The following is a 57,671-nucleotide window of genomic DNA, read 5'->3' on the forward strand; positions in this document are numbered from 1 at the left end:
GGGGCAAAACACGAGGAAATACGAAACGGGATACGGATTATTCGTCAAGGGGGACGATTTTTCTTCAATTTCCACGTTCCACTGGCCTATTTTCGTCGTTTTCGCAGGGAGAATTATGATGTGGTGGTCGATGACGTCAACAAAATCCCCTTCTATACGCCTCTTTTCTGCCGTGAACCCGTCCAGGGCGTAACGCATCACCTCTTTGGAAAGAGTATTTTCCTTGAGACCGTGTTCCCTCTGGCTGCCTATGTCTACCTGATGGAACGACTCATTAAACCGGTATATCGGAAGGTGCATTTCATCATCGGTTCTCCAAGTACATCGAAAGAATACCTGGAATGGGGCTTTCCCAAGGATCAGGTATCCGTTGTTAACTACTGTGTCAACAAGCAGATATACTATCTTGATGAAAGTAATACCTATCATCGTAATCGGATTGGGTATTTCGGAAGATTGAAGAAGTACAAGTCGGTCGATCACCTGATCAGGGCGATGGACAGGCTGCGTGACGACTATCCGGATCTTCATCTCGACATCATCGGTGATGGTGATGACAAATCCAGGCTCGAGGCGCTCACAACGGAACTGAAGCTCGGGGAACGTATCACGTTTCACGGTTTCATTGATGAGGAAGCCAAGGCTCCCCTTCTGCAGCAGATGAACTTTGTAGTGAATACGTCTTCAAAGGAAGGCTGGGGACTCACCGTCGTCGAAGCCAACGCCTGTGGCGCTCCTGTCGTCGCCGCGAATGTACCGGGACTCAGGGATTCCGTCGTCGACGGAGAGACCGGGCTGCTTTACGATTTCGGCAATATTGACGACCTGATCGCCAAAATGAAGGTGTTTCTCGACTCCACAGAAACGCGTGACGCGTTCCGTGAGCGCGCACTGGCCTGGGCTGCGAAATTCGACTGGGAGCACGCTGCCACCGAAACCGAGCAGCTCATCCGCCGTACCATCGCCCGCTGGCGGTAACTGGTGCTGTATCAGTAACCGAGATTCTTGAGGAAGCCCTCGGTGATACCAGACTCCCCGGTGCTGGAGCGAACGTAGTTCAGGACGTATTTCCCTATCATATCGAGTTCGATGTTGACGCGTGTGCCGCGGGTGTAGGTGTGGAACAGGGTTTCCGCAAAGGTATGCGGGATGACGGAGACGCGGAAACTGCCACCGAACTTTTCAGCGACGGTCAGACTGACACCATCGACCGCGATGCTGCCGACGGGAATGATGTTCGCGGAGGCCGATTCAGGGAATGAGACTTCTACCATCCAGCTGTCATCGCGCTTTTCCGTGCCCAGAATTTCTGATGTGAAATCCACATGGCCCTGCACGAAGTGCCCGCCCAGCTTCCCATTCGCCCTGAGTGCGCGTTCGAGGTTCACGGCTGCGCCACGCTGTAATGCACCGAGGGTGGACTTCAGCATGGTTTCCTCAACTGCTTCGACAGTGAAGCTGCGGCCGGAAAATGCGACCACCGTCAGACAGACACCGTTGATGGCGATACTGTCCCCGATGCTGCAGTCCTCAAGCGCTGTGCTTGCCTCAATTTCCAGTTTCCTGCCCTTGCCGAACGGAAGCACTGTCAGGAGGCGTCCCTGCTCTTCAATGATACCGGTAAACATCTCAATCCTCCCGTGCTGGTCTGAGAATAGTATAGACATCGTCGCCCATGCGAAGGACGTCCTCAACGCGGAAACGCCAGGCATCGGAGAGATGCAGGGGACGCAACGCGGAAAAAGCCCCTCTTCCCTGCCCAATGATCTTTGGAGCGGTGAACACGTCCAGTCGGTCCACAAATCGTGCCCGGAGAAACGCTGAAAAGATCTCGGCTCCTCCCTCGACAAGTATGGAGCGAATCCCGTACTTGCTGTACAGCGTCGTCAGAGCCGCCTTGAGGGATGCGAATTCCATGACGTCCGTCGTGGCTTCGAGCACCTGCACTCCACGCTTGCGGAAGCGCGCGACGGACTCCCCATGCTCACGTGCGCTTTTCTTCGAGGTCACCACGATGGTTTCATCTTTTCGTTCATCACTGAATACAACCGCGGATTGCGGAAGATTCCAGGAACGCGTAAGCACGATGCGTTTCGGGTGCCGACCCTTGATATGACGGACGTTGAGTGATGGATTGTCCTTCCGTACGGTTTCCGCGCCGACGAGGACGGCATCGTACAGCGATCGCAGGCGATGCACTTCCGTGCGGGATTCCTCGGAGGTAATCCAGTGCGAGGTGCCTTTCATCGCAGCGATGTAGCCATCCATTGTCTGCGCGACCTTGCAGAGCACGAAGGGACGCTTTTGCACGGCGTTTACGAGATACACTTCATTGAGTGCCTCACAGCGTTCGCGCTCGACATCTTCGACTACGGCGATGCCCGCCTGGCGAAGCCGTTCGGCCCCGGAGCCAGTGACGTCGGGATTCGGATCGGGCATGCCGATGACGACTTTGCGCACTCCTGCTTCAATCAGCGCTTCGCTGCAAGGTGGCGTTTTGCCGAAATGGTTGCAGGGCTCGAGTGAGACATACACAGTGCTTCCACGCGCCTTGCTTCCGGCGTCCCGCAGGGCCTCGACTTCCGCATGCGCACCGCCGTACTGCTGATGCCATCCCTTGCCGACAATGCGTCCGCCATTGACGATGATGCAGCCAACCATGGGATTGGGTTCGACGCTGCCGCGTCCCCGCTCCGCCAGCTGCAGGCACTTCATCATGTACTGGCTGTCTTTTTTCATGGCTACTCGAGTCGCATGATTTTCCGAATTTTCGGGAATTCCCGTCCCGTAACAATACCCAACCGCTCGTACACCATCAAGGCCGTGGAAATTTTTCTGCTGCCGCGATTGCCGCTCAGTGGAACACGCGTTTCTCCTTCCACAACCATGGTGGCACTGCTGCCGCCGTCAAGGTTCATCGCCTGCCAGGCACCGCGTGCAATCTGCAGCCGGGCCAGTGTGGCGAGTGGAACGCCCCTGCGCCTGTGCCTGCGATTGTAAGGTTCGACAGTGATGAGAATCAGCGTATCACCGCTGCGGGACACACCGATGCTGCTTCTGCCGTAATGTCCCTCGACGAAGCGTGTTTTCCGGAGTCCTTCTTCTTCCCATTCCACACTCACTTCCCCGTCGCGGACGATGCGGGGCGTGCCGCCCGTCATCTGTACGACAGGTCCAGGAACGACGGGATCGAGCCGGCTGGCTATCGAAAAGGTGTCGCCCACGAACAGTGAGGAGAACAGCGGGAAAGGGCCTTTCCCGAATGAGAGTACGCCACCGTTGTCGGGTATGGCAACGAAACCGGTGTCCATTCCCGTCACCCGACATGGGATGATCGTGTTCGCCGCAGGCGGATACAGGTAAGTGAACTGCAGTTTCAGCGTGCCGGATTCGGGACTGATCGACCACACGCTGTCCATTTTCGCCATGATCAGCGTATCGATGGCGGATTCGGAATCATCGGTGATGGTGTCACGTGAGGATTCCCGTATGCCGAGTGTGTCGATGAACGGGACGCTGGGACCAAAAAATGACGTGTACAGTACGACTTCGGCGGAGTCGACCCTGCGGTTGAGGCGGCTGACAGGGATATCCCCGAGCCGCGTCTGCATTGTGACGTCCATGCGGAAGGTGTCAATGACCACGGTGTTGTTTTCCGTGAAAGCGACAGACGACCAGTTCTTGTATTGCCGTGCTATCAGCAGTTCTCCGTCGCTGACGGTGGGACCCATGGGATGAATCGTGCCGGCCTTCCAGAAGTTTGCGTTGCAGCCTGCCAGCACACGCACAGGGGCCACAATACTGTCGTAACGATGCAGTATGCTGTGTACCTGTTCGAGTCCTGAAATGTGATCGAGTCCCTTCCCCAGTCTCACACCAACGAGAGGGTTTTTGAGGTCAATCTGCAGGGTATGCACGGAGAGCCGGGTCTTCGGTACGTACGCATGCGAATACAATACGCCCGGGGCCAGCTCGCGGCTGCTGTCAGGCGGCAGCGCCGTTTCGCGGTCCGGCTGAGCCTGCGCCACTGAAGGCGTCAGCAACACGGCGCAAAGGAGCATGACAGAGACAATGCTCACATGTCGCAGAAAGTGTTTTTGTGATGAGCTGCGCACGCCATGGAATATGCGGGCCGCGAGTGTCGATGGGGCTACAGCGCGTAAAGATACGGTATGAGGATTCATCCTTCCGCGCGGTCAGGCAATATTTTCAACAGCTGTACTGAGCGTGACACCGGCAAGATCGGCTGCAGTACGCGCAATCCCGAGCGCATCGAGATTGAGACTGCGATGCAGTTCCTCCTGCGAGCCCTGCTCGATGAACTCGTCCGGCAAACCGTGGACGCGGAGATGCATGTTCGGAAGCTTCTTCTGTGCAAAATACTCCGCAACTGCCGAACCGAAACCACCGAGCACGGCATTGTCCTCAACAGTAAGAACGTACTGGAAGCGCGTCGCGATATCGTCAAGCAGATCGGTATCAAGTGGTTTGACGAAACGCATGTTTACGATCTCGGCGTTGATGCCGCCGTTCTGCAGCAGCTCGGCAGATTTCATGGCATACGACACCATATTGCCGACAGCGAGAATGGCAACGTCCTCGCCTTTCCGCAGACAGACGGCTTTGCCGATCTGAACCTGCTGGAATTCCTTGCGCAATTCGAGTCCTGACGCCTTGCCGCGCGGATAGCGCAGTGCAATGGGACCCTTGTGCTCCACAGCGGTGTAAAGCATGTCGCGAAGTTCCTGTTCGTCAGCAGGCGCCATGATCACCAGTCCCGGTATGACGCGCAGATAGCTGAGATCGTACGCCCCATGATGCGTGGGCCCATCAGCACCGACGAGTCCGCCCCGATCAATGGCGAACACGACGTGCAGATCCTGGATGGCGACATCGTGAATAACCTGGTCGAACGCGCGCTGCAGGAACGTTGAGTAGATAGCGGTCACGGGAACGTAGCCTTCGGTGGCCATTCCGGCCGCGAAGGTCACCGCATGCTGTTCGGCGATGCCGACATCGAAATATTTATCGGGTTCCTCACGCTGCAGTTTGTCGAGTCCGGTACCTGAAGACATCGCGGCCGTAATCCCGACGACCCTGTCGTTCTCCCGAACGAGGTCCACCAGTGCATCGGCAAACACCGCGGTGTAGCTCGGTGCGACCGAAGCGCTTTTCGGCGACTTGCCGGTCATCTTGTCAAAGGGACTCACACCGTGAAGGTTCATGCCGTCCTTCTCAGCCGGCGCATAGCCTTTGCCCTTCTGGGTGATGACATGCACAAGGACGGGACCACTCCAGTCCTGCACTTCCTCGAAAATCTTTGTAAGCGTCACCACGTTGTGTCCGCTGATGGGACCGAAGTAACGGAAACCGAGCGCTTCAAAAAGCATTCCGGGGGTAAGAACGGACTTGATTCCTCCCTCGAGTCGCGCTGCGACCTTACGGAGACGGTCGCCGATATGGTCGAGCTTCCCGGCGAGATCCCAGATGTTCGCGCGGAAACGGTTGTATGTCGGTGAGGCGATGATCTCGTTGAAATAATTGGAAATCGCCCAGACATTCGGTGCGATGGACATGTTGTTGTCGTTGAGGACCACAACCATATTCTTTTTCAGCAGTCCGCAGTTATTCATGGCTTCATACGCCATTCCTCCCGTCATGGCGCCGTCACCGATGACGCTCACCACACGGTAGTCTTCTCCCTTGAAATCACGCGCAACGGCGATGCCCAGCGCTGCTGAAATGGATGTGGTGGCATGTCCCGCACCAAAGACGTCGTATGGACTCTCCTTCCGCTTGAGGAAACCACTGATACCGCCATACTGGCGAATCGTATGGAAACGATCCTTGCGTCCTGTGATAATTTTGTGCGGATACGCCTGATGGCCGACATCCCAGATAATCTTGTCTTCCGGTGTCTGGAACGCGTAATGCAGCGCGACCGCCAGTTCCACGGTTCCGAGCCCTGCACCCAGGTGTCCACCCGTACGGGCGACATTATCGATCAAAAATGTGCGGATATCCGCACAGAGCTGCCGAAGGTCGTTTGCTTCGAGCTTCCGGATATCGGAGGGATCGTTTACCCTGTCAAGAATGGGTGTATGTGATGAGGTGGACATGCGAACCAGGGTTGTTTCTGGGGTACTATTCTTCGTCGACGTCGAGCAGTTCGAATACGCCGTCAGACCGCTTACGTAATTCCTTGATTTTCTGTCGAGCTTCAGACAGATACGTAACACATTTTTCGACGATAACAATCCCTTCCTCGTAGAGTTTCATGCTTTCTTCGAGAGCGGTGTCATCGTCGTCCAGCTTCTGCACGATCTCGTTCAGCCGCGCAAGCTGCTTTTCGAAGGTTTCATTTGTCTTTTTCGCCATGGTCTTCCGTTTGAAGAATATTGGCCTGCGCATTTCCATCGCGCAGAGTGAGTGAGATAAAATCGCCGGGCTGCAGCTGATGGACGGAGGTGACGGGTTCGTCGCCGCGACGTATCAACACGGCGCCCCTGCGGAAGAAGTGGGCGGGATTATGCGCCGCGAGACGCTGTTTGAGCACCTCTACGGTGTGCGTTCGTTTCTCAATGCTGCGCTCCTGAGCAGCGAGTCGCTGAGCCGCGAGCTCGATGCCATGCCGTCTGCTGTCAAGCGCCTGCTTCACGCTGCGGCGCATACGTTCGTGTCTGTCGTCAACCGTCTGAACGGCGCTGCTCAGCTGTCCTTCAAGCCGCGAAAAGGCACGGTCTCCGAGAAGCAAACGAAGCTGTTGGCGACGCGCATACAGACTGGAATCTACGAATTTCCATGCAGTAAACGTAATGTTTTCAAGGTCCCGGAGCAGTTCACTTCGTGAAGGCACCACGATCTCGCCGGCGACGGAGGGTGTGGCCGCGCGTCTGTCCGCAGCGAAATCCGCGATGGTATAATCGACTTCATGTCCTACCGCACTGATAACGGGGATATGCGATCGAGCGATAGCACGGGCAACGATTTCCTCGTTGAATGCCCAGAGATCCTCGATCGATCCGCCTCCCCTGCCCGTAATGATGACGTCGATACCGGTATCTTTCGCGCTCAGATTATACTCATTACAGAGGTCGAGGGCGTCCGCGATCTGCTGTGCCGCGACAGCGCCCTGTACCTGGACAGGCAGCATGACCAGCTGCACGCTGGGATTCCTCCTGCGAATGACACTGATCATGTCTCGCACCGCAGCGCCTGTTTTCGATGTCACGAGCGCCACCGTGGAGGGATACGGAGGCAATGCCCGTTTCCGCGCGTCGTCGAACAACCCTTCGTCATGGAGTTTCCGCTTCAGTTTGTCAAACGCGATCTGCAATGCACCTGCGCCGCGTGGCTGCATGGCGCTGACGACAATCTGGTAATTCCCACGAGGTTCGTAGACGGTAAGACGCCCGGTGCACACAACTTCCATCCCGTTTTCCGGGCGAAAAAACACGCCTTGCGCGCTTCCGCGAAACATCACGGCTGAGAGCTGTGCGTCCACGTCCTTCAGCGTGAAGTACCAGTGGCCGGAGGAATGCCGATGAAAATTGGAGATTTCCCCGGCGACGGACACCGTGCCGAACTGGCGTTCAAGCACATCCTTGATCTGCCGCGTCAGCTGCGATATGGTGAGGATATGTTCGTCCCTGTTAGACTGCATTTATCCATTATAGGAAAAATGGAAGGATCGAATGATGGAAAAATCGCTGGGTACAGAGCGCAGGCAACATCATCAGTCGAATAATGATAGTGTGGTGTCGATGCGATCGAGTGAGGCATCCGTCTCCGGATAGTCCGTGGTGTAATGCAATCCCCTACTTTCACGTCTCCGTAGAGCGCTGTTGATTATCAGACTTCCCAAAAGGGTGATATTGCGCAGCTGAATGAGCTTTTCAGAGACGTGTGTGCGTTTGTAGAAGTCCTCGACTTCCTTTGTCAGGAGATCCATCCGACGCCGGGCCCGCTGAAGGCGGAGATTGGAGCGTACAATGCCCACATAATCCCACATCAGGGTGCGGACTTCCCGGCGGTTGTGAGAGATCAGTACCCATTCTTCCGTGTTATAGGTGTCGCTGTCGTCCCACGGAGCGATATCGTCAACCGGAGGAGCCGGACAGTCTTCACGCACAGTTGCGAGCGCAGCACGATTGGCAAACACCAGCGCTTCAAGAAGAGAATTGCTGGCGAGACGATTTGCTCCATGCAGGCCCGTCATCGCCGCCTCCCCGGCAACAAAGAGTCCATTGATGGTCGAGTGTCCGTCTTTATCGGTAACAACACCACCACAGGTATAATGCGCTGCTGGAACAACGGGAACGAGATCCGTTGTAATATCGATGTTTACCTGCTTACATCTCTCGTAGATACTAGGGAATGCATCGCGTATGCTGTCAGCATCGAGATGTCGCAGATCCAGGAATACACTCTCCTCGCCGCGTCGCTTGAGCTCGCTGTCAATGGCGCGAGCCACCACATCACGAGGGGCGAGTTCGAGACGGTCGTCGTATTTCTCCATGAATCGTTCACCCGAGCGATTTCGCAATACGGCACCGTAGCCTCGCACGGCTTCCGAGATGAGAAATGACCGTGCCTGAGGATGATGCAGTGTCGTTGGATGGAATTGGATGAATTCCATGTTGGCGACTTTTGCGCCGGCGCGGTAGGCCATGGCGATGCCGTCACCCGTTGCGATCTCAGGATTCGTCGTATGCTGATACACCTGCCCGCAGCCCCCGGCAGTGATTACCGTTGTTTTCGCCAGGTAAGGATGTACCAGGCCGGTATCCTTGTCAAGCACATACGCCCCCCAGCAATGGATATCGTCCCCCGGCATATCCGGCCGGTCACGCAGGTTGTGTTCGGTGATCAGATCGATGGCGATATGATCTTCGTACACGGTGACGTTCGGATGATTGCGCACCGTTTCCACGAGGACGCGTTCGACTTCCCTGCCGGTATAGTCCCGGGCGTGGACGATGCGGTTGCGCGAGTGTCCGCCTTCCCTGCCCAGATCGAGATCACCTGTGGTGCCGGAGGTAAATCCAACGCCGAGATCCAGCAGTTCCCGCACGAGAGCGGGACCTTCGCGTACCACCATTTCGACCGTGTCGGGGTGACAGAGCCCCTTCCCCGCCTGCAGCGTGTCTTCCATATGCAGCTGCATGGAATCGTCATCAGCGAAGACGGATGCAATCCCGCCCTGCGCATAATTGGTGTTCGACTCCACCGTTTCTTTCTTGGTCACGAGTGCGACGCGGCAACTGTCCGCTACCTTGAGAGTGTAGAACAGTCCGGCGATACCGCTGCCGATAACAAGGACGTCGCTCTGATACGCTGCGTTCATGCCGCCGGCCGGGTACCCAGGCTATTGAGGATGGTGAGAATGGCGTTGGTACTGCGGCGAAGATCTTCTTCGCTGCCGTTGTTGCGTATGACGAAATCGGCCAGGTCGGCCTTTTCCTCCGGTGGGAGCTGTACGCGCATGCGCCGCTCGACTGCGGCGGCATCGACGTTGTCACGCTTCATGACGCGCTCCCTGGCGATCTGCACATCTGCGATCACGGCGACGATGAAGGCGAACTGTTCATCGAGTCCCGCTTCGAAAATCAATGCGGATTCAACGAAGACCATGCGCTTCCCTTCAGCATGCAGTTCAGCCGCGCGTGCATTGACCGCATCCACTGTAGGAGGATGTACGATGGCATTCAGATCGGCGAGTTTTTTCGCGTCTTCGAAAACCAGCTCCGCGAGGAAACGCCTGTCGATCGAGGCGTCCGAAAGATAGGCCTGCATGCCGAAGCGGTCGATAATAGCATCACGGACCGCATCGTCCTGCTCCATAATGTCGCGGGCAATGCGGTCCGTGTTCAATACAGGGTACTGTTCCTCGATGATGGAGGCGACGGTACTCTTTCCCGCTCCGATGCTGCCGGTGAGACCGATCAGCAGATCGGGAGCGTTGTGCTGTTTTTGCTGTTCACTCATGCCTTTCGATCCGCGTCAGCGGGCAAATGCGATGGCACGTTTTTCCCGGATGACAGTCACCTTGATCTGTCCGGGGTATTCCATTTCGCTCTGAATCTTTTCGGCGATGTCGTTGGCAAGCTGATCGGCAAGCGTATCGTCGATACGGTCGTGTTCGACCATGACGCGCACTTCGCGACCCGCCTGGATGGCGTAGGTCTTCGCCACGCCCTCGAAACCGGTAGCGATGTTCTCCAGTTTCTCGAGCCGTTTGACATAGCCTTCAAGCGATTCACGCCGGGCACCCGGACGCGCGCCACTGATGGCGTCAGCCGCCTGCACGAGCGGAGCGTACGGGGACTCCATCTCGATATCGTCGTGATGGGACCCGACGGCATTGACGATAATCGGGTGTTCGCGGAATTTCTTCGTGATTTCCATACCGAGCAGCGCGTGGGGACCTTCGACATTACGATCCACCGTCTTGCCGATATCATGCAGGAGTCCGGCACGCGTGGCGATCTTCGGATCCAATCCGAGTTCCGTCGCCATGATGCCGCAGAGCCACGCCACTTCGACGGAGTGCTGCAACAGATTCTGGCCGTAGCTGGAACGGAACTTCATCTTACCGACCATGCGCTTGATTTCATTATGCGCATTGTGAATGCCAACATCGAGAAGCGTGTTTTCGCCGACACGGAAGATTTCCTCTTCCAGGTCTTTGCGCACCTTTTCGACCACTTCCTCGATGCGTGCGGGATGGATGCGACCGTCGGCCATCAATGTTTCGAGGGCGATACGTGCGACCTCACGGCGGAAAGGATCGAAGCCCGAGAGAATGACGGCTTCCGGCGTATCGTCGACGATGACGTCGATACCCGTCGCCGCTTCGAAGGCGCGGATATTGCGTCCCTCGCGACCGATGATGCGGCCCTTCATATCCTCGCTCGCCAGGTTGAGTACCGACACCGTGGTTTCGACAGAGTGATCGGACGCCGTACGCTGAATGGCCTGCAGAATCACACGCTGTGCTTCCTTCTTGGCCGTGGATTTCATCTCGTCACGGATTTCCTTGAGCTGCTGAGCGGCCTGCAGCTTCGCGTCGCTCGTAAGCGTCTCGATCAGCATGTTGCGTGCATCGTCACGGGAAAGACCGGAAACGCGTTCGAGTTTTTCGGTCTGCTCGGCGATGATCTCATGGACACGCTGGCGGCGCTCGTCGAGTTCAGTCTGCTTTTCAAGGAATTCCGCTTCAGACTGCTTGAGCTCGACTTCCTTTTTGCTGACCAGCTCGAGCTTGCTCTTCAGATTGTCTTCACGGTTGCTGAGCTGCTTCTCACGATTGTGCAGTTTATTGCGCTGCCGGTTCAGGTCCTTTTCCGATTCCTGCTTCTTCCGGAACCACTCGTCCTTCACCTCCAGCAGCTTTTCTTTCTTCAGATTCTGGGCCTCCTTTTCGGCCCCTTCGACGATCTCTTGCGCACGCTGTTCAGCGACGGAGATCTTGTTCTGGCTGACGCGTGCCGCGATAAACCAACCGAGAAAAAGGAATGCCGCACAGAGCGCGACCACGGTTGGCAGCAACCAGTAAAGTTCTACTTGCATATGTATTCAAACCTCCAGAATAAAGAAACCGCACTACCCCGTTTCGCTGGGGAGGGTGAAAAAGAACCCTGCCAAGCACAGTGGGTAAATGCCTTCACATCTTTTGCTTCCACTGTCCACCGCCGTTGCGGCGGAATCACGAGGATTGAGGCCTGCAATTGATGGAAAGAGTCAGATTCCCAGATAAAAAGTGTTGGTTCTTTTTAACGCGACCAGCGATCGGATTGTAGTGCGGTATTCTTCCGTTTCGTCTCTCAGTCCCCGTCCATCGCCCTGTCAAGAAGCGAGCTGATGGAACGGATTTCCTGTTCAACTTTTTGGTGAAGTTGCTGCCTGTCCTTATTGGCATGGAAAAGCTCTTCAGAGACGTTGAGTGCGGAGAGCACAGCGAGCGTCACGGGGGGTTGGTCAGGAATCTGCGTATGCAGATCCTGCATCATCTTGTCGAGATGCCCGGCTGCGCGAGTGGTCAGTTCTTCATCGTCAACTCTGAGCGGATACTCTGATCCGTATATGCGTACTCGTATGCTTTTCGATTCCATGTCTCAGAACACGTATGGGGATACAATCAATAACGATCGGATGAAAGCGTATTTATTTATCTGGTATCAGTTCCGAGATGCGCGTTGATGCGCGCAATCAGATCATCGATCTGACGCTCCAAAGCCTCTCTTTCATCTGGCGAAAGATATAAAAGTCCCTCGCCAACATCAACAGATGAGAGCGTCGTAGATTTTTCCTGTAACTCCTTAACTTTGTTGTCTCTATCGGTGAGCGTCGCCTGCTGGTCACGCATGGCGGTCTCAAGTTCTTCAACACGAGCCTGCAATTCCCTGTTGTGAGAACGCAGCTCTGTGATCATGTCCGCCGCCTTCTGGGCGCGATCCCACAGACCCTGCAGGGCCTGCTGTACCGGATTCTGAGCATCTCCGCCCTGCGGCGGCATGTCGTCTTGCACCATCGGAACATCCGTTTGAATGAACGAAACCGTTAAATGCGCAATTCAGCGCCGAGTTCCTTTTTCGCAGCGTCGACAACAGCATTGACAGCCGTGCTGATTTCCTCATCCGTGAGCGTGTGATCTTCCGCCTGGAAGCTCATCGTAAATGCCACGCTTTTCTTATCCGTCCCGAGGCTCTCATGTGTGAACACATCGACGATGCGCATGCTGCGCAAATGGGCCGGATTCACGGAACGCACGACGTCTTCAATCTGACGGGCCTGCACTGAAGTACTCAGAACCATGGCCAGGTCGCGCGTGACGCTTGGATAGCGCGGAACGGGACGATACATCTGCCGGTCAGGAAGTGCAGCTTCCAGTTCCGCTATTTCAAACTCTGCATAGTAAACAGGCTGGTCAATGCCGAATCTTGCGAGGATCGCATCAGAAACTTCAACAGCTTGACCTGCATATCTTCCTTTGACTTCAAGCGTTAGAACTTGATCACTTAAAGTACTGGTTCTATCATAGTAAAAGATACTCTCTTTGTCAAGATAGAGCGCGGAGAGCAATTCTTCGAGTATCCCTTTGAGATCATGGAAATCCGAGGGACGTTCATCCTCGTTCCAGGCGCGCGCAACAGCATTGCCCGTGATGGCGACGCCGAGCATTTTCTTTTCGCTGAAGCTGTTCTCCCCTTCCTTTGCAAACACGCTGCCGATTTCAAACACGCGCAGTGCGGGATGACCATTGCGAATGTTGACGTCTACAGCTTCGAGCAGTGAGGTGAGCATCCCCGTGCGAAGAGCGGGACGCTCCTTGCTGACGGGATTCTGAACGAGAGCAACACGGTCTTTCATCTCTCCGATAGCAGCGTGATCACGCGGAACGAGACTCGATGAAAGGACTTCATCACAGCCGAAGCCGAGCAGAAGCTGGCGCAGCCTGTTCTGAAAGGCCGATGCGTCAAAACCATCACCCACATGCATTTCGATGCGTCCCGGAACGGGGATGTTGTCATACCCGTGAATACGGGCGACTTCCTCGACGAGATCGATTTCACGTTCCAGATCGCTGCGGAATGTGGGCACCAGGCAGCGCCAGCTCTCGCCTTCATCATTCACTTCAATATCCAGCGCTTCGAGAATGCGCTTCTGTTCGTCGGCGGGAATATTGATGCCGAGTATGCGATTCGTGAATGCGGGACGCAGGGATACTTCCCGTTTGTCAATGGCTTTGGCCACGTTGTCGTAGACGCCGCGAACCGTGCCGCCGCAGGTGGACTGTATCAGCTCCACTGCACGCTGCAATGCCCAGACGGTAATGCCAGGATCCGAACCGCGTTCGAAGCGGTAGCTGGAATCGGTGGACATCTGGAGCAGCTTGGCAGTGCGTCGCACGGAGGAAGCGTTGAAATGCGCGCTCTCCAGGAGAATGGTGGTCGTATCATCGGATACCGCGGAATTCTGTCCGCCCATCACTCCGGCCAGCGCAACAGGTTTCTCACCGTCACAGATCAGCAGCGACTGATCCGGCAGTTCATGTTTTTCATCGTCGAGCGTCGTGAATTGCTCACCCGGGGCTGAGGGACGCACCACGATGCGGTTGCCGGAAAGCTGACGAAAATCGAAGGCATGCATGGGCTGTCCGATTTCCATCATGACATAATTCGTGACGTCCACGATGTTGTTTATCGGACGAATACCCACCGCCGTCAATGCCGTAGCAAGCCAGTCGGGTGAATCCTGTACGGTGATACCCTCGAGTATCGCCGCGGAATAGCGTGGACAGAGTTCTTCTGCTTCAATCGTAATTTCAAAGTCCATCGCATCCGGCACTTCGAGTGCGGGAGGCTGCGGACGATGCAGCGGGGTATTCTTCACCGCCGCGATGTCGCGAGCGGAACCGATGTGGCTCAGTGCATCACCGCGATTCGGCGTGGTGCCGATGCCCAGGATCACATCGTCGTAGGAGAGATGTTCGGAAAGCGGCATGCCCGGTTCAGCGGATGCGGGCAGAACGGCGATTCCATCATGATTCTCATCGAGACCGAGTTCAGAGCTTGAACAGATCATGCCGGCAGATTCCACACCACGCAGCTTCCGCCGATCGATGGTGAAACCAAGCTTGTCCATCACGGCTCCGACGCGTGCGAAAATCACCTTTTGTCCAGCAGCGACATTAGGTGCACCGCATACCACGGTGTGCTCCCCTTCTCCGTCGCCGACGGTACACACCGAGAGCTTGTCAGCATTCGGATGCTTCTCGCAGGTGAGTACTTCACCAACGACAATATTCTTGAAGGCATCGCGGCGATCTTCAATGGATTCAACCTCAAGACCGACATCAGTTAACAGAGCGTCGAGTTCTTCCACGCTCTCGGGAAGCTCGACATATTTTTGCAGCCAGTTCTTAGATAAAAGCATGATCAGTTGAATTGATGGTTGACGCGCATGTCGTTTTCAAAAAGAAGGCGGATGTCATCGAGTCCATGCCGCAGCATGGCGGTACGTTCGATACCGATACCAAAGGCGTAGCCGCTGTATTCTTCCGGGTCGACGCCGACGGAGGCGAAGACGTTGGGATCCACCATACCGCAGCCGAGAATTTCCAGCCAGCCCGTATGCTTGCACACGCGGCAGCCTTTCGCGCCGCAGAGATAGCAGCTGATATCCATTTCAGCGCTGGGCTCGGTGAATGGGAAGAAGCTGGGACGAAAACGATATTTCAGCGCACTGCCGTAATACATTTTCGCGAAGGTGACGAGGGTGCCTTTCAGATCGGCGAAGGTGACATCGCGATCGACAAAGAGTCCGTCGACCTGATGAAACTGCACGTGACTGCGCGCGGAAATCACTTCGTTGCGATACACCTTTCCCGGGAAGATTGCACGAATCGGCGGCTGATATTTCTCCATGAGCCGCACCTGCACCGGCGTGGTGTGCGTGCGCAGCAGGTGATCATCGGTCAGGAAGAACGTATCCTGCATATCGCGTGCGGGATGATCCGCAGGAAAATTCAGTGCCTCAAAATTGTAATGGTCTGTCTCAATCTCGGGTCCATCCGCGACACTGAAGCCCATGCGGCGAAAGATCGCACTGATTTCATCCACCGTCTGTGAAACGATATGCATGTGCCCCCTGCCCGGCCGTCTGCCCGGCAGCGACAGGTCGACGCCTGTTCCACCTTTCGATGTCTGCTCCAGAGCTGCGGCAGCGGCATCAAGAAGCTGCTGTGCAGTCTGACGAAGCGTGTTCAGCGCCTTCCCGGTTGCCGGTTTTTCTTCTTTCGGCACATCTTTGAGCGCTTCGAACATCTGTGCGATTTTGCCTTTACGGGACAGGTACGCGATGCGGTAACGTTCGACGGCGTCGGTGTCTTTCAATTCATTGGCCGCCTGCCGGACCTCCTCCAGCATGGCTTCGATGCGTTCTTTCACTATCCTTCTCCTGTCGGATCAGCGGAAATAAAAAAACGGGCACAACATGTGAGAACGACGCTCCATGCAATGCCCGCCATACGGTCGAGAATTGTTTACTGAGTCGCCAGCTTCACGATCTCGGCAAATGCGTTGCTGTCGTGAATGGCGATGTCCGCCAGCATTTTGCGGTTGATGTCAATATTGCTCTTGTTCAGGCCGTCAATCAGACGCGAGTAGCTGACACCGTGCATGCGCGCGGCGGCATTGATGCGCGTAATCCAGAGACTGCGCATGGTACGTTTTTTCACGCGACGGTCGCGGTATGCGTATTGCAGCGACTTGTCAACGCGGTGTTTAGCAACAGAGATCAGCTTGCTGCTTGCACCGTACATGCCCTTCGCGCGCTGCAGTGTTTTCTTCCTGCGACGATGCGAAGCGACCTTATTGGTTGAACGGGGCATGAATTCACCTGTGTTCTATGGTATTAGATAATCGATTTGATACGCTTCTCATCAGCCTTGTCTACCATCGTCGCCTGGCGCAGATTGCGTTTGCGCTTGGTCGACTTCTTGGTGAGGATATGGCTGCGGTATGCTTTGACGCGCTTGATCTTGCCCGTGCCGGTCACTTTGAAACGCTTCTTCGCGCCGGACTTCACTTTCATCTTGGGCATGTCTGCAACTCCTTGTTGGATTCGATCGAACTATAAAGCTAAGTAATATACAACTTTTTCAGGACTTGATCCAGTGGCCTAATCTTCCTGTTCTTCCTGAAGATCTTCCTGAAGATCTTCCTGGGCCAGTTTCTCCAGGTCGGATATTTTCTTTTTGTCCGGGGCAAAAATGGCAATCATGGAACGACCTTCCATGTTGGGGTCCTTTTCGACGATGGCGATATCTTCGAGTGCGGCTTTGAGCTTCTGAATGAGCTCGAGCCCCAGCTCCTGATGTGCCATCTGCCGGCCACGGAAGACAACCGACGCTTTCACCTTGTTCCCGTCGAGCAGGAACTGACGCGCATGACGAAGCTTGAAATCGAAGTCATGCGTGTCTGTAGTCGGGTGATAACGCACTTCCTTGACGGAAACGGTTTGCTGCTTTTTCTTGAGCGCTTTTTCTTTTTTCTGCTGCTCGTAGCGATACTTGCCGTAATCCATGATCTTGCACACAGGCGGGGCTGCCTGCGGTGCGATTTCGACAAGGTCCAATTCCTTTTCCTCCGCGATGCTGAGCGCTTTGCGCGGAGAGACGATCCCGAGCTGGGAGCCGTCGTCGTCGATCAGACGAACTTCTTTCGCCGTGATTTCGTCGTTAATGCGTGTCTTCCGTCTTGTCCTCTGGGGACGATTAAAAGTACCCGTGTTGCCTCCGGAATGTTAAAGTGACTTCATTTTTATTTCTGAGAGAATTTCGCTGCTGAATTCCTCAAGCGACTTTGAACCGAGGTCGCCTTCGGTATGCCGCCGCACGGATACGCTCCGGCTGCTCATCTCCTTTTCACCGACGATAAGCATATACGGCACCTTCTTGGTTTCCCAGTCGCGAATCTTGTAGCCCACCTTTTCGTTCCGAGCATCACGTTCGGCACGAATGCCTGCGGCAGAGAGTGTGGAAACAACCTCGTCCGCATAGTCAAGGAAGTTGTCGCTGATCGGAAGTACGGCAACCTGCACGGGAGCCAGCCAGGTCGGGAAGAACCCGCCGAAATGCTCAATGAGCACGCCGATGAAACGCTCCATCGAACCCATGATGGCCCGGTGAATCATGACGGGACGCTGCCGCTCATTGTTCTCATCGATGTATTCCAGTTCGAAGCGCTCGGGCATCTGGAAATCCAGCTGTATGGTGGCAAGCTGCCAGGAACGCCGCAGCGCATCGCGTACGCTGATGTCGATTTTCGGACCGTAGAACGCACCGTCGCCGGGATTGAGTTTGTAGTCGATACCGTTCGCATTGAGCGCGTCGGCCAGACTCTTTTCCGCCGTATCCCACAGCTCCTGCGCACCCATGGCGTCTTCAGGACGCGTGGATAGTGCATACATCGGCTCGAAGCCGAAAAGCTTGTAGAAACGATCGACCAGCTTCATCAGTGCGGTAATTTCGTCGAAAATCTGATCGGGACGCACGTAGAGATGCGCGTCGTCCATATGGAACTGACGCACACGGAACATGCCGTTGAGCGCACCGGAAAGTTCATTGCGATGATTGGTGCCGATCTCGGAATAGCGCAGCGGCAGATCGCGATAACTGCGCACCTTGTGGCGGTACACGTAGGTGCTCTCGGGACAGTTCATCGGCTTGAGACTGTAGATCTGATCTTCCCCGTCTTCAACGAGGAACATGTTCTCTTTGTAATGCTGCCAGTGACCGGACTGCTCCCAGAGATCCTTCTTGACGAGGATCGGGGTGAGAATCTCATCGTACCCGGCCCCGTCGAGCATTTCGCGAATCAGCTTCTGCAATTCACGGAACAGCAGCATGCCGCGCGGCAGCCAGAACGGCGCGCCCGGAGAAACGTCATGGAAACTGAACAGTTCGAGTTCCCTGCCCAGCTTGCGATGGTCACGCTTGCGAGCTTCCTCGAGAAGCTCGATGTACTCTTCCAGTTCCTTTTTCTTCGGGAAGCTGATGCCGTAAATGCGCTGCAACTGCTTGTTCTTTGCATCGCCTTTCCAGTAACTGCCCGAAACATTCAGCAACTTGACGTACTTGATGTACCCGGCGGACGGCAGATGAGGACCGCGGCAAAGATCGGTAAAGTCACCCTCGCTGTAGCAGCTTATGACTTCCTCGTCTTCGTCAAAGCCTTCGATAAGCTCAATTTTGTACTCGTCCTTCCCGCCCCACATGCTGAGGGCTTCCTGCTTGCTGATTTCCTTGCGCTGGAAGGCATCGTCCTCTTTCGCGAGAGCGAGCATGGTTTTCTCGATTTTCTCGAGATCCTCGGGGGTGAACGTGTGGTCGACGTCGATATCGTAATAGAAACCTTCATCGATCGCCGGACCAACGCCGAATTTTGCGCCGGGATACAGCTTCTGCACAGCATGCGCCATGAGATGACTCGAGCTGTGCCAGTACACTTCCTTCCCTTCTTCGTCTTTCCAGGTAAGGATGCGCACTTCCGCGTCGGACGTGATCGGCTGATTCAGGTCACGTACCTTGCCGTCGACCATGACGGCCAGGGCCTGCCGGGCAAGACCTGCAGAGATATTCTCCGCGACCTCGCGTCCGGTAACACCGGCGGCGAATTCTCGGGAATCGCCGTTCGGGAAGGTTATGTGAATCATGTCAGCCATTGATCCTGCCTCTGCGTGTGTATAACGAAAAAATCGGATGCGCTCCGATTTTTTCCTCTTGCGAGAATGGTGGGTTCTACAGGAGTCGAACCTGTGACCTCTACCATGTCAAGGTAGCGCTCTAACCAACTGAGCTAAGAACCCGACGAAAGGTCTCCAAATATATGCAGGGACTACGGATAAAGCAATAGTACTTAAAGAAAAATGTGAGAAAAAACGGTTAGAATCCGCGCACGAGACGCACCATGTCTTCCACCGCTGTGGGGAGACCGACAAAGAGGGCGCGTGAAACCAGCGAATGGCCTATACTCACCTCTTCGATTTCCCGAATCGGTGTGATGTAGCGCACATTATGATAATCGATGCCATGGCCGGCGTTCACGCCGAGACCGAGTGTCCTGGCAAACGCGGCGGACGCCTTGATGCGCTCGAGATGCTCTGCCATTTCCTCCATGCTGCGTGCGTTGGCGAATTCTCCGGTGTGAATCTCGATGATATCGGCTCCCGTCTCGGCAGCCGCTTCGATCTGCTCGTCAATGGGATCGACGAAGAGACTGACTTCGATGTCGTTTTCATGCATCATGCGCACGGCCTGGGCGACTTTCTCCGCTTCACGCTGCACGTCGAGACCGGATTCCGTCGTCAGTTCCTTGCGTTTTTCGGGAACGAAAGTGACCAGGTCGGGCAGCGTTTCAACAGCGATTTGCAGGATTTCATCGGTAATGGCCATTTCGAGATCGAGTTTCGTCTTGACCATCTCCCTGAGCAGACGCAGGTCGCGATCGTTGATATGTCTTCTGTCCTCACGCAGATGACACACAATTCCTTCGGCCCCATGCAGTTCGCATATCTGCGCTGCGGTGACCGGATCCGGTTCGAGTCCGCCCCGGGCTTCCCGCAGCGTTGCGAAATGATCGATATTGACACAGAGACGCATGTTTTTACCTCTTCATCGAACTGGAAACACTCGGTTGCAGGGTACGCGATGTCCCTGAAACGATACTCATGTACAAATATAGGAATTCAGGCGAAGAGTGCCGAAATCGCGGCCAGGAAATCTGCAGGTGAGATGCCTTCCACCCCGCTGCGGAAGCGCAGTGTTGCGAAGGTGTCAATGGTGAGCATGACGCTCCAGTGCAGCAGCACGGCATACCAGAACGATTTCGTCCTCACACCGAGCGCGCCAAGTGCGATGCCGGCCGCAATGGACCCGAAGGTTTCCGGAATGGGCTTCCCAAAATGGAGGATGACGAAAGGCAGCATCTGCACGAGCACGGCAACAGCGGCGCCGGTGTGTTTCAGCAGACCGAAAAGGACGTACCCGCGCCAGATGAATTCCCAGCCGATGAAATACAGGATGAACGCGGCTTCGTAGATGAGGAAAAGGGTCCAATCGCCTCGCACGAGCTGTGCGTGGGGGTAGACGGATTGAAAGGAAGCGGCACTGCTCGCCACCCAGAGTATGGGAAACATGACGAGGTAAAAGATCCCGGAAACCTTTAGTCCGAAACGCCAGTCCCCCACCCCGAGTCCGAACGACCCGAGCGTTCTTCGGTGCAGGAAAAGGATGACCGGCAGAAGCAGGAGAAAATAAATGAGGAACTCACTGCCGAACCAGTACAGATACTGATAGAGTTCATACAGCGGGTCACGCCCCAGCTGCTGATACCACTGATCGAAAAAGAAGCGTTTGCTGCCGAATTTGCTGGAGATGATTCCGGCCACGGCGGTGACAAGGAAAACCAGGGTGACGTCCCGCGGGGTAAGCCGCACTTCCGCGATAAACGTACGAAGAGCGTTCCGCAGGGAACGCTCTTCAATTTTCGTTTTTTCTTCAGGACTCCACACGGGTGACGGCCCGGCTACAGTGTTGCGGAAATCGAGAAGCGATGCATGGACCCGATTTCACCGAAGGAATTATACGCGTAATCAACGACGTAATTCGAGATGAGGATACCGAAGCCGCCAGAAAAACCGGCGAGCTTGGCCGAATTCCCGATCTTCAATTCGCTGCGCTGCTCGTTGTTGTATCCCACGCGCGCGAGAAGCACGGAACTCAGTTCGAATTCTCCACCAATGGAAAATTTCTTGAAACGTGCGAAGAAATCGTCTTCTTCCTCATTGAGCTTGTGGAAATTCAGCATGACGGTGAGTGGGAGATGCTCGAGCTTTTTTCCGATACCGAGACGCACGTCGAATGGCAGCGTTTCGTTTTCTTCGCCGAAGCTGCTGATCTGTGTGCCCGCATTGAAAATACCCGCAGCCAGTACCATCTGCTGATCCGGGATGTAGTACGAAACGCCGGCATCCACCGCGACTCCGCTCGCACTGTAATCTTCAATGTAGCTGTAGATCATTTTCAACGCGCCGCCATAATGGAGATTCCCCGTGCGGTTTCCGTAACCGAGACTCAGCGCAAGATCCGAAGCACCGAAACTGCCGAGCGTGTTGCCGAACTTGTCGGTTTCGTCAAAGGAGCCGTAGTTCACATACGTGATACCGGCGCTGACCCAGCCAATGTCCTTCATCTCCTGCGCATAGACCGCATACCCGGCATTGATATCGAGCAGATGCTTGACAAAGCCCACGGAGGCCTGCGGACCCTCGATGGAACTGAGCGCACCCGGATTGCTGAACAGCATGCTGGCGTCGTTGCGAGCGGTGAGATAGGTATTGCCCAGTGCGGCCGCACGGGCGTTCATGGGCATACGAAGAAAATCGAACACTGCATTTTCCTGTGCACTTGCCTGTCCCGCCATAGTGATAACAAGCAGCAGGGGCAGCAGGGATCGCAACGCGTGTGATTTCATCTGGGGATTTCCTTGGCTAACGGATAATGAGGCAAATCTACATGGAATCAGCGACAGCATGCAAGGGTAAAATCATGACTGCGTCTCACCGCCGAGAGCGGAAAGTCTTTGCCGTGCGTCGAAATATTCACCGAGCATGCGCTGCAGTACTTCGGAAGCGGACGGGATGTCGCTGACCAGCGCGCAGCTCTGTCCCGATTCGAACTCTCCTTCTTCGACGTTGCCCTCGAACATGCCGAGCATCTCACGTTTGCGGCCAAGCAGCTCTCGCTGTTCCTCCGCCGATGCGCCGGACTGCTCCGCTTCGACGGCTCGCAGCGCGAAGGGCGTACGAATGAGGCGCACGGGAGCGACTTTCTTCATGGTGAGGACTGTCGCGCCGTCACCCGCCTCGACGATTTTCTGCTTGAACACATCGTGGGCGGAAGACTCGGTCGTTGCAGCGAAACGCGTGCCGACCTGCACACCGTCTGCGCCCATGGCTATGGCAGCCGCCATCTGGCGTCCATCTGCAATACCCCCCGCTGCTATGACAGGTATGGAGACCGCATCGGCGACCTGGGGAATCAGACAGAGCGTCGTCGTCTCCTCGTAGCCATTGTGTCCCCCCGCCTCGAAGCCTTCGGCGACAACGGCATCGCAGCCGACGCTCTCGACCTTGCGTGCATGTTTGACCGATGGCACAACATGGGCAACGACACAGCCCGCCTTCTTCATGGGTTCGAGGTATTTCCCGGGATGGCCAGCGGAGGTGAAGACGATGCGGATTCCTTCTTCGATGACAGCGGAAACGAGTTCGTCAGCATCTCCGCGCAGTAACGGAATGTTCACTCCCAGCGGAGCATCGGTCGCTGCCAGCGCCTTGCGAATATGCTCGCGCAGCAAGTCAGGTTTCATCGACCCTGCGCCGACCAGTCCCAATCCCCCTGCTTCGGAAACGGCCGAAGCCAGCCGCCAGCCCGACACCCAGACCATGCCGGCCTGGATGACGGGATAGCGGATCTGAAAGAGTTCCGTGACGCGTGTCTGCATGGATCAGTACTCGAATTGCACGAGTGTGAAGCCGCCGTTCGAAGCACCGACACCGCCCTTCGAGGCGAAGTTCTGCACGCCGAGCGTGCTGTTGTTGAATTTCACCTGCGTCTGATGATTCGAGGGCTGGCCGATCAGGTAGGCATCAAAACTGTTGATGCCGAACATGTTTATTCCAGAAGCGGAGATGGGACCTGTACCGTCGCTCTGATTCATGTCATAGTCCAGAATGGCGAGCACTGTCGTGTTGCCGGCCATGGCGCTGACGCCAGCAGCCGGTGCGTTGCCGGGTGTGAGAACGGAAACCTCGCCGATGGGTTCAAATGCCGGGTTGAAGCGCGTGAGCGTCAGATTGTCCTCCGCCGACTGCATGGCCTCGTTGAGTGTATGCACGAAGAAGTTCGCGTGATCACCGGTGCGCATTGCCGTGCTCAGTGTGGTAAGAGGCTGGCTGCCGGATGGTGAGCGCGGGATCATGCGGAAACGCAGCGTGTTGACGTTCTCACGAAATGCCTGCACATAGACATGCATGTCGTAGTAGCTGCTGTTCAGATTCTGAATGCGGAATTCGTAATGCGTTTCCGGCGAAAGTGTGATGTCAAAGGAGAAATTTCCCCCGGCATCGGTTTCAACAGGTGAACCGCCGATCTGCCTCTGGATTTCGCCGTTGCTGAGCGTACGAATCGGGATGGCAGTTACATACACGCCCTGCACGGGCCTGTTGTCGATGAATTCAATCACCTTTCCGCTGACGGTATAGGTCTCACCGGGACGCGGTGCGTGCAGTGAAGTCTGACCAGGATTCTCGCCAGTGAAGAATTTGTACACTTTCGCGAACACGGCGGGATCCGTGGCGAGTTCGACATTGTCCAGTCCGGCCATCTGCTCGTTCGACGCACCATTGAGCTCGCCGTACGTGCTGTTGCCACCCTGCAGCTCGTCGCTTCCGTCGCTGCGCACGGTCATGTAATCGCAGGGACCTGGAGTAACATCACCGTTCACCGCAAGCGAGAGATCATACAATCCGCCGGTGTAGACGACATGCGCCAGTTTGTCGGTGCCCTGCATGTTGGCGATGTAATGCATGACGGCGTTCACACCGATCCCGTGGGCAACAATGTCAACGCGGGACTCTCCACTTGAGGAAATCAGTGCATCGACTGCGGCACTGATCTGGGTGGCCATTTCGGCGACATCAGGGTCACTTCCGTTGATGTAGGAAACGAGATCGATGGCGTCGAGCTGTGCATCGGTATATCCATTGCGAGCAAAAAGCTGGGCCATCTGTGTGTACAGATCGCCGGCTTCAAACTGACCGTGGACGAACACGACGGGACGCACTTTCTCATCCATGTTGGATGTGCTGCCCGTGTCGTTCGTGCCGGGATCAACCGGTCCATCATCGTCCGAGCAACCGGTTGCAGCGATTGACGCGGCAATGAACAACAGCGTAAATACATACATCGTACTTTTGAAAAAACGTTGCATTCCGTCCTCCATAATGAAGAAAAAACTACGCATCACTATCTTCTATCACGACCATGGCCGTTACATAACTGCCGCCGTGCGAGAGCGAAAGGTGTAACCGCATCGTACCAAAGCGTTCCTGCAGGCTGTTGTGCAGCAGCAGCTCCGGTTTCCCCAGCTCATCATTGCGCACTTCGACGTCACTCCAGCGAAAGGCCCCTGTCCATCCTGTCCCGATGGCTTTCGCGAACGCCTCCTTTGCAGCAAAACGCGCGGCGAAGTGCTGTGGGGGAAGCGTCTTCCCTTCGCAGTACGCGATTTCTTCTGCCGTGAACACCTTTTCCTCAAACCTCCTGCCCCACTTCCCGGTCAGTTCCTCGAAACGCCGGATCTCCTCGATATCGACACCGATGCCGTAAATCCGACTCATGCGCTGTTCCTGTTCATGCCACGGATAATTTCGATGAGATCGCGTATGGAGCGTAGATCGAAATCTGCCGTTGTGTCACCGGTATTGAACGTGTCTCCGTAACGTGCGAATGCGGTATGCATGCCGATTCCGCGGGCACCGATGATGTCGCGCTCTTCCCAGTCGCCGATCATGATCGATTCCGAAGGACTGACACCCAGCAATCCGAGTACGCGCTGGAACGGTATCGGACTCGGTTTGCGCTCGCCTGTATCTTCAAACGTCACCACGGCATCGAAAATGTGATGCAGGTTGAGGGAGCACAGCCGCAGCCAGGCTTCGAGCTTGGGAGCATCGGAGACAACGCCGAGTTTGAGTCCCATCCGCGCCAGCGTGAACAGCGTCATGTGCACATGCGGATACGGAACCAGGTTTGCTTCCCGCGCACGCCGATAGCCGATGATGCCGGCTGCGAGAATCTTGTGATCGTCCTCCCCCGTGAGTTCGGTGAGGACCTGATTGAACACACGCTGATACTCGATTCCCTGTTCGCCGTACACCCGGTCGACGACCTCGTTCACTTCTTCGAAACTGTACTTGAGTCCGGCATCAATCATGGCCCTGATGCCTGCTTCGACAGCATTGCGTTTCATGAGCATGAAGTCGACAAGCGTGTTGTCCAGATCGAAGATGACGGCGTCAATCATGGCTGTTCCTCTGATACGGTGACCAGTTGTCCATCATACGAAAATTCCATGTCTTCCGGAAGGAGCACGGAGTCGCGGGCATGCTGAATATTGTGCGCGATATGCGTAAACAGCGTGCGCCGGGCGCCTATGCGACGCGCCATGCCGACGGCTTCTTCAAGGGAGAAATGGGTCGGATGCGCGTGATGACGAAGGGCGTCGAGAACGAGTACGTCGAGTCCTTCAAGCATGGCCATCGACGAATCCGGGATCTCGTTCGTGTCCGTCAGATACGCCATGTTGCCGATGCGGTAGCCGAGTATGGGAAGGACGCCGTGCATCACCGGGACAGGGAGAATCTCGATGTCGCCAACGGTAAACGCTGACCCGCCTTCCACAGCACAGAGTTTTGCACTGGGGAGTCCCCCACCCGTCTGTTTTGCCTCTCCGAATGCATAGCGGAAGGTGATACGGATCTCGTCGAGGGTTTCCTGCAGACCGTAGACCGGCATTTCAGCACTCTGAAGAAAATTGTATTGCCGCAGGTCGTCGAAACCACCGATGTGGTCAAAATGATGATGCGTGTACAGCACCGCGTCGATGCGTATCACGCCGTGGCGAAGCATCTGCTGGCGAAAGTCGGAAGACGTGTCGATCAGCAGCTGTTGCTCTCCTGCCTGAACCAGGATGGACGCGCGAAGACGCGTATCCCGCGGATCCGATGATCTGCAGGTTTCACAGTGGCAGCCGATGGCCGGCACTCCCTGCGATGTTCCCGACCCGAGTACGATAAAGGAGACATCCATTCCGTCGGCACTCATGCGTTCTGCTGTTTGTCGCGTTCGCGATCTATGAGTTCGCGTACCGCGGGTTTGACGAAAATCGCATCGACACCGAGTTCACCGAGCGCCGCGGCGACCGTGTTGATTTTCCGCTCGATGGTGAATTTCTTGTTGACAACGAGGAGACGCTTCTCCTTGAGAATGCAATGTCCCCCGTCGAAGTCCCCTTTCTCGTAGCGAATCTGATACCCGAGCTGTTCGCAGGTCTCACGCAGCTCTTCCAACATCATTTCTTTGTCCATTTTCGCCATGATCAGGCCTCCTGTTTCGCCGGAATCTTTACGGTTTTCCGCATCGGCTGCCATATCATCACAATCAGCGCGGTGAGATAGCAGAACACCGCCATGACCGGGAGTCCGCTCAGTGCCCCGATGCGATGCGACAGCGTGGCCTGGAGTTCGGATCGGACATCGATGAAGGCTTCCAGTCCATGTGCCGCGATCATGTCGCGCGTTCCCTCCCAGAGCAGGATAAAGCGTATGTCCAGGTAGGCAGTGAACAGTTCCACCGGTACGAACATGAAGATGAGAATTGCGGCCATGAGCAGCCAGCCGTGTTCCTTGCAGCGCAGGGGAATCGTGCGAAACACGACCACGGCTGCGATGATGGCGACACCATAGGCGATGATCACAACCAGCGAGGATGCGGCGATAAGCTGAAACAGCATACTCTCCTGCGCCGGGAGAATGGAAGGATCGAAATCCAGTGTCCCGGAAATGAAGAGTTCATTGGCGATAAGCGCCCGGTAGACGATGCCTCCGAGCCAGAGGACACCGGCGATGGTGAAGACAGTCATGCCGATGCGGTATGGCAGACTGCGCCAGGCTGACGATGCGGAAAGATCGGACATGCGGGACCTATAAAATGTACTGACTGAGATCGCGGTCTTTAACGATGCTGGCGAGCTTCTCTTCGACCATCGCGGCATCGACGCGGACCTTCTTCTCCCGGATCTGATCGGGGACTTCGTACAAAATCTGCTCGAGCAGCGTCGTGAGAATGGTGTGGAGGCGACGGGCGCCGATATTCTCCACGCGCTCGTTTACTTCGGCGGCAATGCGTGCGATTTCCGCGATGCCGTCGTCGGCAAACTGCAGTTCCAGTCCCTCTGTTTCGAGCAGCGCCGCATACTGTTTGAGCAACGCATTTTTTGGAATGGTGAGAATCTTGACGAAATCATCTTCCGTCAGACTGTCGAGCTCGACACGGATCGGGAAACGTCCCTGCATTTCCGGAATCAGGTCGCTGGGCTTGGAGACATGAAAGGCGCCGGACGCGATAAAGAGAATATGATCGGTGCGGACGACCCCGTATTTCGTGTTGACGCTGCTGCCCTCGACGATGGGAAGCAGGTCGCGCTGCACGCCTTCACGGGAAACGTCCGCAGTGCCGTTGCTGCTTTTTCCACCTGCGATTTTATCAATTTCATCGAGGAAAATGATGCCCGCGTCCTGCACGCGTTCACGTGCAATCCGCGATACGGCGTCCGGATCGACGAGCTTCTGCGCTTCTTCCTGCTGCAGCAGTTCACGCGCTTCAGCAATGCTCACCTTCCGCTTCTTGCGCTTCTTCGGCATCATGTTGCTGAGCAGATTCTGTATGTCCACGCCCATATCTTCGAGTCCCATCGGACCGAAGACCTGCATGTTCGAGGACGATTGCACGGTAGTATCAATCTCGACCATGCGTTCGTCGAGATTACCGGATCGCAGCTGTTCGCGCAGTTTCTCCCGCGTCTGCGACTGCACTTCTTCCTCGGTCTGCTGTGCGGTGGGACGCGGAAATATGATGTCGAGAATGCGTTCCTCGGCCATCTGTGCGGCACGTTCCTGCACTTCAGCGGTCTTTTCGGCGCGGACCTGGTTGACCGCAATCTCCATCAGATCGCGAATCATGGATTCGACATCGCGTCCCACATACCCGACCTCGGTGAATTTCGAGGCTTCCACTTTCATGAAAGGTGCGCCGGACAGACGTGAAAGACGTCGTGCGATCTCCGTTTTTCCAACACCGGTGGGACCGATGAGAATAATATTGTTTGGCATGATTTCATCGCGCAGGGTTTCATGCACGTTTTGCCGGCGCCAGCGGTTGCGCAGAGCAATGGCTACCGAGCGTTTCGCGTTATCCTGTCCGATGATGTATTTGTCCAACTCCTCGACAATACGTTTTGGAGTCAGGCTGTCCTGCAGGTAATGAAATGAGTCTTCCGTCATGCTAATCCAGTTCTTCAATCACAATATTGCTGTTCGTATAAATACAGATTTCCGCGGCGGTGCGGAGGGCTTCTTCCACGATCTCCCGAGCGGAAAGATCCGTGTGCTTCATGAGCATGCGCGCGGCGGCGAGTGCATAGCTCCCGCCTGAACCAATGGCGACGATACCGTCATCGGGTTCAATGACATCGCCCGTACCTGAAATAATCAGCGCCTGATCCTCGTTCACCACGGCAAGCAATGCCTCAAGCCTCCGGAGGTACTTGTCCGTCCGCCACTCTTTCGCGAGTTCCACTGCAGCACGCTGGAAATTCCCCCGAAACTCTTCGAGCCGGGCTTCAAATTTCTCCGAGAGCGTGAACGCATCCGCCGCCGAACCGGCGAAGCCCGCGAGCACGCTGCCCTTGTACATCTTGCGGATTTTTTTTGAATGATGTTTCATCACGGTATTTCCGACCGTCACCTGACCGTCGGCTCCCAGCACCGCTTTTCCGTTTCGTATCAATCCGAGCACCGTGGTGGCGCGGATGGTTTTCTGATCGTTCACTATGCACGTTCCATTCGTGTTATACAAGTCTTTTACGCAGGCGGGAAACCGGAATGCCCATGGCTTCACGGTACTTCGCGATCGTACGGCGCGCGATATTGAAACCTTTGTCCTGCAGAATTTTCGTCAACGCCTGATCGCTGAGTGGTTTACGCGGATTTTCCTCGTCGATGATGCCCTTGAGTATCGCTTTGACTTCCTTGTTTGCGACTTCCTCGCCCGAATCGGTCGCGATCCCCTCGCTGAAATAGTAGCGCAGCTCATACACGCCCCACTCCGTCTGCGCATACTTGCCATTTACCACGCGGGAAATGGTGGAAATGTCCATCCCGATTTCATCGGCGATGTCTTTGTAAATCAGGGGTCGCAGGTGGCCTGTGCCGTGTTCGAACCAGTCCTTCTGCTTCTCTATTATAGTACTCATCACAGCCATCATGGTCTGTCGGCGCTGATGGATGGACTGAATGAACCATTTCGCGGCTTCCATCTTCTGACGCAAGAACTGCTTCGTATCGCTTGACAGCGCCTTTCGCTGATGCATCAGCATGTTTTTATACGCTTTGTTCACCCGCAGGGGCGGAACACCACGCTCGTTGAGTGTTATGACGAACTCTCCTTCATCCTTTGTAACAAAGAAATCGGGAATGATATAGTTCACGGAGTCGAGGCTTTCCCCTTCGCCGGGTTTTGGATTGAGCGCCTTGATGATATCGAAGGCCTTTTTCAGCATGTCTTCGCTGATATGCAATTCCTGGCGAATGCGATCGAAGTGTTTCTTCTCGAAATGCTCCCAGGTTTCACGCAGAATGCGCATTGCCACGATGCGGGCGGTGGACGTATTCGGCTGCAGATCCAGCTGAACGAGAAGACATTCACGCAGATTTCGTGATCCGATGCCCGGAGGATCGAGACGCTGGATGCGGTGCAATACCTCCTCGGCCCGTCCCATCGTGAAAGCCAACCCATTCTGGAGATTGACATCCTCGACAATATCCCCGAAGTCTGCGTGGAGATATCCGTCGTCATCGATGTTCCAGATAATGGCTTCCGCCAGCTTGAACTCCGCTTGATCGAGGTTGAGAAGGACGATCTGATCGATCAGATCCTCGCGCAGCGTCACACGGGCCGGCGTGGGAATCTCCCTGTCATCCTCCCCGTCATAATACTGGTTGACGCTCGCCGATCCCTCATTATTCTCGAAAAACTCTTCCCAGGAGTACTCTTCGTCGCTGTTCTCGCGGATTTCCTTTTCGAGATATTCGTCATCCGCCGCGCTCTCCTCCTTCTGACCGTCCTCACCGGGCACATCATCGTCCGTGCGCTGCTCGAGTTCCTGGCTTTCCTCCTGGTCCTCGAGCTGCTCGAGTCCCTCCTCCAGTAACGGATTCATCTCGAGTTCATCCTTAATCTTCTGCTCGAGCTGAAGCACCGGAAGTTGAAGTATTTTAAGGTATTGCACCTGCGCAGGTGAGAGTTTTTGTTGCAGGCGTTGAGTCTGAGTCAGATGCAGCATCAGTCTGTCTCACCTCCGGCAGATCCCTCCGCGCCGCTTCTGCTTGCTTCCGCGCCGCTTCTGCTTGCTTCCGCGCCGCTTCTGCTTGCTTCCGCGCCATTCGCGTTTCCATGGACCTCTTCCGCATGGCGGCGTAGTCCCTCGTAAAACGGCGCACCGAATCCGCGTTCGAGTGGCTCCTTGAGAAACTCGATCAGCGAAACACCCTGCTCCTCCCCATGTTCAAAGGCGGGGGCACATTCTGAAAACGTTTCAAAACGCAGCTGATCCCGCTTTTTGCCCCGTACGCGAATCGGGAACAGGTGGCATGACAGCGGTTTTGGCCAGTGAAAGGCCTTCTCAAAGTAGGCCTGCTGTATCGCGCATTTCGCCACGGTGCCGTCGTAGCGCACAAAAACGCAGGCCCTGTCATCCACACAGCGCAGCGTGATGTCCTCGCCGTCGTGGTCGAAGAGTCCATGCGCCTCAACTTCCTGGCGGTGCGCACGCGGAACGTCCTTTTTGACCGTTTCCCAGGCCTCGCGCAGCACATCCTGCTCGTCAGGGAGCACGGGAGCCCCGCTTCCACCGGGAAAGGTGCAGCAGGCGCCCTTGCAGGCGGCAAGGTCGCAGGCGAAGCGGGTCGATATGATCTTTCGGTCTATGCGCATGATGCTGGCAGAACGCTCAAAACACTGGCACGGTTTTTATTCCGCATTTCAAAACTTATTGAAAAGAACTGCGCAGTGCAACTTGATTTTTACCGGATTTCTCCCTTGCGCCGTGCCGGATCGGGGTGTAATATGGGGCTTCAGGGAATAAACTCTTCAAATGTTCATGAAATCAGACTCATTCGACCATTTTCGCGTATCATTGCTGCCCGGTGTGGGACCGCGACGGGGACGCAGCCTGCTCCGGTATTTTTCAACATTCACTTACCTGCTGTCGGCCACTGAGGAAGATCTCTGCCAGGTTGAGGGCTTCAGCAGGCAGATGTCACGGAATATCCGTGCAGCCCTGCAGGCGGAGAAAAGGCATGGAGACATCGCCCGCCTGACCGAGAACAATGCAGTGAAAGCGGAGCGCAAACAGATTCGCTACCTCTCCTGCGAAGATCCCGGCTATCCGCAGCGACTGCTTTCCATATACGACCCACCCCTGTATCTGTTCATGAAGGGGAGGATTCAGGAGGAGGATGACCCGGCGGTGGCTGTGGTTGGCACACGAAATCCATCAGATTACGGGCGGCGCTGCACCGAGGAGTACTGCCGCGCATTCGCCGCGGTGGGGATTACAATCGTCAGCGGACTGGCGATGGGAATAGACACCGTGGCGCATCGGTGCGCCCTGCGATTCGGGACGCGCACGATCGCGGTGCTAGGCAGCGGACTTCTCCGCATTTATCCTGGCACGAATCACGAACTGGCAGAGGCAGCAGCCGAACACGGGGCCTTGCTGTCCGAACTGCCGCTTGAAGCCAAGCCGGACGCGCAGAATTTCCCGAGACGGAACCGCATCATCAGCGGACTCGCGCAATCGCTTGTCGTCATGGAAAGTGCCGTCAGCGGCGGCGCAATGATCAGTGCAAGTATTGCGCTCGATCAGAACCGCGATGTGTTTGCGGTTCCCGGTCCTGTACACAATGCGATGAGTGCCGGACCGCACAAGTTGATCAGGAAAAGCATGGCACAGTTGGCCGCGAGTCCGGAGGATATTCTTGCCGAGCTTCACCCCCTGGCAGCGTCCGCACCTGCGCCGCCCCCTCTGCAGCTTTCGCTGCTTGAGCAGCAGATTGTTGACGCGATCGGACAGGAAACAGTGCATGTCGATGAGTTGTCGGCCCGCACCGGCATGCCTCTTCCCTCCCTGCTCTCTGAACTCCTGCAAATGGAATTCCGTGGCGCCGTGCGTCAGCTGCCCGGGAAATACTTCATCTGCGAAACGTCACAGCGAAATTAACCGTATATTTGACGCTTAACCAACGAAATGCCTGGATATCGCTCATGTCTCCCAAAACACTGTTTTCCGTTCTCGGTGCCTCCGTCATTCTCCTGCTGCTTCTGATCTGGCTCTGGCCGAACGCCGCTCGCGATGTTCCTTCATACACCGCGAAGCAGGGTGATTTTGAAATCTACGTCATCGAAAGCGGCGCGATTCGTGCGAAAAACTCCGTTACCATCACTGCTCCGCGCATCCTTTCCGGCGGAACGCTGCAGGTGGTGGAGCTGGCTCCGGAAGGAAGCACGGCCAAGGAAGGAGACCTGCTCGCACGATTCGATCCAAGTTCAGCCCTCAAGCGTATGCAGGACAAACAGACGGAGCTGAAAACTGCACTGGCGGACCTTGCAAAACTCAAAGCGCAGCAATCGGCTGATGAATCTCAGGCGCAGACGGAATTCGAAACCGCCAAGCTGAATTTCCAGCTTGCAAAACTGGCGAAAGAAAAAATGCAATTCGAACCCGAGGCCAGGAAGCGTGAAGCGGAAATCGAGTTCGAGCGCGCACGCCTGACCTTCGAACAGGCCAAGCTGAACCTTGAGAACAAGAGCATTGTCAGGAAATCAGAACTCGGGAATCTGCAGCTGCGCATTGAGCAGATTCGCAGCGATATCGCAGTCTCACAGAAGGAAATGGAACAGCTCACGTTGCGTGCACCGATCAGTGGACTCGTGGTGTACGAAAACAACTGGTCAACGGGACGAAAAATTGCCAAGGGGGATCAACCCTGGCCGGGTATGCCTATCATCAGTCTGCCCGACCTCTCCGCCATGCAGGTCGAGGTCTCCATTAACGAAATGGACATCTCCAAGGTCGAGAAGGGGCAGAAAGTGCATATCATTCCCGATGCCTTTCCCGACAAATCATTTACAGGCACCATCAGCAGCGTTTCGCAGATCGGACGCCAGAAAGGACAGGGATCCAACATCAAGGTTTTCGACATCATCGTGGATCTCGATGAAACGGATGACGTACTCAAACCCGGTATTACCACCACCAATAAAATCATCGTCGACAAGGTTGAGAATGTGGTTTCCATTCCCATCATCAGCGTTTTCGAGGAAGACGGGAAAACCATGGCATACGTCGGTGACGGCAGCTCCTTCGAAAAACGCGAAGTGGAACTGGGGTCGCGCAATGACAATTTCGTCGTTGTGAAAAATGGCGTCGAGGAAGGTGAGCAGGTGGCATTGAGGAATCCCGAGAAAGATGCGAACGCAGAAGAGGCTGCCGCGCAGGGTGGCATGTCGGACGGGACTAACGGGTTGTCACAGTGAAACACCTGATCACGAAATACCGGGAAGCGTTCTCCATTGCCACACAGAGTCTTACCCTGCACAAAACCAGAAGCTTCCTCACCATGCTGGGCATTGTGTTCGGTGTCGGCGCGGTCATCGCCATGCTCTCCATCGGCGAAGGTGCAAAGCAGGAATCCCTCGAACAGATCGAAGTGCTCGGAGTACGCAACGTCATCATACGTTCGATTCCTGTAGACGAGGAAGGAGATGACGAGGGTCCCTCCTCCGTTCGTCCCCTCGGCATTTCACGCAAGGACGCAGGTGCGATCCGCCTGGTCTGCGACTTCGCGGAGCGTATAGCCGTGAACTGGGAAGCCGACATCGAGGCAAGAACCTATGAGGGAAGCAGCAAGGTGGTACTCGTCGGTACGACGCCATCCTACGCCGCGATATTCAACATCCGCCTGGCGGAAGGTGGTTTCCTCCAGCAGGATCATCTTGACCGCACGGTGAACGTCTGTGTCATCGGCAGCGAGATCAGGCAGAAGCTCTTCGGCTTCCGTGATCCCGTGGGCGAGCTGGTCAAGCTCGATGATCAATGGTTTCGCGTCATCGGCGTGATGGAAGAAAAGAAGGCCGCTGTGACGGGCAGCATCGCGCTGCCACCAATGAACAGCAGCATTCTCATCCCCCTGACCACGGCCATGTCGAAATTTCCCCGTGTAGAGCAGGGGTCTTCGCGGTCACGTCGTGGACGCAGATGGCGCAGCAGCGAAGGAAGCTATATCGATCGCAGTACGATCGATCAGATCGCTGTGCAGGTGCGCAGGGACACTGACATCGCCGTAGCCTCAAATGTGCTTCGCAGACTGCTGCAGCAGAGACATAACGGACAGGTGGATTTCTCAATAACCATTCCAGAGCAGCTCATCGAGCAGAGTCAGAAAACACAGGGCATTTTCAATATTGTCATGGGAGCCATCGCCGGGATTTCACTGCTTGTCGGCGGCATCGGCATCATGAACATCATGTTGGCCAGTGTACTCGAGCGCACACGTGAAATCGGCGTTCGTCGCGCCATTGGCGCAACACGCGGTATGATCGTCACACAATTCCTGGCCGAAGCCACCATGCTTTCCGTACTGGGTGGCATCGCCGGCATTCTTCTCGGATGGGGACTGACGGGAATGATCACTGCATACGCCGAATGGCGTACCATCATCAGTCTCTGGTCCATTCTTCTCGCTTTCACCGTCGCTGCTGCCACGGGTATCGTCTTCGGATACTATCCCGCCAAGCGTGCCGCGGACAAGGACGTCATTGAATCGCTACGCTATGAATAACACAACACCCCGCACCTTCGCAGCGCTTCGACGCTGTCTGTTTGCAGTACTTCTGTTTGTCCTGCCCTTCCCTGCCACTGCGCAGGTCCACGACATGGACCTCGAAACAGCGCTGTCATTTGCCTTCGAAAAAAGTTATACGGCACGAAACTACCGTCAGCAGCTGCGTGCTTCCGAAGCCGCCGCCGAAGCGGCACGACTCGCACTCTACAGTACTGTCGACCTGGAATTCGATGTGCCGCAATACAGTCAGACCCTGCTCTCACAGTTCAACACCTCGACACGGAGATACGAGTACTATCCATTCGAACAGCTGCAATGGAGTGGCAGACTCGACATCAACCAGCCGGTGATATGGACAAACTCCACACTGACGCTGTCGGGACTGGTGTACCGTCAGGATCAGCAGGACCGTTCTCCCGGCGGAGGATTCAATCGCGACTACTACACTGACCTCGCCGTGCAGCTCCGACAGCCGATTTTCGTGCCGAACACGCAGCGCATTTCACTTCGCAATGCGGAAATCGACTACGAAGAAGCCATGGCAGATTTCGTGCGCAACACCCTGGAGCTGCGCTATACCGTGACACAGGAGTTCTACACACTCTATGCCGCACAGCAGCGTATGAAGATTCAGGAAGACCGCGTGCGCCAGGCGGAGGAATCCCATACCACCGCACAGCGGAAGTTCCGTGCCGGACTCATTGCGGAAGTCGAAGCGCTCCAGTTCGAAGTCGACCTGGCCGCAGCGCGCAACGATCTCTACGCCGCCGAGAACACGTTGATTTCCCAGGCGAATCAGTTCAAGCTGCTCGTCGGTGTACCTGTTCGTGATTCCGTACACTGCCTGCTTCGAGACACCACCGTTGTTGATGTGCACATCGATGAACCAGAGGCTGTCGCGCGTGCGAAGCGCACACGGGTAGACCTCCAGCGCGCGGTCAATAACATTGAGCGCAGTGAACTCTCGATGGATCAGATTGATGCGCAGCGAAGCATCCGGGGAGATCTGTTTCTCAGTTACGGACTGAACAACAACGCACCGACGTACCGTGGATTATACAACGACCTCCGCGATACCCGGCGGGCGGTGTTCACACTGAGTATCCCGGTATTCGACTGGGGCAAGCACGCGCGCGACATGGAAGCCGCGGAAGCCCGTCTTCGCAGCGCCGAGCTTACGGCAGAGAACCTCGAACTGCGCATCGAGCAGGAGATCATCGACCTGGTCCGCAGCATTGGCTCTTCCGCACGTCGCGCCCAGGTACTACAGAAATCCCGTCTCATTGCCGAGATCGCAAACGACATCAGCACCAAACGCTACGAAGTCGGAACCATAGGCTCGACCGAACTGGCGCAGGCACGCAGCAGACTGCTGCAGGCACGGCTGACGGCGCTCGAGGCCGTCATCGACTATTACCTTTCGCTCGCAGACCTCAGTCGCCGAACAGCTTTCGATTACCGTTTCGGAAAGGAGATCGGCATCCCTGAAATACCGCAGCGCTGATCATTTCCCCCTTTCGACACCCCAGAGACATCCTTGCTTTTCGCGGGGTCGCGGACTAACTTTTTACGACTGGTTTTACCGTTTTCTCACCCTAGCGACTGACTGACTCCATGAAGGATTTTGGAGCCCATCTCAAACATGCGCGTGAAGACGCGGGACTGACGCTGCAGGACATACACGAAAGCACGCGCATCAGTATCAAGAATCTCCGCCTCATCGAATCCGGGGACTTCCCTTCCATTCCGCAGACGTATGTTCGCGCGTTTGTCCGCGAGTACGCGCTCGCGGTCGGGCTCGATGCGGACGACACGCTCGCGTATTACAACGAGGCAGCGGAAGCTGAAAAGGGTATCCCGCGTCCCCCGGAAAACATTGACAGTTCCAATCTCCGCATCGAGGTGGATGACACCATCGAATACATCGAACCTCTTGATCGTCCCCCATCCCATGTCGAGGTCGAAGGAAAAGCCGAGGTCGAAGAGGACGACTACGTTCCACCCGTACGCAAATCCCGCTACGTCGATGAAAACGCCGGGGAAGCCATCGATATCCGGACTTCGGGAGAACGCGCAGAAGCGCTCTCACCGCCCGCGCGGAAAGAAAATCGAAAGCAGGACGACACGCCCTCGTCTCCCGAATCCAGGGAAGATTCCGAGGACGTCTTCAGTGAAGGTCCTCACCGCAAGGAGCACGCCCCTTCCTCCACGCCTCCGGCAGACAGGGAGAAAGAACGCAGCAGCGATGCGCCTGCTGAATCTACCAGGGAAGAATCCGCAGATCGCAAAACGGCGGAGCAGAAACCTGCCGCACAGGAACCCGTCGAACAAAAACCCGCAGAGCAGAAAAAAACTGGGACAACGCCAGTGGAAGAAAAAACCTCTGCGGAGGAGACTCCTGCGCAAAAAACTGCTGCAGAAGCACCGACTGCGAAGCACAATCGGCCGGAGCGTTCAGAGAAGTCGAAACGAAAACCCACCCCTGTCGCATCCGGTGCATCAGCTGCCTCCTCGAAAACAGCTGCTTCTGCAAAGCCTGCCACGTCCGGTGCAGATTCCGGCGAAAAAAAATCTTCCACCGGATCCCCCGCTCCTCCTCCTTCAGACGCGCAGAATGAAAAACGTATCATCGGCGTGGGTATGGTCATCATCGCCATGCTGGCTATCGCTGTGTACGGCATCTTTTATTTCAGTGCCGATGATGAAACGGAAACGGCCCTGGCGGATTCCACCGCTATAAAGGCCAGCATTGAGGCGGGACGCTTCATCGATTCGTCACAGTACGCGTTGACGGAACTCGACATGAATGCGGAAGATACAGTGAGTACCGAACCGCTTGAGCCCCCCGAGCCGGTCGAGAGCAAGCCGCGCGTCTTCGAGAAAGCTGACAGCCTGGTTCTCGAAGCATTCACCAGCGCGCCGGTATGGTTCTCCGTCAAAATGGACACCCTGCGCACCGAGCGCGGGTCACTGTCATCCAAGGAGCACCGCGTATGGAAAGCGCGCGATTATTTCGTGATCACGCTTGGTGACGCGGGTGCGGTGACGTTCTTCCTGAACGGGAAAGAGATTGGGACTCTCGGGGAAGAAGGCGCCGTCGTTAAAAATGTTACGCTCTCGCGCAGACAGCTTGAAGGGAAATGAAACTGAAATGAGCACACCTGCCGACATACGTAAGCGCCATGCCCGGCTGAGTGATGCGATCCGCCAACACGACTACCGCTATTATGTGCTCGCTGATCCTGACATCAGCGACCAGGAGTACGACGTCATGTTCCGTGAGCTGCAGGACATCGAAGCGGCACACCCGGATCTGCGCACCCCTCACTCCCCCACACAGCGCGTCGGTGGCACCGTCACAAAAGAATTTCCGACGGTCACTCATGATGTGCCCATGCTCAGTCTCGCCAATACCTATGATGAGGAAGAGGTACGGGAATTTCACCACCGTGTGACGCAGCTGCTCGGCGTTGATGCGCTGCAGTATCACGTGGAACTCAAGCTCGACGGCGTCGCACTCGCCGTCCGTTATGAAGACGGTGCATTCGCGCGCGCCGCCACGAGAGGGGACGGCACGCAGGGTGACGACATCAGCGCGAATGCGAAAACGATTCGTTCCCTTCCCCTGCGGTTGCGCAGCGACGTTGACACTCCCACGCAGTTGGAAGTTCGCGGCGAGGTGGTCATGCACAAAGATGATTTCGAAGCGCTCAACCGGCATCGCGAGGAGAGCGGAGACAAACTGTTTGCGAACCCGAGAAACTCGACCGCCGGCACACTCAAACTGCAGGATTCAAGCGTCGTCGCCAGCCGCAATCTGCGCGCATACATGTACAGCTTGATCGGTGACATTCCGCAGGTGCGTACGCAGGGCGAGGCGATGGAGTACATGCGCCGCTGCGGCTTTTCCGTAAATCCGCATACGAAGCTGTGCGATTCGGTGGATGATATACTCGAATTCTGGCGTCACTGGCAGGAGCATCGCGACGAGCTGCCCTATGAAATCGACGGTGTCGTAGTCAAGGTCAATGCACTTCGTCAGCAGGAAGAGCTGGGAAGCGTGGCGAGGAGTCCCCGCTGGGCGATCGCATTCAAATTCGCCGCGCGCCAGGCAGAGACCGTGCTGGAAGCGATCGAAGTGCAGGTGGGTCGCATGGGAACGATCACACCGGTCGCGCATCTGACGCCGGTTCCACTCTCCGGATCCACGATCAGCAGAGCGACGCTGCACAATGAGGATTTCATACGCGATCTGGATCTGCATATTGGCGACACAGTCGTCATAGAAAAAGGCGGAGACGTCATTCCCAAAGTCACCGATGTGCGCCGCGACCAGCGTCCCGTTGACGCTCAGCCCTACGCGTTCCCGAAACACTGCCCCGTCTGCGCGAGCGAACTGCAGCGTCCCGAAGGTGAAGCCGCCTGGTTCTGCGAAAACCTCCTGTGTCCCGCGCAGATCCGCGGACGCATCGAACATTTCGCTTCCCGCGGTGCGATGGACATTGAAGGACTCGGTGAATCCGTCGTGGATGTACTCGTGGACAGCGGTTTGATTACCACGTATGCGGACCTCTACCGGCTTCACGAACAGCGGGAGGCGCTCGAACAGCTCGAGCGCTTCGGTCAGAAAAGCGTCGACAACCTGCTCACGGGTATTGAAGAAAGTAAACAGAAACCGCTGGAACGCGTTATCCACGCACTGGGCATCCGCTTTGTCGGACAGTCCGTCGCCCGCCTGCTGGCGCAGCATTTCCGCTCTCTCGATGCGCTGGAGCGTGCAGACACGGAAGAGCTCGTTGCGGTGGACGGGATTGGTCCGCGCATCGCCGATACCGTGCAGCATTTTTTCCGTGAGGAAGCCACACGCAGCCTTGTGCGTCAGCTGATCGATGCGGGCGTGACACATGAGATGGCGGATGATGCGCGTGAAGAACACCCATTCTTCTCAGGTAAGACATTCGTGCTGACCGGAACGCTCACGAGCATGACGCGCGACGACGCCCGTGGTCTCATCGAACGCTACGGAGGCAAGGTCACCGGCAGCGTCAGCAAGAAAACCGACGCCGTGCTTGCGGGCGCATCCGCCGGTTCCAAACTTGAGAAAGCCGAAAAACTCGGTATCGCCATAATTGACGAGGACCGCTTCCTCGCAGAACTCCCAGAATCATAATTCGCAGGAATTCCCATGACATTTACCGTTGACAAGGAAAACGGCCTGGCCATTTTCCACCTGCACGAAGAGCGACTCGACTCAAATAACGCGGCCGAGGCGAAGAGCGAGTTTCTCATTCTTACCCAATCGAGCATCGACGTCCTCATCCTCGATCTCTCGGAAGTCACCTTCTGCGACAGCAGCGGACTCAGTGCCATTCTGCTTGCCGACCGGCAGCTGCGTGAGCGTGAGGCAGGACTGATTGTCGTCGACATGCACGGCAAAGTCCGGTCGCTCTTCGAGATCACCAAGCTCACTGACGTCATTCCGCTGGTAGGATCCATTGATGAGGCACGCGCCCTCATCGTCGAAGATTGATCAGATAACACAGGCAGCGCATGACCTTTGGTATCGTTGACGGGATCATCGTTCTCCTCTATCTCACGGGCATCGCCCTCTTCGGCGTACTCATGGGCGGGAAACAGACATCCGTTCGCGACTATTTCATCAGTGACCGTGCCATGCCATGGTGGGCTGTCTGCGGTACCATCGTTGCGACCGAGACCAGTGCGCTCACCTTTCTTTCCCTTCCCGGCTTGGCCTATGGCGGATCCATGCTTTTTCTGCAACTCGCCATCGGCTATATCCTCGGCCGCATCGCCGTAGCCGTATTTCTTATTCCCCGCTATTTCGAAGGTGAAATCGGGACCGCGTACACCGTACTCGAGCGGTATTTCTCTCCTGCACTTCGCCGTTCCGCTTCCGGAATTTTCATGGGCACGCGTCTTTTCGCAGACGGTGTGCGGCTGTACACCACAGCGATTCCCCTGGCATTGCTGATGGAGGGATTTCAGCTGTTTCCCGCAAGCAGCAGTTTCGAAGTCTATCTCGTGGCCATGGCGGCGCTCACCGTCCTCACCCTGCTCTACGTGTATTTCGGTGGAATTCGCGCCGTGATATGGACGGATGTTGTGCAGTGGTTCATTTACATTTTTGGCGCCGTGGTTTCACTTGTTCTGCTCTTCTCGCTTCTTCCGGACTCTCCACTGGAAACCCTGCGCGTGCTCGCGAATGAAGGCAAGCTGCAGATATTCAAGCTGTGGCCGGATGATGGACTGGCCGGTTTCCTCACCGAACCGTACACACTGCTCGGCGGCGTTCTCGGCGGTGCGGTACTTTCCATGGCATCACACGGCACCGATCAGCTCATCGTGCAGCGCGTGCTTACCGCCGGCGCCGTGCGTCCCGCACGCCGTGCGATGGTACTCAGCGGCTTTGTCATCTTCGTGCAGTTCGCACTCTTCCTTCTCGTCGGCGCGCTGCTTTCCCGCTATCTCCCTGCCGGCGACTTCACCGCGAACGAAGTGTTCGCCGTGTTCATCCTGCGGGAACTGCCTGCCGGGGTGACGGGACTCATCGTTGCCGGTATCCTCGCGGCGGCGATGTCCACACTCAGCAGTTCCATCAGCGCGCTCAGCTCCGCCACGATGCTCGATTTCATCCTTCCGCGCCGGATGGATCACGTCGATGACGCACGCGCACTCCGGTGGTCACGCAGACTCGCGTTCTTCTGGGCCATCGTGCTTTATTTCACCGCTATGCTCTTCATTCGCACCCCGGATGTCGTCGTCGAGCTGGCGCTGAGTATCGCGTCCTACACCTACGGTGGCTTGCTCGGACTGTTCATCCTCACGCTGCTGCCTGGCAGGGTTCCATCCCGAACCGCAGGCATCGCGTTTTTCGCCGGCATCGCAGGCAATGCACTGATCATCCTGCTGACACCGCTGGCATGGACCTGGTATACGCTCACCGGATCCCTCATCACCATACTGATCGCACAATTGCACGGCCGTGCCGGTCATGCAAGCACCGAAAATGCAGCAGGTGAGGAACAGCCTTGAGTACCATAGACTGGATCATTCTCCTCGCGTATTTCCTTCTCAGTCTCGGGATCGGGGTCGTCTTCTCACGGAGGGCTGGACGTAGTACGGCCGACTTTTTTCTCGGTGGACGCAGTCTGCCCTGGTGGCTGGCAGGGCTTTCCATGGTCGCAACGACATTCGGTGCGGACACCCCTCTGGCTGTCACCGAACTCGTCGCATCGAATGGGATTGCCGGGAACTGGTTATGGTGGAACATGGCTATCGGCGGCATGGTCACGGTGTTTTTCTATGCCCATCTCTGGCGGCGCGCCGGCGTGATGACGGACCTCGAGCTGATTGAAATACGGTATGACGGACGCGCGGCCGGTTTTCTCCGCGGATTTCGCGCGGTCTATCTCGGCCTGTTCATGAACGCAATTATCATGGGATGGGTAAATGTGGCAATGGCCACCATCCTCGAGGGCATGTTTGGCATTCCTGCATCCGAGGTGTTCTGGTATATCGCGGCTGCCATGCTGTTTTCCGCGCTGTACTCGACACTGTCCGGACTCTGGGGCGTTGCCGTCACCGACGCCGTGCAATTCGTCATTGCCATGGTCGGCTGCATCATCCTCGCCATCCTGGTGATCGACTCTCCTGAGATCGGCGGACTCTCTGCACTGCATGCCGCACTTCCTGAAGGCACATTCAACCTTCTGCCTGTTATCGGCAGCGCGCGTGATGGAGCTGTCGGCGTGTTTGCACTGTCCGGCGGCGCATTTCTCGCGTATGTCGGCGTGCAGTGGTGGGCATCCTGGTATCCCGGTGCGGAACCCGGCGGAGGTGGGTATGTGGCACAGCGCATGCTCAGCACAAAGAACGAAAAGCACTCGGTGTTCGCGGTCTTGTTTTTCCAGATCGCCTTTTTCTGCCTGCGTCCCTGGCCCTGGATTCTCGTTGCACTTGGCGCCCTGCTGCTGTATCCCGATCTCGGTGCGGCTGATGCAAAGCTCGGGTACATCTATGCCATGAACGATTTCCTGCCATCAGGACTCAAGGGCGTGCTGGTGGCCGCCTTTTTTGCCGCGTACATGTCGACCATCTCGACGCATCTCAACTGGGGCAGTTCCTATCTCGTGCACGATTTCTGGCGACGTTTCGTTTCACCGAACCGTGACGAAAAACATTATGTGCTGATTTCGCGCATCACGACGGTGCTTCTGATGCTTCTCTCGCTCGTGCTCACGCTGTTCATCGACAGTATTGCAGGTGCCTGGCAGTTCATCCTCGAATGTGGTGCCGGACTCGGGCTGGTCCTGCTCCTCCGATGGTACTGGTGGCGTGTCAACGCGTGGAGTGAAATCACCGCCACCATCGCTCCCGGCATCGCGTACGCATCCATCGCACTGTACAACGCCGGCAGCGCTGATCCCGTGATCGTATTTCCCGAAAGCATGTTCCTCATCGTCGGATTCACGACAGCGAGCTGGCTGCTGGTGACATTTTTAACCGCACCGACGAAGATGGAAACGCTCACGGCATTTTACCACCGCGTCAGGCCATCCGGGTTCTGGCGTCCCCTGGCGGAGACGCATCCAGACGTGAAGCCGGATGGCGGGATCCTTTCACGCCTGTTCGGTTGGCTTCTTGGGGTTATACTCATCTATTCCGTACTTTTCCTTGTCGCCGCAATGCTCTTCGGATCGACATCTGAAATGCTGCTCTGGTTCGCCTGCGCCGGAGCCGCCCTGCTTCTTCTCTGGTACATACTGGCGCGCCTGATGCGCGATACCGCCCATGATTCGCCTGTTTGAAAAGCCCGTCCACCGCCGCCGCCGTCTGCCCCGCGTTCGCTGCGTGTTCTGTGATCTCGACGGCACGCTGCTCAGTCCGGGGAATGAAATCCTCGACGAGGTGCGAGACGCCGTCGCGTCGTTGAAGCAGAGCGGGGTTTCCGTGGTGCTCGCATCAGGTCGAACCCATGGTTTTACTCTTGGATACGGGAAGGAGCTCGAATTGCAGACTCCGGTCATTTCACTGAACGGAACACTGGTCAAGGACGCAGCCGGGACCTTGCTGCACAGCTCTCCCCTTCCTCCGAATATCGTCGAAGTTCTCGAGGAAACGCATCGCTCCATACTCGGCGGCGCGGTTTCCTTTTCGCTTTTCACCGACGAAGGCATTGTCAGTCTCGACGAACGTCCCATACTTCCCCGCTACCTGCGTGCCGGGGAAGACGAGAGTCTCCGTGTGGATTCCCTGCAGCCGTTTGCCAGTCGCGCGGTCACACTCTGTGCGGGCGGGTCCTATCAGGCGGTGCAGAAACTGTCCGTGCAGCTGGCGAAGAAATTCGGCAAGCGGCTCATGCGCGTGCTCTACCAGAGCGGATCGGGAACGGACAGGTATTATCTCGAAGTGCGTCTGCGGAACGTGAGCAAGGCAACCGGTGTGCGTGTCGTCCTTGAGCGGCTTGGAATACCGCGCAACGCTTCCGCAGCCATAGGTGACTATACAAACGATCTGGAAATGTGTAAATTCGTGGGTGTGTCGGCCGCCATGCGCAACGGCAGCAAGGAATTGCGTGCTGCCTGCGATATCATCACCACCCGGGGGAATGAAGAAGGAGGCGCCGCGGATTTCTTCCGGATGATCGGCCGTCGAACGTACGGATGACCAGGAATAATCATCATGACAGATACAGAGCATAAACAGGTTACAGACGTAAAGAGCATCGGGCATTTTCTGAAGACCAGCCTTACGATGAAAATCGTTCTTGCTGTCGCCCTGGTCTTTACAATCTCCATGCTGTTTCCGAGCGGACTCGAGCATCAGTACGAGTACAAGGAAGGCAACATCTGGATCCAGGATGACCTGATTGCCCCGTATTCGTTCAGCATCTATCGAGATCCGCTCGTCGTCGAGAAAGAGCAGCACGAAGCTGCCATGGGGACACCGTTGAGCTTTGACCGGTATCAGAATGTTGACCGGACAGTACTCGATACGCTGCAACGCATGTTCCGAATTCTCGAGCGCAGTGCGCAGCAAGCAACAGCTGAGCTGCCACGCAGTGGCCGTGCCCTCCGACGAAACGCCCTCGCCGACAGTATGGCGCGATCCGCTGCCGCTGACGCGGCAAATCCCGTCACACTCTCGGGACGCTACTGGCGATACTGGCTGCGGAGCTGGGATCAGCAGCAGGGCAAAGCGCTGCTGAGTGACTTGCGCAGTGTGCTCACCACTGCCGTGCGAAAGATATACGGGAAAGGCTTCGTCGACAGGGAGAAGGCGCGATTCGAGCAGAACATTCTGGCAATCCGTATCGACAGCACAACAGAAGCGCGACGGCCCGTTTCCGAGTTTCTCGATCAGTCTGAAATGCTGCAGTACCTGCAGTCCTCCCTCAGAGACGAATTCGGACAAGACACAATGGCAGTGGAATTCGGCATTGCCCTGGTCTATCCCCTGATGCAGCCGAACATCGTGTACAACGACGCACAGACGCAGTTCGCAATTCAGTCCGCCATCAACAACGTGCTCCGCACCAACGGCATCGTCAAGGAAAACGAGCGGATCGTCAGCAGGCATGAGCGCGTGACGCCGGAGATCAAAGCCAAACTGGATTCATACATGCGCGCCAAGGCTGCGAAATCAGACGGCGGAAACGTGATCCTGCAGTATATCGGTCGTGTCGGACATACGATCGCGATTCTGTTTCTTCCCGTGATCTACATCGCGCTGTTTCGCAAGCGCATCATGGCCGACAATTCGCGGCTTCTGCTGATAAGCACCATCATCCTCCTGATCGCATTCCTGTCGTACCTGACCTTTACCCTGCCGGTGTCGGGTCCGGTAGAATACCTGATCATCGTTCCAACCGCGGCGATGCTGATGACGGTCATCTTCGATTCACGCATCGCCTTTTACACGACAGTCTCGCTCAGTCTGCTTGTCGGAGCACTGCGCGGCAACGAATATTCCATCATCCTCGCTTCCATCGTCGCGGGATCGCTGGCAATTTTCACCGTGCGCGACATCAAGAACCGCACGCAGATTTTCCGCTCCCTCGCATTCATTTTCCTGGGCTACGCGTTCACGATCATCATCGGTGGTTTGCAGCGTTCCCTGCCCGCGATGGATATGGTTGAAGCGGGGGTGTATGCACTGGCGAACAGTGTGCTCTCCCCCGTCATCACCTTCGGCCTGCTGATTTTCTTTGAGAAGGTTTTCCGTATCACGACGGAGCTGACGCTGCTGGAGCTTTCGGATTTCAACCACCCGCTCCTCCGCGATCTTTCTTCCCGCGCTCCTGGCACCTTCCATCACAGTATCGTGATGGGAACGCTTGCGGAAGCCGCTGCGACCGCCATCGGCGCGAATGCAACGCTTGCCCGCGTCGGTGCGTACTACCATGACATCGGGAAAATGCTGGAGCCGGAATATTTCGTCGAAAACCAGATCGGCAATCAGAATCTGCACGACAAGCTCGAGCCGAAGGATAGTGCCCGGCATATCATCAACCATGTGATCAAGGGCATCGAGCTCGCGCGTGAACACAATCTCCCTGACAGGGTGATTGATTTCATTCCCGCACACCACGGCACCACGCTGGTCAGCTATTTCTACGAAAAAGAGAAGAATCTGACCGATGGCGATGTCAACCGTTCCGATTTCCAGTACGGCGGACCCAAACCATACTCGAAGGAAACTGGCATCGTCATGCTCGCCGATACGATTGAAGCAGCGACGCGTGCAATTGAAGAACCCACCATTGAAAAGATTCGCGAGCTGATTGATCGTATCGTGTCGAAGCGGTTGGCGGACGGGGAGCTTGAGAACTGCGATTTGACCTTCCGTGAAATCACCACGGTCAAGCAGAGCTTCCTCAATATCCTTACGGGCATTCACCACAGCCGTATCAAATATCCGAGCGAGGAGGATGCCGCCGCAGCGAAGAAAATGGCGGACAGAACCGCAAAACTCCTGAACCTGCCTTCAGCCACTGACGCCCTGCTGCAGCGCATAAAGAAGCTCGACTCGTTCTGATATGCAGCCCGCGATCAAAAATGCCCTGCAGGGTTTCAAGACGTACCTGACCATCGAACGGGGCTTTTCCGATCATTCCATCGCGGCGTATACGAAGGACGTCCACCGTTACTGCGCGTGGCTGGTCGATGAACGATCGTGTGCTGATCCGGCAGACGTCAGTCTTCAGGACATCACGGATTTTCTTTCGGAGCTCCGTGCCGCAGGACTCGCAGCAACGTCGATGGCCCGCGCAATTTCATCGATCCGGCACTTTCACCGCTTCCTTCTCATGGAAGGCATCGCCGATCACAATCCTTCGGAACATCTCGACACACCGACGTTGACACGACATCTGCCTCATGTGCTGACGGCCGATGAGGTTGCCGCGATACTGGAGCAGCCGGATACGCAGACGATACGTGGCCTCCGCGATCGCGCCATCCTTGAGACGTTGTATGCGACGGGGATGCGCGTAAGTGAACTCACATCGCTCACCACCGATCAGCTGTTCCTGAACGAAGGGTACATCCGTGTTTTCGGGAAAGGCCGGAAAGAACGCATCGTCCCCATCGGGTCGGAAGCGCAGTTGTGGCTGGATACCTATCTTCGTATGTCGCGTACCCGACTGCTGCGCAGCGGGAAGCCGACCGCAGCGGTATTTCTCAATAACCGTGGCACGGCGCTTTCTCGCATGAGTGTGCTGACGATTACGAAAAAGTACGCGGCACGCGCACAGATAACACGCGATGTGCATCCCCATACATTCCGGCACTCATTCGCCACGCATCTGCTCGAAGGCGGTGCGGATCTGCGCTCGGTGCAGGAAATGCTCGGGCATGCGGATATCAGCACCACGCAGATCTACACGCATGTCGATCGCGAATACCTCAAGGAAGTGCACAAAACCTTCCATCCCCGTTCATGACAGTTCAGGAATGACCATGTTCCTCAGTTTTGAAGGCATGGATTTCTCAGGGAAATCCACTCAGATCGTTTTACTGCGCCAGCGGCTCGATGCGGCGGACATGCCCAGCCTCCTCGTAAGGGAACCGGGTGGCACCCGGTTGTCAGAGCGCATACGCGACATGCTGCTGGACAGAACGCACGGGGAAATGGACGAAGTCACGGAATTCCTGCTCTTCTCTTCATCACGGTCACAGCTCGTACGGGAGGTCATTCTTCCGGCTCTCGAAGCGGGAACACATGTCATCGCAGACAGATTCTACGACTCCTCTACCGCCTATCAGGGTTATGGACGCGGATTGCCCTTGGATGACATCGTGCGTGTGCACCATCTTGCCACGCATGGACTGACACCTGATCTGACATTTTTCCTGGATATCGGAATAGAAGAAAGTTTCTCCCGCAGGCAGCATCGGTCAGGTGAGATTGACAGGATGGAATCCGCGAGTCGTGATTTCCATACGCGTGTACGTGAAGGATATCTTGCGCTCTGCGAGCAGCATCCCGGACGCATCAAGCGTATCGATGGTGAGCGTCCCGCCGAAATCATTGCCAACGACATCTGGTCCATCCTCCAGCACCATCTCTCGTCCGACAGTACGGAAGGACACAGCGCATGAATAGCTCACGGAAACCGCGCTCATCACGAGGCAGCATCTGGCGGAAACCGATGCCCCGCCGCCTGTTGATTTTTCTCCCCCTCGCCGCATTGCTCATCACAGCCGCGGTGGATGACACAACACAGCGTCTCGTGCGTGGCTTCGATCTTATCGGCAGCGTATACCGGCAGGTGCTGTCGGAATATGTCGATCAGGTATCCCCCGACGATCTGCTAACAGCCGGCGTGAACGGCATGCTCAAATCACTGGATCCGTACGCCGAGTTCATAGAAAAGCGTGAGAACAGTGAGGTGGATGCGCTCTCGCGCGGCAGTTATGGCGGACTCGGCATCAAAGTTCGCAACCAGGACGGCCACCAGTATATCAGCTACATCTATGACCAGGTGCGAGAACTTACCAACATGCGTGTCGGGGACGAAATCCTTCGCATTGACGGCGTCTCGCTTGCCGAGGAAGGTATCACCGATCTGCGTCCCCTGCTTCGTGGAACCCCGGGGAGTACTGTCGCACTTGTCGTACGTCGCCCCGGAATCAGCGACAGCCTCGACCTCGTCGTGCGGCGTCGTTCAGTCACACTCGATCCCCTGCCCTGCACAGCGCGGTTTGAGGACGACATTCTGTATTTGAAAATCAACCGTTTCACTCGCAGCAGCGCCGACAGTGTGCGCAATGTGCTGCGCCGCAGCTTTGCCGCGCATGACATCAAGGGCGTCATCATCGATGTGCGCAATAATCCCGGAGGACTGCTCGAAGCTGCGGTTGCACTCGTCGATCAGTTCGTACATCCAGGCAACCTCGTGGTTTCGATGCGCGGTCGTCAGGCCGGGTATGCACGGAATTATCCTTCGCGGGAAGAGGCGGTGGACGCGGACGTCCCGCTCGCGGTGCTCGTAAACGGACGCAGTGCCAGCGCTTCGGAAATCGTCGCAGGCGCCTTACAGGATCTGGATCGCGCCGTAATTATCGGGCAGCGTACGTTCGGGAAAGGACTCGTGCAGACCCTGGTTCCTCTCTCGCACGGTGCGACGCTGAAGCTCACGACATCGCGGTATTACATTCCTTCAGGCCGTTGCATTCAACGTCTCGCGTACGAAAATGGAAAGGGCGTCGCTGTCGTCCCCGATACCGTGGAAAAGCATTTTCGAACCCTGCGCCTTTCCCGTCCCATGCCTGAATCACTGGGCATTGTACCTGACGTCACGCTTCCTGCCGACAGCCTGCCACCCGTACTTCGTTCGCTGCAGAGGGAATACGCGGTGTTCCATTTCGTTGCACGCTACAACAACATATTCTCCCCGACAACGCCACCTGAAATATCGGATGAGATGCGTGAAGCCTTCCGTGCTTTCGCGGATTCCCTGGCACTGCTGGGGGAAGATCCACTGATCAGCGCCGAACGCAGTCTCGCGGAGGAAGCGCGCCGCTACGGCGTCGAAGATGCCGCCATGGAGCACCTCAGCGCCTTTCGCGAACATGTGTTGAATATGGAAGCGACCCGTCTTCTTGAAAACTGGCCTGCCGTGCGCAAGGAGCTGGAACTGGAGTTCACAGAGCAGCTCGGCGGTGAAAGCGCGCGCATACGTCGTGAACTTGACGATGATGACGCAGTGCGTACGGCAAGGCGTCTGCTCGCGGATCCCGAAGCGTTCGAGGCCGCCCTTCTCCATGCCGGCGATCATTGAGCGGCTATCGCCATCCCTTCTCCCTGAAAAACAGCAACCCGGTCCTTTTCGACCGGGTTGCCTTTTCAGATTCCCTCAGAAATATGCACGTTCTGCATAATTTTCCATTCTGCAACCGTGGATTATGCAGTTTCTGCATAAAATTTTGACCGTTTGGGCCTCGAAACATGAACATTCAGCATGATTTCGGGCATTTTCACCAGCGAAATATGCAGTTTCTGCATATTTCCCGTGCTTACTTCGATGCGAAGCGTTTGTAGCGTTCGTTGATGCGTCCCCAGTGCAGCGTATTGAGGAAATTGTCAATATATGCTGCGCGACCAGGACCATCCTTGTGATAATATGCATGTTCGAACACATCGCAGGCGATGAGGGGAACGCCTCCCCAGATGGCGCCGTACTGATGCTCATCGACGAGCACGTTCAGCAGACGACCCGAGTAGAGCTGATCGAACACCAGCAGTCCCCACCCACTCAGTTTCGCCGCGAACGCAGCAGCTTTGAAGTCCGCCTTCCACGCATCAATGGAACCGAATTCCTTTTCAATCGCTGCGACCACCTCGGGTCCCTTCGACGTATCGCCGTCACCACCCATGTTGTCCCAGTACACATCGTGCAGCAGTGCGCCCGAGTGATTCCAGGTCATGCGGCGCTTCAGTTCGCCGATCTCGCTGTAATTTCCGTTCGCAGCGGCGCGGTCCGCATTTTCGAGACCGTTCTCAATGGTGTTCAACGCGGCAACGTATCCCTTGTGGTGCTTGTTGTAGTGCCAGTCAGACGTTTCCGGCGACACCACATCCTTCAGCAGATCCTTCGCTTCATTGTCGCTGTAGGGACGGGGATTGAACTTCCATTCGTATGCCATGCTATTCTCCTTCAAACGTGATATCATTGGTATTGTGCAGTGCGGTATTGCTTGCCGCATGCCAGTACAACACAGGGAACGGCAAAGAAGTTTTATTCCCGTACAAAAAAAGCGCCACGTTCTGAAAACGTGGCGCCTGCATGATCATGCGATGCGATGTGCTGTCACACACCGAAGCTCGAGCCGCATCCGCAGGTGCGGACGGCATTCGGATTATTGAACACGAAGCCGCGTCCGTTGAGTCCATCAGTATAGTCGAGTTCCGTACCGTCGAGATAGAAAAGGCTCTTGGCGTCGACGAGGATCTGCACGCCATTGATGTCGAGCACCTCGTCGTTGTCACGGCGGTCACCGTCGAAACCGAGGGAGTAGGAAAGGCCGGAGCAGCCTCCACCCTTCACGCCGATACGGAGATAATAGTTTTCCGGAATGCTGTTTTCATTCCTGATCGATGCGATTTCCGTGGCGGCCTTTTCCGTAACCGTGATGGCGCCGATGGCATCCGCAGTCTGCTCAGTCATGTTATCGCTCCTGATTCTTGGTTGCGTGTGTACTTAATTTAAACTTAATAAAAATATTCATGCCTGCACAAGTGAAATTTTTCCATCCTCACCGGATGTCTCAGGCTGACTCAGGGTATCTCGGGTAACTCAGGGTATCTCAGGCCGTCTCTGCTTCGGCTGCCGGAGTCTCCTCCTCCACCTGCGAGGGCAGAAGATATTCGACGTCGTTGAGCAGCCAGGTATTGCGTGCAAACGGTTTGAGGATACCTTCGCGCTCGAGATCGGCGACGAACTCACGGGCGAGTTCTTCCATCTTCCGCGTACCAATATCCTTCCCCTCGTGCACCCGGATATAATCCCGGATGGCGTATTGCAGGTCACGATAGAAAATGTTGCTGGCGTGATAGACGGGGAAATCATTTTCCCGCATGAAATCGAATAGTTCTTTTTTCTTGCCGACAAACGTCTGCATGTATCACTCCGGTGACGGTGGATGAGGGGATATATTTCGACTAAAATAACAGTTTTTTGCATTCCGAGGGTTCCCTGATCGGATTGACTGCGAAGGCCAATTTCCGTAATTTGAAAGTCTTGAAATGATTGAGATACAATGCTGAAACTCGCTGTATTTGTCTCCGGGAGAGGGTCGAATCTCCGCGCTGTGCACGCCGCCATCGAGGACGGAAGGCTGGATGCCCGTATCGTGCTCGTGCTCAGCAGCCGGGATGACGCTGCGGCGCTCACCTGGTGTGCGGCGCAGAACATTCCGACCGCTTCCCTGCAGGGTGTTTCGGGACAGGATCTCGAACGCACGATGCTCAGTCATCTCGAGAGCGCCGGGGCCGGATGTATCGTCCTGGCGGGATTCATGAAGCGCATTCCTTCCGCTGTAGTGCAGCGTTTTACCGGCAGGATTCTGAACATCCACCCCGCCCTGCTGCCCTCATTCGGCGGGAAAGGTATGTATGGACACCACGTACACGAAGCGGTGCTTGCCGCTGGAGTGCGGGTGTCGGGAGCCACCGTACATATGGTGGACGAAGAGTATGATCGCGGTCCCATCGTCCTTCAGCGCTGCGTACCCGTGATGGACGACGACAGCAGCGAGACGCTGGCTGCCCGCGTACTCGAAGTGGAACATGCACTGCTCCCTGAAGCGCTGTCGCTTCTGGCGGAAGGCCGCCTGGAGCTGCGCGGGGGACGAGTGTACATCAAGAAGTAGAGGACTCATGCAGAAAATTCAACGCGCGCTGATCAGCGTGTATGACAAGACAGGAATTCTGGAATTCGCGCGCTTTCTCGTCGATCACGGCGTCACACTGCTTTCCACCGGAGGCACCTGGTCCGTGCTGCAAAAGGCGGGACTCTCGGTCGAACAGGTGCAGGATGTGACGGGCTTCCCTGAAATGCTCGATGGACGCGTCAAAACGCTGCATCCCGCGATTCACGGCGGCATCCTCGCGCGCAGGGATCAGCAGAAGCATCTCGATCAGATCGCGGGGCAGAATATCGCACTGATCGATCTCGTCGTGATCAATCTCTATCCCTTTGAAGAGACCGTCGCGGCCGGCGCCGCCTTCGCGGACTGTATCGAACAGATTGATATCGGCGGGCCCGCCATGCTGCGGTCCGCTGCGAAAAACCATGATGCAGTGACCGTCATCAGCGATCCGTCCGACTATGACAGGGTCCGTCAGGAAATCGACTCCGAGGGTGCTACGACACTCGAGACGCGCAGGGCGCTTGCACGCAAAGTATTTGCACTCACCGCGCGCTACGATCACGCCATCGCAACGTATTTCAGCAAGCAGGAAGGAAGCTTCGATCCCCTTTCAGAGCAGCTTCTTGTCTCAGCCCCGCGGGAGCAGGTGCTCCGTTACGGTGAAAACCCGCATCAGCAGGCAGCGCTGTACGGTGATTTCCTCTCCTCCTTCGAGAAGCTGCACGGAAAAGAACTGTCGTACAACAACATCGTCGACATCGACGCCGCCGTTGCCCTGATCGACGAATTCCAGCAGCCGGCCGCAGCCATTATCAAGCACACCAATCCCTGCGGCTGTGCGGTGGCGGAGGACATTCAGGATGCATATACAGCGGCGTTGACCACGGATCCCTCTTCCGCGTACGGTGGTATCATCGCGCTCAACCGCGAAGTGGACATCCGTCTCGCGAAAACCCTCAACGAGATGTTTTCGGAAGTGATTATCGCTCCTTCATTCGCGGAGGATGCGTTGGACGTGCTGCGCCAGAAGAAAAACCGGCGGCTTATCCGTCACAGAAAGACGCAGGATGCGACCCGGCACGTGCAGATGAAATCCGTGAAAAATGGTTATCTTTGCCAGATGGCCGATTCCGGCCCGGAAGTCCGGGAGGAATGGAAAGTCGTCACCAGGCGTCAGCCGGACGCGCAGGAGCGCGCGGCACTGGAGTTTTCCTGGCTTGTCTGCAAGCATGTAAAATCCAACGCCATCGTTTACACGAACGCCGAGAAAACGCTCGGGATCGGCGCGGGACAGATGTCGCGTGTGGATTCTGCGGCAATAGCGTCAATGAAAGCGGCAAACGCCGGATTGTCCCTCAAGGGCTCCGTTATGGCCTCCGACGCCTTTTTCCCGTTTGCGGACGGTCTTCTCGAGGCGGCGAAAGCCGGGATTACCGCCGTGATTCAACCCGGCGGTTCCGTACGCGATGAGGAAGTTATCGCCGCGGCCGACGAGCACAATATCGCCATGATCTTTACCGGCACCCGACATTTCAAGCACTGATTTCAAGCACTGATGGAAATCGAGCATTTATGGGTCTGTTCAGTCTCTTTGCAAACGACATCGCAATTGATCTCGGTACGGCAAACACCCTGATCTGGGTCAAGGGCAAGGGCGTGGTTCTGAGTGAACCGTCGATCGTCGCCTTCGACAAGAACACGAAGAAAATCATCGCGATCGGTAACGATGCCCGCGAAATGCAGGGCAAAACCCATCGCGAACTCCAGGTGGTGCGTCCCATGCGTGACGGCGTCATCGCCGATTTCGAAATCGCGGAAGGAATGCTCAGGGCGTTCATTAAAAAAATCATGAACAGCTGGATTCCCAGCCGCCGTATTGTCATTTCCGTCCCCAGCGGCATCACGGAAGTCGAAAAACGCGCTGTGCGTGACGCTTCCGAACACGCTGGCGCGAAGGAAGTGTATCTCGTTGCCGAGCCCATGGCCGCCGCGATCGGTATCGGACTCTCGGTCGACGCTCCCGTGGGTGACATGATTATCGATATCGGCGGTGGTACTACGGAAATCGCCGTCATCGCGCTCTCGGGTATCGTGCAGGAAGAATCCATCCGTATCGCCGGTGATGAGCTGAACAACGCCATCATGCAGCATTTCAAGAAAAATCACAATCTGCTGATCGGTGAACGTACCGCGGAAATCATCAAGTGCGAGGTGGGCAGTGCCGTGCCGCTGAAGCAGGAACTCGTGGTGCGTGTCAAGGGACGCGACCTGGTCGGCGGACTCCCCACTACCGTGGAGGCGTCGAGCGTGGAGATCCGCGAAGCGCTGCAGGAACCGATTGCCGCCATTGTCGAAGCCGTCAAAACCACGCTCGAGCACACACCGCCTGAACTGGCCGCCGATATTCTCGATCGCGGCATCATGCTGACCGGCGGAGGTGCGCTGCTCAAGGGCCTCGACGCCCGGATCCGCAAAGAAACCAATCTCCCCGTCCACGTTGCCGAAGACCCGCTCACTGCCGTCGCCCGCGGCACGGGTGCCATCATGGAAAACCTCCACCACTTCGGCAATGTCATCATGAAGGGCAAAAAGTACTGATCCAGGAATCTGAGAGTGATGTCCATTGCAAACTCTGTTCGGCGTATTCCGGGTCTTTCGCGACTATATCGTCCTGACCGTACTGGCAGGACTGTCGCTCTTCCTCATCGCCCATAGCGAGAGCGCTCCCGTACAGGTGCTGCGCTCGCTGTCCATTATTACCTTCGCTTCCCTGCAGGAATCCACGAACTGGGCCGCAGGTTTTTTCTCCTCCGTTCAGGATGCCGAGAAACTTCGTGATGTCAATGTCTCGCTCATGGAAGAGGTCATGCAGTTGCGTCAGCTCAGTCAGGAAAACCTTGAGCTGCGCAGAAAAATCGGCTTCCGTGAACGCAGTTCCTACGCCCTGATCCCATCTGAAATCGTAGGGAAATCGCTTTCGCTCGGGCAGCATATGCTCACCCTGGATGCCGGAAGCGACGACAGCGTGCGGGTAAACATGCCCGTGATCAATGAAAACGGTCTGGTTGGAAAAATCATCGCCACCTCTCCCAACTATTCCATCGCGCAGCTCGCGCTGCATCGCGACTTCCGTGCGACGGCCAAGATCAAGCGTTCACGTATCGACGGAATCATCGCATGGGAACAGGGTGAAGACCTGGTACTGCAGCATGTACAGAAAACAGCGGACGTCCTGCCCGGCGACACCGTTGTCACATCCGAATACAGCAACATTTTTCCACGGGAAATTATGATAGGCATCGTTCGCGTGATTGAGCCGGGCGACGGTGACCAGATGCATATCGTCGTTGAACCGCGCGTGCATTACGCGGCGCTTGAACGCGTGTTCATCGTGCGTTATCGCAGCGACCCCGAACGGCAGCGGCTGGAACAGGCAATGTATCCGGAGGAGAACGAGTAGGCATGCGACCGGAGTTCAAAACATATTTCTGGTATGCAGGCATGATGATTGTTCTCGTCGTGCTGCAGGTGACCTTTGTCCCTCTGATCGGCATCGGCAGCGTGCAACCGTCGCTGCCCCTGATCGGACTCGCATTCATCGCCCTGCAGGAAGGCGCCACGCCAGGGATGCTGTACGCGTTTCCATCGGGAGTGATGATTGATCTTTATATGGGCGAAGTCGTGGGCGTCTCGGCACTTGCGCTCGTGGCTGCGGCGTTCGCACTCGGCTTTTTCCACGATGAGGAAAAACGGTCCCTGCTCATCCGCAGCAGCAAAACCGTCGTTCTGATTCTTTTCGCTTCCCTCCTCCACGGATTGCTTTACGTATTCGCATATTTTCAGAGCCTGGATTTCAACATTGTCAATATCCTCCTCCTTCACGTGTTCGGCGCCGCATTGTACACCACCGTGCTGAGCATAATTCCTGTCTTGATTCTTGCCCGCACAGGTTCGAGATTGAAGGTCTGAAAACGAGACGTCAAGGAGAAGCATGGAACGCAGTACTTTTGCCAGCAGAAAACGGGCTTACACGATCGGGGCGATCTTCCTCATCCTGATCGCCGTGCTGCTTGGACGCATGTACGAACTGCAGTTCATGCAGTTCGACAGCTTCCGAAGCCAGGCAGAGAAGCAGTCCATTCACCAGATCAGCAAGGATCCCCTGCGGGGACTCGTCTACGATCGCGACGGTGATCTCATCGTCGGCAACAATCCCAGCTACACGCTGACGGTCACACCGTTCAAGTTCGAGTGGAACAGCCTTCCTCTCCTCGTGCGCCTGTTCCGGGTGGATTCGAATGTCGTACGCTACCGCGTCAGTCGTGCGGGACTCCATTCCTTCGAACCGGTGAAGATCGCGCGCGACCTGTCCTTCCAGCAGCTCTCCCTTCTCGAGGAATACCGCACACTCCTTCCCGGCGTCAATTACGTGGTCGAAAGCCGACGCGTGTACAAAATGAAGCCGCA

The 57,671-nt window shown here is 56.1% G+C and carries 55 protein-coding genes and 1 tRNA gene (2 of these 56 only partly in view); 21 read left to right on the forward strand and 35 right to left on the reverse strand.

The features are described from left to right. Positions 1–978: the 3' portion of a glycosyltransferase family 4 protein gene (locus KQI65_05945; GenBank protein ID MCB2204274.1), read on the forward strand. The gene continues 60 nt to the left of window position 1, outside the view; the window shows 978 of its 1,038 coding nt (coding positions 61–1,038); its start codon lies off the left edge, out of view; it ends in the stop codon at positions 976–978. Between the two features lie 11 nt (positions 979–989). On the opposite strand, the gene KQI65_05950 is transcribed toward KQI65_05945, so the two are convergent. From KQI65_05950 to KQI65_06105, 32 genes are all read right to left on the reverse strand, one after another. Then, the gene (locus KQI65_05950; protein ID MCB2204275.1) at positions 990–1,628 is read right to left on the reverse strand and encodes a riboflavin synthase; all 639 of its coding nucleotides are present in this window, start codon (positions 1,626–1,628) and stop codon (positions 990–992) included. Between the two features lies 1 nt (position 1,629). Continuing rightward, positions 1,630–2,739, reverse strand: a complete 1,110-nt coding sequence (gene ribD, locus KQI65_05955) for a bifunctional diaminohydroxyphosphoribosylaminopyrimidine deaminase/5-amino-6-(5-phosphoribosylamino)uracil reductase RibD (protein ID MCB2204276.1) — start codon at positions 2,737–2,739, stop codon at positions 1,630–1,632. A 2-nt stretch (positions 2,740–2,741) separates the two neighbouring features. Beyond that, entirely contained in the window at positions 2,742–4,061 is a 1,320-nt protein-coding gene (locus KQI65_05960) for a phosphodiester glycosidase family protein (GenBank protein ID MCB2204277.1), read from the reverse strand. A gap of 135 nt (positions 4,062–4,196) precedes the next feature. Continuing rightward, positions 4,197–6,119: a 1-deoxy-D-xylulose-5-phosphate synthase gene (gene dxs, locus KQI65_05965; protein ID MCB2204278.1), complete on the reverse strand. Its 1,923-nt coding sequence runs from the start codon at positions 6,117–6,119 to the stop codon at positions 4,197–4,199. 25 nt (positions 6,120–6,144) lie between these two features. Further along, positions 6,145–6,378 (reverse strand): exodeoxyribonuclease VII small subunit, encoded by a 234-nt coding sequence (locus KQI65_05970; GenBank protein ID MCB2204279.1) that lies wholly within the window; start codon positions 6,376–6,378, stop codon positions 6,145–6,147. Then, on the reverse strand, positions 6,359–7,663 hold the full coding sequence (gene xseA / locus KQI65_05975) for an exodeoxyribonuclease VII large subunit (GenBank protein ID MCB2204280.1): 1,305 nt from the start codon (positions 7,661–7,663) through the stop codon (positions 6,359–6,361). Before xseA ends, KQI65_05970 begins: the two co-directional genes overlap by 20 nt. A 72-nt stretch (positions 7,664–7,735) precedes the next feature. Continuing rightward, positions 7,736–9,346, reverse strand: coding sequence for an L-aspartate oxidase (nadB, locus tag KQI65_05980; protein ID MCB2204281.1), 1,611 nt, complete (start codon positions 9,344–9,346; stop codon positions 7,736–7,738). Then, the gene (gene coaE, locus KQI65_05985) at positions 9,343–9,987 is read right to left on the reverse strand and encodes a dephospho-CoA kinase (GenBank protein MCB2204282.1); all 645 of its coding nucleotides are present in this window, start codon (positions 9,985–9,987) and stop codon (positions 9,343–9,345) included. The genes nadB and coaE overlap by 4 nt, the downstream gene beginning before the upstream one ends. A 15-nt stretch (positions 9,988–10,002) precedes the next feature. Continuing rightward, complete coding sequence (rny, locus tag KQI65_05990; GenBank protein MCB2204283.1) at positions 10,003–11,571, reverse strand: ribonuclease Y; 1,569 nt, start codon at positions 11,569–11,571, stop codon at positions 10,003–10,005. Between the two features lie 254 nt (positions 11,572–11,825). Continuing rightward, positions 11,826–12,113 (reverse strand): cell division protein ZapA, encoded by a 288-nt coding sequence (locus KQI65_05995; GenBank protein ID MCB2204284.1) that lies wholly within the window; start codon positions 12,111–12,113, stop codon positions 11,826–11,828. Between the two features lie 56 nt (positions 12,114–12,169). Next, positions 12,170–12,532: a cell division protein ZapB gene (gene zapB, locus KQI65_06000; GenBank protein MCB2204285.1), complete on the reverse strand. Its 363-nt coding sequence runs from the start codon at positions 12,530–12,532 to the stop codon at positions 12,170–12,172. 29 nt (positions 12,533–12,561) lie between these two features. Next, positions 12,562–14,937, reverse strand: coding sequence for a phenylalanine--tRNA ligase subunit beta (gene pheT, locus KQI65_06005; GenBank protein MCB2204286.1), 2,376 nt, complete (start codon positions 14,935–14,937; stop codon positions 12,562–12,564). A gap of 2 nt (positions 14,938–14,939) precedes the next feature. Next, entirely contained in the window at positions 14,940–15,938 is a 999-nt protein-coding gene (gene pheS / locus KQI65_06010) for a phenylalanine--tRNA ligase subunit alpha (protein MCB2204287.1), read from the reverse strand. A gap of 107 nt (positions 15,939–16,045) precedes the next feature. After that, positions 16,046–16,393 carry a 50S ribosomal protein L20 gene (rplT, locus tag KQI65_06015; protein ID MCB2204288.1) on the reverse strand — a complete coding sequence of 116 codons (348 nt, stop codon included), beginning with the start codon at positions 16,391–16,393 and terminating at the stop codon, positions 16,046–16,048. 23 nt (positions 16,394–16,416) lie between these two features. Beyond that, entirely contained in the window at positions 16,417–16,605 is a 189-nt protein-coding gene (gene rpmI / locus KQI65_06020) for a 50S ribosomal protein L35 (GenBank protein ID MCB2204289.1), read from the reverse strand. A 78-nt stretch (positions 16,606–16,683) separates the two neighbouring features. Continuing rightward, complete coding sequence (gene infC / locus KQI65_06025) at positions 16,684–17,247, reverse strand: translation initiation factor IF-3 (GenBank protein ID MCB2204290.1); 564 nt, start codon at positions 17,245–17,247, stop codon at positions 16,684–16,686. Between the two features lie 60 nt (positions 17,248–17,307). Next, positions 17,308–19,218 carry a threonine--tRNA ligase gene (gene thrS / locus KQI65_06030; protein ID MCB2204291.1) on the reverse strand — a complete coding sequence of 637 codons (1,911 nt, stop codon included), beginning with the start codon at positions 19,216–19,218 and terminating at the stop codon, positions 17,308–17,310. Between the two features lie 76 nt (positions 19,219–19,294). Then, positions 19,295–19,371 (reverse strand) — tRNA-Val (locus tag KQI65_06035). A gap of 76 nt (positions 19,372–19,447) precedes the next feature. Further along, complete coding sequence (locus tag KQI65_06040; GenBank protein ID MCB2204292.1) at positions 19,448–20,164, reverse strand: pyridoxine 5'-phosphate synthase; 717 nt, start codon at positions 20,162–20,164, stop codon at positions 19,448–19,450. An 86-nt stretch (positions 20,165–20,250) separates the two neighbouring features. Then, positions 20,251–21,075, reverse strand: coding sequence for a CPBP family intramembrane metalloprotease (locus KQI65_06045; protein ID MCB2204293.1), 825 nt, complete (start codon positions 21,073–21,075; stop codon positions 20,251–20,253). A gap of 14 nt (positions 21,076–21,089) precedes the next feature. Continuing rightward, positions 21,090–22,037 (reverse strand): type IX secretion system protein PorQ, encoded by a 948-nt coding sequence (gene porQ / locus KQI65_06050; protein ID MCB2204294.1) that lies wholly within the window; start codon positions 22,035–22,037, stop codon positions 21,090–21,092. Between the two features lie 72 nt (positions 22,038–22,109). Then, the gene (locus KQI65_06055; GenBank protein MCB2204295.1) at positions 22,110–23,069 is read right to left on the reverse strand and encodes a nitronate monooxygenase; all 960 of its coding nucleotides are present in this window, start codon (positions 23,067–23,069) and stop codon (positions 22,110–22,112) included. A 3-nt stretch (positions 23,070–23,072) separates the two neighbouring features. Continuing rightward, a complete protein-coding gene (locus KQI65_06060; protein MCB2204296.1) occupies positions 23,073–24,557 on the reverse strand; it encodes a hypothetical protein in 1,485 nt (494 codons plus the stop codon). Positions 24,558–24,582: 25 nt separating this feature from the next. Next, positions 24,583–24,957: a holo-ACP synthase gene (acpS, locus tag KQI65_06065; GenBank protein ID MCB2204297.1), complete on the reverse strand. Its 375-nt coding sequence runs from the start codon at positions 24,955–24,957 to the stop codon at positions 24,583–24,585. A gap of 5 nt (positions 24,958–24,962) precedes the next feature. Then, entirely contained in the window at positions 24,963–25,652 is a 690-nt protein-coding gene (locus tag KQI65_06070) for an HAD-IA family hydrolase (protein ID MCB2204298.1), read from the reverse strand. Then, positions 25,649–26,437, reverse strand: coding sequence for an MBL fold metallo-hydrolase (locus tag KQI65_06075; GenBank protein MCB2204299.1), 789 nt, complete (start codon positions 26,435–26,437; stop codon positions 25,649–25,651). Before KQI65_06075 ends, KQI65_06070 begins: the two co-directional genes overlap by 4 nt. Positions 26,438–26,448: 11 nt before the next feature. Continuing rightward, positions 26,449–26,724, reverse strand: coding sequence for a hypothetical protein (locus tag KQI65_06080; GenBank protein ID MCB2204300.1), 276 nt, complete (start codon positions 26,722–26,724; stop codon positions 26,449–26,451). A 2-nt stretch (positions 26,725–26,726) separates the two neighbouring features. Beyond that, positions 26,727–27,323, reverse strand: coding sequence for a hypothetical protein (locus tag KQI65_06085; GenBank protein MCB2204301.1), 597 nt, complete (start codon positions 27,321–27,323; stop codon positions 26,727–26,729). Positions 27,324–27,330: 7 nt separating this feature from the next. Continuing rightward, a complete protein-coding gene (hslU, locus tag KQI65_06090; protein MCB2204302.1) occupies positions 27,331–28,689 on the reverse strand; it encodes an ATP-dependent protease ATPase subunit HslU in 1,359 nt (452 codons plus the stop codon). 1 nt (position 28,690) lies between these two features. Continuing rightward, a complete protein-coding gene (hslV, locus tag KQI65_06095; protein ID MCB2204303.1) occupies positions 28,691–29,239 on the reverse strand; it encodes an ATP-dependent protease subunit HslV in 549 nt (182 codons plus the stop codon). Positions 29,240–29,255: 16 nt separating this feature from the next. Next, complete coding sequence (gene rpoN / locus KQI65_06100) at positions 29,256–30,749, reverse strand: RNA polymerase factor sigma-54 (protein MCB2204304.1); 1,494 nt, start codon at positions 30,747–30,749, stop codon at positions 29,256–29,258. Next, entirely contained in the window at positions 30,749–31,399 is a 651-nt protein-coding gene (locus KQI65_06105; GenBank protein MCB2204305.1) for a DUF3109 family protein, read from the reverse strand. The genes rpoN and KQI65_06105 overlap by 1 nt, the downstream gene beginning before the upstream one ends. A 166-nt stretch (positions 31,400–31,565) precedes the next feature. Between KQI65_06105 and dprA the strand changes: the two genes are divergently transcribed. From dprA to KQI65_06175, 14 genes are all read left to right on the forward strand, one after another. Further along, positions 31,566–32,687: a DNA-processing protein DprA gene (dprA, locus tag KQI65_06110; GenBank protein MCB2204306.1), complete on the forward strand. Its 1,122-nt coding sequence runs from the start codon at positions 31,566–31,568 to the stop codon at positions 32,685–32,687. 44 nt (positions 32,688–32,731) lie between these two features. Continuing rightward, positions 32,732–34,003 (forward strand): efflux RND transporter periplasmic adaptor subunit, encoded by a 1,272-nt coding sequence (locus KQI65_06115; protein ID MCB2204307.1) that lies wholly within the window; start codon positions 32,732–32,734, stop codon positions 34,001–34,003. After that, positions 34,000–35,307: an ABC transporter permease gene (locus KQI65_06120; GenBank protein MCB2204308.1), complete on the forward strand. Its 1,308-nt coding sequence runs from the start codon at positions 34,000–34,002 to the stop codon at positions 35,305–35,307. Before KQI65_06115 ends, KQI65_06120 begins: the two co-directional genes overlap by 4 nt. A 94-nt stretch (positions 35,308–35,401) precedes the next feature. Beyond that, positions 35,402–36,814 carry a TolC family protein gene (locus KQI65_06125; GenBank protein ID MCB2204309.1) on the forward strand — a complete coding sequence of 471 codons (1,413 nt, stop codon included), beginning with the start codon at positions 35,402–35,404 and terminating at the stop codon, positions 36,812–36,814. A gap of 110 nt (positions 36,815–36,924) precedes the next feature. Next, a complete protein-coding gene (locus tag KQI65_06130; protein MCB2204310.1) occupies positions 36,925–38,454 on the forward strand; it encodes a DUF4115 domain-containing protein in 1,530 nt (509 codons plus the stop codon). 7 nt (positions 38,455–38,461) lie between these two features. Then, positions 38,462–40,480 carry an NAD-dependent DNA ligase LigA gene (gene ligA / locus KQI65_06135; GenBank protein ID MCB2204311.1) on the forward strand — a complete coding sequence of 673 codons (2,019 nt, stop codon included), beginning with the start codon at positions 38,462–38,464 and terminating at the stop codon, positions 40,478–40,480. A 15-nt stretch (positions 40,481–40,495) separates the two neighbouring features. Beyond that, positions 40,496–40,840: an STAS domain-containing protein gene (locus tag KQI65_06140; protein MCB2204312.1), complete on the forward strand. Its 345-nt coding sequence runs from the start codon at positions 40,496–40,498 to the stop codon at positions 40,838–40,840. 20 nt (positions 40,841–40,860) lie between these two features. Then, positions 40,861–42,363, forward strand: a complete 1,503-nt coding sequence (locus KQI65_06145) for a sodium:solute symporter (GenBank protein ID MCB2204313.1) — start codon at positions 40,861–40,863, stop codon at positions 42,361–42,363. Continuing rightward, positions 42,360–44,138, forward strand: a complete 1,779-nt coding sequence (locus KQI65_06150; protein ID MCB2204314.1) for a Na+:solute symporter — start codon at positions 42,360–42,362, stop codon at positions 44,136–44,138. Before KQI65_06145 ends, KQI65_06150 begins: the two co-directional genes overlap by 4 nt. Continuing rightward, complete coding sequence (locus KQI65_06155) at positions 44,122–44,997, forward strand: Cof-type HAD-IIB family hydrolase (protein ID MCB2204315.1); 876 nt, start codon at positions 44,122–44,124, stop codon at positions 44,995–44,997. The genes KQI65_06150 and KQI65_06155 overlap by 17 nt, the downstream gene beginning before the upstream one ends. A gap of 15 nt (positions 44,998–45,012) precedes the next feature. Continuing rightward, positions 45,013–47,367, forward strand: coding sequence for an HDIG domain-containing protein (locus KQI65_06160; protein ID MCB2204316.1), 2,355 nt, complete (start codon positions 45,013–45,015; stop codon positions 47,365–47,367). Between the two features lies 1 nt (position 47,368). Next, positions 47,369–48,274, forward strand: coding sequence for a site-specific tyrosine recombinase XerD (xerD, locus tag KQI65_06165; protein MCB2204317.1), 906 nt, complete (start codon positions 47,369–47,371; stop codon positions 48,272–48,274). 10 nt (positions 48,275–48,284) lie between these two features. Beyond that, on the forward strand, positions 48,285–48,932 hold the full coding sequence (gene tmk / locus KQI65_06170) for a dTMP kinase (protein MCB2204318.1): 648 nt from the start codon (positions 48,285–48,287) through the stop codon (positions 48,930–48,932). Continuing rightward, positions 48,929–50,614, forward strand: coding sequence for a S41 family peptidase (locus tag KQI65_06175; GenBank protein MCB2204319.1), 1,686 nt, complete (start codon positions 48,929–48,931; stop codon positions 50,612–50,614). The genes tmk and KQI65_06175 overlap by 4 nt, the downstream gene beginning before the upstream one ends. Before the next feature lie 235 nt (positions 50,615–50,849). On the opposite strand, the gene KQI65_06180 is transcribed toward KQI65_06175, so the two are convergent. From KQI65_06180 to KQI65_06190, 3 genes are all read right to left on the reverse strand, one after another. Next, the gene (locus tag KQI65_06180) at positions 50,850–51,479 is read right to left on the reverse strand and encodes a superoxide dismutase (protein ID MCB2204320.1); all 630 of its coding nucleotides are present in this window, start codon (positions 51,477–51,479) and stop codon (positions 50,850–50,852) included. A 164-nt stretch (positions 51,480–51,643) separates the two neighbouring features. Continuing rightward, the gene (locus tag KQI65_06185) at positions 51,644–52,000 is read right to left on the reverse strand and encodes an iron-sulfur cluster assembly accessory protein (GenBank protein MCB2204321.1); all 357 of its coding nucleotides are present in this window, start codon (positions 51,998–52,000) and stop codon (positions 51,644–51,646) included. A gap of 139 nt (positions 52,001–52,139) precedes the next feature. Then, the gene (locus tag KQI65_06190) at positions 52,140–52,454 is read right to left on the reverse strand and encodes a hypothetical protein (GenBank protein ID MCB2204322.1); all 315 of its coding nucleotides are present in this window, start codon (positions 52,452–52,454) and stop codon (positions 52,140–52,142) included. A gap of 138 nt (positions 52,455–52,592) precedes the next feature. On the opposite strand from KQI65_06190, the gene purN reads away from it, so the two are divergent. The 6 genes in view from purN to mrdA are tightly spaced (at most 29 nt apart) and all read left to right on the forward strand, a layout consistent with a single transcriptional unit that may run on beyond the window. After that, positions 52,593–53,204: a phosphoribosylglycinamide formyltransferase gene (purN, locus tag KQI65_06195; protein MCB2204323.1), complete on the forward strand. Its 612-nt coding sequence runs from the start codon at positions 52,593–52,595 to the stop codon at positions 53,202–53,204. Between the two features lie 7 nt (positions 53,205–53,211). Continuing rightward, positions 53,212–54,747 carry a bifunctional phosphoribosylaminoimidazolecarboxamide formyltransferase/IMP cyclohydrolase gene (gene purH / locus KQI65_06200; GenBank protein ID MCB2204324.1) on the forward strand — a complete coding sequence of 512 codons (1,536 nt, stop codon included), beginning with the start codon at positions 53,212–53,214 and terminating at the stop codon, positions 54,745–54,747. 29 nt (positions 54,748–54,776) lie between these two features. Next, positions 54,777–55,802 carry a rod shape-determining protein gene (locus KQI65_06205; protein MCB2204325.1) on the forward strand — a complete coding sequence of 342 codons (1,026 nt, stop codon included), beginning with the start codon at positions 54,777–54,779 and terminating at the stop codon, positions 55,800–55,802. Positions 55,803–55,827: 25 nt separating this feature from the next. Beyond that, entirely contained in the window at positions 55,828–56,664 is an 837-nt protein-coding gene (gene mreC, locus KQI65_06210) for a rod shape-determining protein MreC (GenBank protein MCB2204326.1), read from the forward strand. A gap of 2 nt (positions 56,665–56,666) precedes the next feature. After that, a complete protein-coding gene (gene mreD / locus KQI65_06215; protein MCB2204327.1) occupies positions 56,667–57,173 on the forward strand; it encodes a rod shape-determining protein MreD in 507 nt (168 codons plus the stop codon). 22 nt (positions 57,174–57,195) lie between these two features. After that, on the forward strand, positions 57,196–57,671 hold the beginning of the coding sequence (mrdA, locus tag KQI65_06220) for a penicillin-binding protein 2 (GenBank protein ID MCB2204328.1). Its footprint extends 1,381 nt past the window's final position; 476 of the gene's 1,857 nt are visible here — the first part of the coding sequence; it begins with the start codon at positions 57,196–57,198; its stop codon lies off the right edge, out of view.

Source organism: bacterium, from assembly GCA_020444325.1.
Classification (GTDB): domain Bacteria; phylum Bacteroidota; class Ignavibacteria; order SZUA-365; family SZUA-365; genus BM516.

Bases quoted from the DNA above. Each gene is read 5' to 3' on its own strand.
- KQI65_06180 (MCB2204320.1), bottom strand. From the start codon at position 51,479: ATGGCATACGAATGGAAGTTCAATCCCCGTCCCTACAGCGACAATGAA.
- KQI65_06160 (MCB2204316.1), top strand. From the start codon at position 45,013: ATGACAGATACAGAGCATAAACAGGTTACAGACGTAAAGAGCATCGGG.
- KQI65_06155 (MCB2204315.1), top strand. From the start codon at position 44,122: ATGATTCGCCTGTTTGAAAAGCCCGTCCACCGCCGCCGCCGTCTGCCC.
- KQI65_06055 (MCB2204295.1), bottom strand. From the start codon at position 23,069: ATGCAGACACGCGTCACGGAACTCTTTCAGATCCGCTATCCCGTCATC.
- xerD (MCB2204317.1), top strand. From the start codon at position 47,369: ATGCAGCCCGCGATCAAAAATGCCCTGCAGGGTTTCAAGACGTACCTG.
- KQI65_06080 (MCB2204300.1), bottom strand. From the start codon at position 26,724: ATGGCGAAAATGGACAAAGAAATGATGTTGGAAGAGCTGCGTGAGACC.
- KQI65_06040 (MCB2204292.1), bottom strand. From the start codon at position 20,164: ATGCGTCTCTGTGTCAATATCGATCATTTCGCAACGCTGCGGGAAGCC.
- rpoN (MCB2204304.1), bottom strand. From the start codon at position 30,749: ATGCTGCATCTGACTCAGACTCAACGCCTGCAACAAAAACTCTCACCT.
- KQI65_05970 (MCB2204279.1), bottom strand. From the start codon at position 6,378: ATGGCGAAAAAGACAAATGAAACCTTCGAAAAGCAGCTTGCGCGGCTG.
- porQ (MCB2204294.1), bottom strand. From the start codon at position 22,037: ATGAAATCACACGCGTTGCGATCCCTGCTGCCCCTGCTGCTTGTTATC.
- KQI65_06205 (MCB2204325.1), top strand. From the start codon at position 54,777: ATGGGTCTGTTCAGTCTCTTTGCAAACGACATCGCAATTGATCTCGGT.
- KQI65_06070 (MCB2204298.1), bottom strand. From the start codon at position 25,652: ATGATTGACGCCGTCATCTTCGATCTGGACAACACGCTTGTCGACTTC.
- KQI65_06060 (MCB2204296.1), bottom strand. From the start codon at position 24,557: ATGCAACGTTTTTTCAAAAGTACGATGTATGTATTTACGCTGTTGTTC.
- KQI65_06145 (MCB2204313.1), top strand. From the start codon at position 40,861: ATGACCTTTGGTATCGTTGACGGGATCATCGTTCTCCTCTATCTCACG.
- dprA (MCB2204306.1), top strand. From the start codon at position 31,566: ATGAAATCAGACTCATTCGACCATTTTCGCGTATCATTGCTGCCCGGT.
- ribD (MCB2204276.1), bottom strand. From the start codon at position 2,739: ATGAAAAAAGACAGCCAGTACATGATGAAGTGCCTGCAGCTGGCGGAG.
- rny (MCB2204283.1), bottom strand. From the start codon at position 11,571: ATGCAAGTAGAACTTTACTGGTTGCTGCCAACCGTGGTCGCGCTCTGT.
- purH (MCB2204324.1), top strand. From the start codon at position 53,212: ATGCAGAAAATTCAACGCGCGCTGATCAGCGTGTATGACAAGACAGGA.
- dxs (MCB2204278.1), bottom strand. From the start codon at position 6,119: ATGTCCACCTCATCACATACACCCATTCTTGACAGGGTAAACGATCCC.
- rplT (MCB2204288.1), bottom strand. From the start codon at position 16,393: ATGCCCCGTTCAACCAATAAGGTCGCTTCGCATCGTCGCAGGAAGAAA.
- KQI65_06185 (MCB2204321.1), bottom strand. From the start codon at position 52,000: ATGACTGAGCAGACTGCGGATGCCATCGGCGCCATCACGGTTACGGAA.
- hslU (MCB2204302.1), bottom strand. From the start codon at position 28,689: ATGACGGAAGACTCATTTCATTACCTGCAGGACAGCCTGACTCCAAAA.
- zapB (MCB2204285.1), bottom strand. From the start codon at position 12,532: ATGGTGCAAGACGACATGCCGCCGCAGGGCGGAGATGCTCAGAATCCG.
- nadB (MCB2204281.1), bottom strand. From the start codon at position 9,346: ATGAACGCAGCGTATCAGAGCGACGTCCTTGTTATCGGCAGCGGTATC.
- thrS (MCB2204291.1), bottom strand. From the start codon at position 19,218: ATGATTCACATAACCTTCCCGAACGGCGATTCCCGAGAATTCGCCGCC.
- KQI65_06115 (MCB2204307.1), top strand. From the start codon at position 32,732: ATGTCTCCCAAAACACTGTTTTCCGTTCTCGGTGCCTCCGTCATTCTC.
- KQI65_06190 (MCB2204322.1), bottom strand. From the start codon at position 52,454: ATGCAGACGTTTGTCGGCAAGAAAAAAGAACTATTCGATTTCATGCGG.
- KQI65_06075 (MCB2204299.1), bottom strand. From the start codon at position 26,437: ATGGATGTCTCCTTTATCGTACTCGGGTCGGGAACATCGCAGGGAGTG.
- tmk (MCB2204318.1), top strand. From the start codon at position 48,285: ATGACCATGTTCCTCAGTTTTGAAGGCATGGATTTCTCAGGGAAATCC.
- KQI65_05995 (MCB2204284.1), bottom strand. From the start codon at position 12,113: ATGGAATCGAAAAGCATACGAGTACGCATATACGGATCAGAGTATCCG.
- KQI65_06140 (MCB2204312.1), top strand. From the start codon at position 40,496: ATGACATTTACCGTTGACAAGGAAAACGGCCTGGCCATTTTCCACCTG.
- purN (MCB2204323.1), top strand. From the start codon at position 52,593: ATGCTGAAACTCGCTGTATTTGTCTCCGGGAGAGGGTCGAATCTCCGC.
- pheT (MCB2204286.1), bottom strand. From the start codon at position 14,937: ATGCTTTTATCTAAGAACTGGCTGCAAAAATATGTCGAGCTTCCCGAG.
- mreD (MCB2204327.1), top strand. From the start codon at position 56,667: ATGCGACCGGAGTTCAAAACATATTTCTGGTATGCAGGCATGATGATT.
- KQI65_06105 (MCB2204305.1), bottom strand. From the start codon at position 31,399: ATGCGCATAGACCGAAAGATCATATCGACCCGCTTCGCCTGCGACCTT.
- rpmI (MCB2204289.1), bottom strand. From the start codon at position 16,605: ATGCCCAAGATGAAAGTGAAGTCCGGCGCGAAGAAGCGTTTCAAAGTG.
- KQI65_06130 (MCB2204310.1), top strand. From the start codon at position 36,925: ATGAAGGATTTTGGAGCCCATCTCAAACATGCGCGTGAAGACGCGGGA.
- KQI65_06175 (MCB2204319.1), top strand. From the start codon at position 48,929: ATGAATAGCTCACGGAAACCGCGCTCATCACGAGGCAGCATCTGGCGG.
- KQI65_05950 (MCB2204275.1), bottom strand. From the start codon at position 1,628: ATGTTTACCGGTATCATTGAAGAGCAGGGACGCCTCCTGACAGTGCTT.
- ligA (MCB2204311.1), top strand. From the start codon at position 38,462: ATGAGCACACCTGCCGACATACGTAAGCGCCATGCCCGGCTGAGTGAT.
- xseA (MCB2204280.1), bottom strand. From the start codon at position 7,663: ATGCAGTCTAACAGGGACGAACATATCCTCACCATATCGCAGCTGACG.
- coaE (MCB2204282.1), bottom strand. From the start codon at position 9,987: ATGAGTGAACAGCAAAAACAGCACAACGCTCCCGATCTGCTGATCGGT.
- KQI65_05960 (MCB2204277.1), bottom strand. From the start codon at position 4,061: ATGCTCCTTTGCGCCGTGTTGCTGACGCCTTCAGTGGCGCAGGCTCAG.
- KQI65_06085 (MCB2204301.1), bottom strand. From the start codon at position 27,323: ATGTCCGATCTTTCCGCATCGTCAGCCTGGCGCAGTCTGCCATACCGC.
- KQI65_06125 (MCB2204309.1), top strand. From the start codon at position 35,402: ATGGACCTCGAAACAGCGCTGTCATTTGCCTTCGAAAAAAGTTATACG.